Origin of the sequence: Mangrovactinospora gilvigrisea (genome assembly GCF_001879105.1) — a bacterium.
Taxonomy (GTDB): Bacteria; Actinomycetota; Actinomycetes; order Streptomycetales; family Streptomycetaceae; genus Mangrovactinospora; species Mangrovactinospora gilvigrisea.
Genome location: NZ_MLCF01000022.1, coordinates 1 through 57671, shown reverse-complemented (window position 1 = coordinate 57671; position 57671 = coordinate 1). Strand labels below are relative to the sequence as shown.

Sequence of the window (57671 nt, the reverse complement as noted above, 5' to 3'; positions counted from 1 at the left end):
CCTTGGGCTGGTAGGTGCGCGACAATCCGGCCAGCAGCGCCGGCTTCTGGAGCGCGTGGTGCGCGTCCGTCAACTCCCGGAAGGACGACGCCTTCACGCCCTTCTCCACCGCGATGATCTGGTTCAGCTTCGCCACGGCCCCGACGGTACGGGGCCGGGCGGCCGGGCGACCACCGATTATGCGAAATAACCGGTTGCCCCGCGGGGCTCGGGTTGCAAAGGTCGAGCGGTTTGGCGGCAACGGGGCTGCGACGGCGGAAGGCGGGCGGCGGGATGGGCGCGAAGAACAAGGTCAAGAAGAAACCGGAGCGGTCCTCCGACTGGCTGCGGCGGTTCGCCGGACTCTGCTGGGCGCGGCCGCGGGCCGTGGTGCTGGCCTGCGTCGGGGCGGCGGCCGGGGTCGGGCTGACGGTGACGGTGCCGCTGGTGACCCGCCAGCTGGTCGACCGGGTGATCGACGCGCACGGCGCCGCCCGCGAGTCGGCCGTCCCCTGGCTGGTGCTGCTGGTCGGCCTCGCCGCCGCCCAGTTCGGCGCCTCCTGGGTGCGGCGCTGGTGGGCCGGGCACGTCCAGTGGGGCGTGGAGCGGGACCTGCGCACCCTGCTGCACCGCGCCATCCAGCGGATCGACGGCCGGCGGCTGGACGAGGTCCGCTCCGGGGACGTGCTGAGCCGGGCCGTCAACGATGTGACGGTGGTCAAGGACCTCACCGGCATGCTGCCGCTGCTCGCCCAGAACTTCCTCACCATGCTGCTCGCCCTCGGCGTGATGCTCGCCCTCTCGCCGCTGCTGGCCTGCATCACCCTGCTCGCGGTCCCGCCGATGGTGATCCTCGCCCGGCGCTCCAAGAACCGCATCTACCCCGCCGACAAGGCCGTCCAGGAGCGCACCGGCGACGCCTCGGAGGCGGTCGAGGGCAACATCACGGGTGTCCGGGTGGTCAAGGGCTTCGCCCAGGAGCAGGCCGAGACCGACCGCTACTCCGGCCTCGCCCGGCGGCTCTACGCCGCCCGGGTGTACCGGCGCTTCCTCGCCGCCCGCTACGCCGGGCTGCTGGGCGAACTGGTGCCCGGCACCGCCCGGTTCGGGTCGGTGCTGCTCGGCGGCTGGCTGGTGCTGCGCGGCAGCGTCACGCTGGGCACCTTCGTCGCCTTCACCTCGTACCACAACAACCTGCTGGGACCGGTCCGGATGCTCTCCGGCATGGTCGGCCAGGCCCAGGAGGCCCGCTCCGGCCTCGTCCGGATCTTCGAACTGGCCGACGCCGAGCCCGAGGTGACGGAGGCGGACGGCGCCCGCCCGCTGCCGGACGGGCCGCTGGCCGTGGAGTTCGCCGGGGTGCGGTTCGCCCACGAGCCGGGCGGCGCGCCCGCGCTGGACGGCCTGGACCTGGCGATCGCGCCCGGCGAGACGGTCGCCCTGGTCGGCGCCTCGGGCTCCGGCAAGTCGACCGCGGCCGCGCTGCTGCCCCGCCTCTACGACCCCGACGAGGGCGCCGTCCGGCTCACCGCCGGCGGCGCGGCGCCGATGGACCTGCGCGAGCTGACGCTGGACTCGCTGCGCGCCTCGATCGGCATGGTCTTCGAGGAGAGCCTGCTCTTCTCCGAGTCGGTGCGCGACAACATCCGCTTCGGCCGCCCGGACGCCGGCGACGCCGAGGTGGAGGCCGCCGCCCGGGCCGCCGCCGCGGACGGCTTCGTCCGGGCCCTGCCGGACGGCTACGGCACCGTCCTGGGCGAGCAGGGCATGACGCTCTCCGGCGGGCAGCGGCAGCGCATCGCGCTGGCCCGGGCGCTGCTGGTCGACCCCCGGCTGCTGATCCTGGACGACGCCACCTCCGCCGTCGACCCGAAGGTGGAGGCGGAGATCCACGCCACGCTGCGGGACCGGCTGGAGGGCCGCACGGTGCTGCTGATCGCGCACCGCACCTCCACCCTGCACCTCGCCGACCGGATCGCCGTGCTGGAGGGCGGCCGGCTGCTGGACATCGGCACCCACGAGGAGCTGACCGCCCGTTCGGCGCGCTACCGGGAGCTGGTGCACGGCGAGCTGGCGGACGACGGGCCGGAGTCGGCGGAGGTCCCGGTCGAGGTCCCCGCGCCGCGGGAGGAGGCGTCCGGCGCCGCCGCGGAGCCGGACGCCGCGGAGGAGTCCGTCGTCCCGGCGCGCGAGCCCGGCGTCGACGAGGAGCGGGCCCGCGCCGCCGACCCGGACTTCACGCTGCGCCGGATGGTGCGGCCCTACCGGCTGCGGCTGCTCGGCATCGCGCTGCTGCTGATGGCCGACACCGCGCTGCTGATGCTCGCCCCCCGGCTGGTGAGCCTCGCCGTCGACCTGGGCATGCGGAAGCACAGCGTCACGGCGCTGGTCGCGGTCTCCTTCGGGCTGCTCGCCACCACCCTCGCCAACTGGGTGGTGTTCGCCGGCGAGATCAAGGCGATCGCCCGCACCGGCGAGCAGGTCCTCTACGAGCTGCGGATGAAGATGTTCGCCCATCTGCAGCGGCTCGGCCTGGACTACTTCGAGCGGGAGTCGGGCGGCAAGGCCGTCACCCGGATGGTCAACGACATCGCCGCGATCGGCGACTTCCTGCAGAACGCGCTGCTGGACTCGGCGGTCAGCGTGATGCTCTTCCTCGGCGTGCTGGCTCTGATGTTCTCCCTGGACGTCTGGCTCTCGCTGGCCGTGCTGGTGGTGCTGCCGGTGCTGGCGGGGGCGTGCTGGTGGTACGCGCGGATCTCCAAGCGGCAGTACGACAAGGTGCGCACCCAGCTGGGCCGGGTCAACTCCGGCTTCCAGGAGACCATCAACGGGGTGCGGGCCACCCAGGCGTTCGGCCGGCAGCGGGTGAGCGCGGCGCGCTTCGCGGGGCTCGCGGAGCAGCAGCGCACCCTGCAGATGCGCTCGCAGTGGTATCTGACCTGGTTCTTCTCGGCGGTGGAGTTCCTCTCCGACACGACGACGGCGCTGATCCTGGGGGTCGGCGCCTGGCGGGTGGCGAGCGGGACGGCCTCCACCGGCACGGTGGTGGCGTTCCTGCTCTACGTCGGGCTGGTCTTCGGGCCGATCCGGAACGCCTCGCAGATGCTGGACAGCTACCAGCGGGCCCGGGTCGCGCTGGGCCGCTGCCGGGAGCTGCTGCGCGAGCGGCCCAGCCTGACGGAGCCGCAGCGCCCGGCGGCGCTGCCGCTGTTCGGCGCGGGCGGGCGGATGCGCGGCGAGGTGGTGCTGCGCGATCTGCACTACGCGTACGCGGGCGGCGAGAAGCGGGCGCTGGACGGGGTGAGCGCGCGGATCGGCGCGGGGGAGACGGTCGCCGTGGTCGGCGAGACCGGGGCGGGGAAGTCGACGCTGCTGAAGCTGGTGGCGCGGATGTACCTGCCGACGTCCGGCTCGGTGGAGGTGGACTCGGTCGACCTGCGGCGGCTGGACGGGGTCGCCTACCGGCGGCGGATCGGCCTGGTGCCGCAGGAGGCGCACCTGTTCGGGGCGACGGTGCGGGAGGCGATCGCCTACGGCCGCCCGGACGCGAGCGAGGCGGAGGTGCGGGCGGCGGCGGCCGAGGTCGGCGCGGACCGCATGATCACCGGCCTGGACGGCGGGTTCGGGCACCGGCTCGCCGAGCGGGGGCGGAACCTGTCGGCGGGTCAGCGGCAGCTGATCGCGCTGGCCCGGGCCCGGCTGGTCCGTCCGGACCTGCTGCTGCTGGACGAGGCGACGGCGGCGCTGGACCTGGCGACGGAGGCGGCGGTGGGGCGGGCGGTCGACGCGGTGTCGGAGTCGCCGACCACCATCGTCATCGCGCACCGCCTGACGACGGCGGCGCGGGCGGACCGCATCCTGGTGATGGACGGCGGCCGCCTCGTCGAGGAGGGCCGCCACGCCGACCTGGTCGACGCGGGCGGCGTCTACGCCGACCTGTGGTCCGCCTACGAGGACGGCGTCGTCCCCGCCTAGCCTGCGCGGCAGCCGGGTGGGGGGAGCGGGTTCAGGGCGGCGGACCTGTCGCCGCGGCGCGCTGTTCGCCGCCCCTGTGCCCCGGCACCCCACCCGGTGGTTGCGTCCTCGTGAACGTGAGGACGTCAGTCCTCGTTGCGGCGGCGGAGGTACTTCTCGAACTCCTTGGCGATGGCCTCGCCACTCGCCTCGGGGAGTTCCTCCGTGTCCCGGGCCTGCTCCAGCGTGCGGACGTACTCGGCCACCTCGCTGTCCTCCGCGGCGAGCTGGTCGACCCCCGTCTGCCAGGCCCGCGCGTCCTCCGCGAGATCACCCAGCGGCAGCCGCACCTCCAGCAGGTCCTCCAGCCGGCCGAGCAGCCCCAGCGTCGCCTTGGGGTTCGGCGGCTGGGAGACGTAGTGCGGCACCGCCGCCCAGAACGTCACCGCCGGCATGCCGGCGTGCGCGCACGCCTCCTGGAGGACGCCGACGATCCCCGTCGGCCCCTCGTAGCGGCTCTCCTCGACGTTGAGCTCGCGGGCCAGCCCCTCGTCGGACGTCGTCCCCGACACCGGCACCGGACGGGTGTGCGGGGTGTCACCCAGCAGCGCGCCCAGCTGGACGACGAGCTCGACACCCAGCTCGTGGGCGAGCCCCAGCAGCTCGTTGCAGAAGGCCCGCCACCGCATGCTCGGCTCGATGCCGCGGACCAGGACCACGTCCCGCGGCTTCGGCTCGGTGAGCCGCACCAGCGAGAGCCGGGTCGTCGGCCAGGTGATCTTCCGCGTGTCGCCGTCCATCCACACCGTGGGGCGGTTCACCTGGAAGTCGTAGTACTCCTCGCCGTCGAGTGCGGCGAACACCTTGGCGTCCCATTCGCGCTCGAGATGCGAGACCGCGGCCGTCGCCGAGTCCGCGGCGTCGTTCCACCCCTCGAATGCGCACACCATGACGGGATCGATCAGCTCGGGCATGCCTTCGAGCTCGATCACGCGGCGGCTCCCCAACGTCTCTCGGTGCTGGTACGTCCTTGAGCCTACGCGCCCGCGCGCCCGCCCGGGACCACCCCGTTCGGTGTCTCCAGGGTGTCCGGCGACCAATACGACTTAGCCGTCCACGAGTCCCGGTGGCTAGTGTGGACCCCGTGCGCCGCCCCCGCGGTCCGCGCATAGCCGACAGCCGTCGCACCGGAGGAGAGCTCCCTTGTCTGCTTTGTCTGACCTGTCCGCAACGCCGGCCGAGCGCCGGGCCCAGGAAACCCGCGTCGCAGCGCTCCGCGAGGCGCTCTCCACCCGGATCGTCGTCGCCGACGGCGCCATGGGCACCATGATCCAGGCGCAGGACCCCTCGCTCGACGACTTCGAGGGCCACGAGGGCCTCAACGACATCCTGAGCATCTCGCGCCCCGACATCATCCGCGGGGTGCACGACGCCTACTTCGCGGCCGGCGCCGACGCCGTGGAGACCAACACCTTCTCGGCGAACTGGTCCGGCCTCAACGAGTACGGCATCGCCGAGCGGATCGAGGAGGTCGCCGCGGCCGGCGCCCGGGTCGCCCGCGAGGTCGCCGACGGCTACGCCACCGCCGACCGGCCGCGCTGGGTGATCGGCTCGCTCGGCCCCGGCACCAAGCTGCCGTCCCTCGGCCACGCCCCCTACGCGCTGCTCCGCGACTACTACGAGCGCGCCGCCACCGGCCTCGCCGCCGGCGGCGCGGACGCCGTCCTCGTCGAGACCGCCCAGGACCTGCTGCAGATGAAGGCGGCCGTCCTGGGCGTCAAGGCCGCGCTGCGCAAGGCCGGCGTCGACCTGCCCGTCTGGGCGCAGATGGCCTTCCAGACCACCGGCACCATGCTGGTCGGCTCCGAGATCGGCGCCGCGCTCACCGCGCTGGAGCCGCTCGGCATCGAGATGATCGGCCTCAACTGCGAGACCGGGCCCGCCGAGTACAGCGAGCACCTGCGCTACCTCGACCGGCACTCCCGCAACCGGATCTCCTGCATGCCCAACGCCGGGCTGCCCATCCTCGGCAAGGACGGCGCCTACTTCCCGCTCACCGCAGAGGAGATGGCCTCCTACCAGGACCGCTACACCGACGAGTACGACATCACGCTGGTCGGCTCCTGCTGCGGCAGCACCCCCGAGCACACCCGGCAGATCGTCGAGAAGGTCCGCGACAAGGAGGTGCGGCCCCGCACCCCGCGCCCGGAGGCCTCCGCCGCCTCCATCTACCAGTCGGTGCCGTTCCGGCAGGACACCTCCTACCTGGCCATCGGCGAGCGCACCAACGCCAACGGCTCCAAGAAGTTCCGCGAGGCGATGCTGGAGGGCCGCTGGGACGACTGCGTGGAGCTGGCCCGCGAGCAGATCCGCGAGGGCGCCCACCTGCTCGACCTGTGCGTCGACTACGTCGGCCGGGACGGCGCCGCCGACATGGCCGAGCTGGCCGGCCGGCTGGCCACCGCCTCCACGCTGCCCATCGTGCTGGACTCCACCGAGGTGGACGTCATCCGCACCGGCCTGGAGCACCTCGGCGGCCGGGCCGTCATCAACTCCGTCAACTACGAGGACGGCGACGGGCCCGAGTCGCGCTTCGCCCGCGTCGCCACGCTCGCCCGCGAGCACGGCGCCGCGCTGATGGCGCTCACCATCGACGAGGAGGGCCAGGCCCGCACCCCGGAGCACAAGGTGGCGATCGCCGAGCGGCTCATCGCCGACCTGGGCGAGAACTACGGCATCCGCGAGAGCGACATCCTCATCGACTGCCTCACCTTCACCATCTGCACCGGGCAGGAGGAGTCCCGCAAGGACGGCGTCAACACCATCGAGGCGATCCGGGAGCTGAAGCGCCGCCACCCGGACGTGCAGACCACGCTGGGCCTCTCCAACATCTCCTTCGGCCTCAACCCGGCCGCCCGCGTCGCCCTCAACTCCGTCTTCCTCGACGAGTGCGTCAAGGCCGGCCTCGACTCGGCGATCGTGCACGCCGCCAAGATCCTGCCGATCTCCCGGATCCCGGACGAGCAGTACCAGGCCGCCTACGACCTCATCTACGACAAGCGCGCCGAGGGCTACGACCCGCTGCAGAAGGTGCTGGAGCTCTTCGAGGGCGCCACCACCAAGTCGCTGAAGGCCGGGCGCGCCGAGGAGCTGGCCGCCCTGCCGCTGGAGGAGCGGCTGCAGCGCCGCATCATCGACGGCGAGCGCAACGGCCTGGAGGCCGACCTCGACGAGGCGCTCGGCGAGCGCCCCGCCCTGCAGATCGTCAACGAGGTGCTGCTGGAGGGCATGAAGACGGTCGGCGAGCTCTTCGGCTCCGGCCAGATGCAGCTGCCGTTCGTGCTGCAGTCCGCCGAGGTGATGAAGACCGCCGTCGCCTACCTCGAACCGCACATGGAGAAGACCGACGACGCCGGCAAGGGCCGCATCGTGCTCGCCACCGTCAAGGGCGACGTCCACGACATCGGCAAGAACCTCGTCGACATCATCCTCTCCAACAACGGCTACGAGGTCGTCAACATCGGCATCAAGCAGCCGGTGAACGCCATCCTGGACGCCGCCGCCGAGCACGACGCCGACGTCATCGGGATGTCCGGGCTGCTGGTGAAGTCCACTGTGGTGATGAAGGACAACCTCCAGGAGATGAACGAGCGCGGCGTCGCCGAGCGCTGGCCCGTCATCCTCGGCGGCGCCGCTCTCACCCGCGCCTATGTCGAGCAGGACCTGCACGAGCAGTACAGCGGCGAGGTGCGCTACGCCCGGGACGCCTTCGAGGGCCTGCACCTGATGGACGCCCTGATGGCGGTGAAGCGCGGCGTGCCCGGCGCGACCCTGCCGGAGCTGAAGCAGCGCCGGGTGCGGGCCACCGCCGCCGTCGCCGAGCCCGAGCCGGAGGAGGGCGCCGTCCGCTCGGACACCGCCACCGACAACCCGGTGCCGGTGCCGCCGTTCTGGGGCGACCGGATGGTGACGGGCATCCAGCTCGCCGACTACGCGCCCTGGCTCGACGAGCGGGCCACCTTCATGGGCCAGTGGGGCCTGAAGGCATCCCGCAGCGGCGGGCCGAGCTACGAGGAGCTGGTGGAGACCGAGGGCCGGCCGCGGCTGCGCGCCTGGCTGGACCGGATCCGCACCGACGACCTGGTGCAGGCCGCCGTCGTCTACGGCTACTACCCCTGCGTCTCCAAGGGCGACGACGTCATCGTGCTCGGCGAGGACGGCAGCGAGCGCACCCGCTTCACCTTCCCCCGGCAGCGCCGCGGCCGCCGGCTGTGCCTCGCCGACTTCTTCCGCTCGGAGGAGTCCGGAGAGACCGATGTGATCGGATTCCAGACCGTCACCGTCGGCCCGAAGATCTCCGGTGCCACCGCAGAGCTGTTCGAGGCGAACAACTACCGCGACTACCTCGAACTCCACGGACTCTCGGTGCAGTTGGCCGAGGCGATGGCGGAGTACTGGCACGCCCGGGTGCGGAACGAGCTGGGCGTCTCCGGCGAGGACCCGGACGACATGCAGGGCATGTTCGACCTGAAGTATCGGGGCGCCCGCTTCTCGCTCGGATACGGGGCCTGTCCGAATCTCGAGGACCGTGCGAAGATTGCCGAACTGCTGCGTCCGGAGCGCATCGGGGTGACGCTGTCGGAGGAGTTCCAGCTGCATCCCGAGCAGTCCACGGATGCCATCGTGATTCACCACCCCGAGGCAAAGTACTTCAACGCAAGGTGACCTGACGGGGTCCATCGGCAGAGCGTGCGAGACCAGCGTCCGCACGCTCTGCCGCTGCGTCAGCTCCCGGGCATTTACGGACAGTCCACGTAAAGACTTCCCCAACGTTATCTCCGCGTAATGGCAGTGGAATGCGGCCGTTGTCCGCGCTTCACCGCGTCCGCACTAGTGTCCTGTCCTGATCAGTGTCGGAGTGTTGGCTACCCGCTGACCCGATGCGCCCGATCCTGCCCGGGCCCGCCTGACCAAAAGGACCTTGCTATGTCACGCAGCAGAACAATCACGGCACTCGCCGCAGCCGGGACGGCGCTCGCCATGGCGTCGATATCCGCGTGCGGCAGCAGTTCGGGGGGCGGCTCCGGGTCGGGGTCCTCGGGGGGCAAGGGCGGGGTGGTGCTCGGCACCACCGACTCGGTGACCGCCCTCGACCCGGCGGGCGCCTACGACCACGGGTCGTGGGAAATCATCCTGAACGTCTACCAGACGCTGCTGACCATTCCCGCCGGGCAGACGAAGCCGGTTCCGGACGCCGCAAAGTCCTGCGCGTTCACCAACCCCAGCACCTACTCCTGCACGCTGAAGAGCGCTCAGAAGTTCTCCAACGGCGATGCGTTGACGTCCAAGGACGTCAAGTTCACCTTCGACCGCCTCGCGAAGATCAATGACCCGAACGGCCCGGCCAGCATCTTCCAGGGCCTGAAGTCCACCGACGCGCCCAGCCCCACCCAGGTGGTCTTCCACCTCGCCGCGCCGGACGCCACCTTCCCGCAGCGCCTCGCCACCGGCGGCGGCGCGCTCGTCGACGCGAAGGTGTTCCCGGCCGACAAGCTGCTCGCCGACGCCAAGGTCGTCGGCTCCGGGCCGTACCAGGTGAAGAGCTACACGCCCAAGCAGATCGCCCAGTTCACCCCGAACAAGGACTACGGCGGCTCGCTGAAGCTCGCCAACTCCCAGTTCGTCATCCAGTACTTCTCCGAGCCCTCCGCGATGCGCCAGGCCGTCGAGCAGAAGAAGGCGGACATCGCCTACCGGACCTTCTCGCCGACCGACATCAACTCGCTGTCGAAGGAGAGCGCCAAGGGGCTGAAGGTCTACAACAGCCGCGGCACCGAGAAGCGCTACCTCGTCCTGGACAGCAAGAAGGGCCCGACCGCCAAGAAGGCGGTGCGCCAGGCGATCGCCTCGCTGATCGACCGCAATGCCATCGCCAGCAACGTCTGGGACGGCACCGTCAAGCCGCTCTACGGCATGGTCGGCATCGGCGTCGAGGGCCACACCGACCCGTTCAAGCAGCTCTACGGGGCGACCCCGAGCAAGGCCAAGGCCACCGCGCTGCTGAAGACCGCCGGCTACTCGGCCGCCAAGCCGGTGCCGCTGGCGCTCTGGTACACCCCGACCCACTACGGGCCCACCTCGGTCGACGAGTTCACCCTCATCCAGCGGCAGCTCAACGCCTCCGGCCTGTTCAAGGTGAGCCTGCACTCCACCGAGTGGAACCAGTACCAGAAGGACGAGAAGGCCGGGCAGTACCCCGCGTACGAGATCGGCTGGTTCCCGGACTTCCCGGACGCCGACAACGACTACGCGCCCTTCTACTCCAAGGACACCTTCCTCTACACCGGGTACAACAACCCGGCGGTGCAGAAGCTGATCGGCGTGGAGCAGGGCACCACCGACGTCGCCAAGCGCAACGCGGCGTTCACCGCGGCGGAGAAGCTCACCGCCGCCGACGCGCCGATCGTCCCGCTGTGGCAGGGCAACCTCAACGCGGTGGCCAACAACACGGTGTCCGGGGTGCAGCAGGCCCTCGACCCGCAGTTCTTCCGCTTCAACCTGGTGTCCCGGTCCGGGAAGTGACGCCCCGTCGGCGCACGCCGGAACGAACCGCTATCGTGTTCGGACCGTCGTGCGCCGCGGGCCACCCCCGCCCCTCACGCACCCCCAAGCACATCCTGCACGCCCCGCACAGCTGTACAGCTAGGATCCGTCTGACATGAGCAAGCAGTCAGGGTCGCTGCGCCGGTACGTCCTCACCAGGATCGGCCTCGCAGTCCCGATGGTCCTCATCCTGCTCGTCCTCGTCTTCGTACTGATGAGGGTCGCGCCGGGGGACCCGATCTCCGCCGCACAAGGCGGACACCTCACACCGGCCCAACTGGCCCAGAAACGCCACCAGGCCGGCTTCGACAAGCCGCTGATCCTGCAGTTCTGGGAGTATCTGCGCAGCGTCCTGACGCTCAACTTCGGCACCACCATCTCCGACGGGCGCTCCGTCAGCTCGATCATCGTGCAGAACGGCGGCGTCACCCTCACCCTCGCCGTCGGCGCCGTGGTCGTCGCCCTCGGGCTCGGCGTGCCGCTCGGCCTGCTGGCCGGCCGCTACCGCGACAGCGCCGGGGACACCGTCACCCGGGTCTTCGCGATCGTCACCTACGCGACGCCGGTGTTCTTCCTCGGGCTCCTCGCCCAGCTGCTCTTCTCCAGCCATCTGGGCTGGCTGCCGAGTTCGGGGCAGGCGGACACCCTCGTCCAGCTGAACGTCCCCACCAAGACGCACATCCTGCTGCTGGACGCGCTGATCTCCGGGCAGTGGGACGCGGTGTGGAACATCTTCCAGCACTACCTGCTGCCCTGGATCACGCTCGGGCTGCTGATCGTCGGCGTCTTCATCCGCATGATCCGGATCAACCTGATCCAGACCCTGCAGGGCGACTACGTCGAGGCGGCCCGGGCGCGCGGCATCAAGGAGAGCGACGTCGTCGTCAAGCACGCCTTCCGCAACTCGCTGGTGCCGGTGGTCACCGTCCTCGGGCTGCAGATCGCGATGCTGCTGGGCGGCGCGGTCCTCACCGAGAAGACGTTCAACCTCAGCGGCCTCGGCAGCATGCTGATCAACTACATCAACAGCCGCGACTACATCGCCGTCCAGGGCCTGGTGACGTTCTTCGCGCTGGTCGTGGTCGTGATCAGCATGCTCATCGACTTCATCAACGCCCTGATCGACCCGAGGGTGCGGTACTGACATGACCCAGACAGCACTGACCTCCGCACCCGAGCCCGGCTCGCTCCCGGTCGGGCCGACGCCCGCCGGCAAGCGGTTCCGCGGGCTGCGCCGCTTCCTGGCGCCCATCCGGCAGGCCCACGGCATGCCGAAGGCGATGCTCTGGACCGGCGGCATCATCACCGCGCTGCTCGCGCTCACCGCGATCCTCGCCCCGCTGATCGCGCCCTACAGCTTCGACGCCTACCAGTCCGGCGGGCACCAGTTCCCGAAGCAGGGCCACCCCTCCGGCACCCATCTGTTCGGCACCACCGTGCAGAACTTCGACGTGCTCAGCCGCGTCGTCTACGGCGCCCGCACCGCGCTCGAGGTGATGATCCTCGCGGTGGTGTTCTCGCTGATCCTCGGCGTCCTGCTGGGCCTGCTCGCCGGCTACCTCGGCGGCTGGCTGGACCGCATCCTGGTGCTGGTCATGGACGCCCTCTTCGCGTTCCCCTACCTGCTGCTCGCCATCGTCGCCGGCTTCATGCTCTCCGGCATCATCGGCGGCGGCGTGGTCACCGCGGCGCTCTCCATCACCATCGTCTACATCCCGCAGTACTTCCGGGTCGTCAGATCCTCGGCGCTCTCCGCCCGCGAGCAGGTGTACGTGGAGGCGGCCCGGGCGATGGGGGCCAAGCCCTCCACCATCGTCCGCAAGTACCTGTTCGGCAACGTCATCCAGTCGGTGCCGGTGATCGCCACCATGAACGCCGGCGACGCCATCTCCACCCTCGCCGGCCTCGGCTTCCTGGGCCTGGGCATCCAGCCCACCGAGGCCGCCGAGTGGGGCTACGACCTGCAGCGCGCCATCGACGACGTCAACTCCGGCATGTGGTGGACGGCCCTGTACCCGGGCCTCGCCATCGTCCTGGCCATCCTCGGCTTCACGCTGCTGGGCGAGGGCCTCAACGACGTCTACAACCCCACCATCCGCCGGCGCCGCATCATCCGCGCGGTGCTGCCCGTCCCCACCGCCCGCAAGCGCCTCCACGAGGCGGCCGGCAACGGCGGCGGCACGGGCAGCACGACCGGCGACAACGGCAAGGCCGGCACCACCAGCGAGACCGGCACCACCCCCGAGGAAGGCGACGGCCAGTGAGCGCCCACGTCACCAGCCCCGAACCCGCCCCCGCGGGCACCGCCGACACCTCCCGGCCCGTGCTCTCCGTCCGCGACCTGCGCGTCTGGTACGGCACGCCGCGCGGGCCGGTCCGCGCGGTGGACTCCGTCGACTTCGACGTGCGCCCCGGCGAGACCCTCGGCCTGGTCGGCGAGTCCGGCTGCGGCAAGTCCACCCTCGGCCGCGGCGTCCTCGGGCTCGCCCCCGAGGGCGCCGCCGTCGACGGCGAGGTCAACTTCCGCGGCACCAACCTCGTCAGCCTCTCCAAGAAGCAGCTCCAGGAGCTCCGCGGCCCCGAACTCGGGCTGATCTTCCAGGAGCCGATGACCCGCCTCAACCCCCTGATGCGGATCAGCGAGCACTTCGCCGAGACGCTGAAGACCCACGAGCCGGGCCTCACCAAGGACCAGGTCCGCGAGCGCGCCCTTGAGGCGCTGCGGGGCATGGGCATCCCGCCCAGCCGCTACCACAACTACCCGCACGAGTTCTCCGGCGGCATGCGGCAGCGCATCATGATCGCCCTCGCGCTGGTGCTGCGCCCCGCGTTCGTCGTCGCCGACGAGCCCACCACCGCCCTCGACGTCCTCGTCGAGGCGCAGATCATCCGCATCCTCGCCGACCTGCGCCGCAACTTCGACACCGCGCTGGTCCTCATCACCCACAACCTCGGCATCGTCGCCGAGGCCTGCGACCGCGTCGCGGTGATGTACGCCGGGCGGATCGTCGAGCAGGGCGACGCCCGCGAGGTGTTCGCCCGCCCGCAGCACCCGTACACCCAGGAGCTGCTGCGCTCCACCATCAGCCTCAGCACCACCGGCCTGCACTACATCCCGGGCGCCCCGCCGGACCTGGTCGAGCCCCCCACCGGCTGCCGCTTCCACCCGCGCTGCCCCAAGGCCATGAAGGTCTGCGCCGCGGTCGAGCCGCCGGACGTCCTGCTGAACAGCGGCTCCACCAGCGCCTGCTGGCACCAGGCCCAGAACATCGCCGGCGCCATCCCGCCGGAGCACGCCACCGACGGCCGCGAACCGCTGGCCCTCGCGGAGGAGATCAGCGTTGCCGACGAAGCCTGACACCGCAGCCGCCAGCACCGCCCGGGACGGTGCCGAGGCCGGCGAGCCCCTCATCGAGATCGAGGACCTCAAGGTCCACTTCGGCCTGGGCGGCGGCGGCCTCTCCCGCCTCACCGGGCGCGGCGCCGGCACCGTCAAGGCCGTCGACGGCGTCGACCTGACGCTCCGCAAGGGCGAGGTGCTCGGCCTGGTCGGCGAGTCCGGCTCGGGCAAGACCACGCTGGGCCGCACCCTGCTCGGCCTCAACCGCCCCACCGGCGGCCACATCCGCTACCGCGGCCTGGACCTCGCCGGGCTGAGCGAGCGCCGGATGCGGCCGATGCGCCGCGAGCTGCAGATGGTCTTCCAGGACCCGCACGCCTCCCTCAACCCGGTGATGGACATCCGCACCGCCGTCGGCCACCCCCTGGAGATCCACGGGCTCGCCGCCTCCGAGGAGGAGCGCGACGCCAAGGTCGTCGAGGCCCTGGAGCGCGTCGGGCTGCACCCCGCCGAGCAGTTCCTCGACAAGTACCCGTCCGACCTGTCCGGCGGGCAGAAGCAGCGCGCGGTGCTGGCCCGCGCCATCATCGCCGACCCCCGTCTGCTCGTCGCCGACGAGCCCATCTCCATGCTCGACATGTCGGTGCGCGCCAAGATCCTGCAGCTGATGCTGGACCTGCGCGACGACCTCGGCCTGACCTTCGTCTACGTCACCCACGACCTGGCCAGCGCCAAGTACTTCTGCGACCGCATCGCCATCATGTACCTGGGGCGGATCGTCGAACTCGGCACCACCGACGAGGTCTTCGCCGAGCCCCGCCACCCCTACACCCGGGCGCTGCTCGCCGCCATCCCCGAGCCGGACCCGGAGCGGGCCGTCACCCGCAACCTGCCGCGCGGCGAGGTGCCCGACGCCGCCCGCCCGCCGGCCGGCTGCTCCTTCCACCCGCGCTGCGCCGCGGCCCTCTCGGCCTGCGGCTGGGAGGCCCGCGATCTGCGCACCTACCTGGAGCGGCGCTGGCTCACCCTGGAGCCCGACGACTGGGCGCGGGAGCGCGACCTGCTCGGCGACCTCACCGGGCTGGACACCCCCGGACTCCTCGAAGCGGTACTGCGGCCGGGCCGCGGCGGCACCGCCGAGGACGTCCTCGCGCTGCTGGAGCGCCTCCGCGAGGAGGACGCCGACGGCGAGGCGCCCGAGCCGTTCTGGCGCGGCGTCACCGCCCTGGAGCTCCGGGACGGGGCCGTCCGCCTCGCCTTCGCCGAGCCCGCAGATCCCCGCCTGCTGCCCGTGGCCGGCGCCGGCACCACCGTCGCCTGCCATCTGCACGATCCCGCCCGGTCCGCGGCCGTCCCACCGCAGACTCCCGCCAGTGCCTAAGGAACGCGTTGACCAGCTCGTCGCACTTCCCCAGCCCTTACCGAGACACCCGTCGCCGCTCCGCGCGGACCCGCCTGGCCGCACTGGCGGGAACCGGTGCGCTCGCCGTCGCCCTCAGCGGGTGCGGCGGCAGCGCCACCGGGAGCGGTGACAGCAAACCGCTCGCCCTCGCCACCATGGACGCCGTCACCTCGATCGACCCGGCCGGCGCCTACGACCGCGCGTCGGACACGCTCTTCACCAACGTGTACCAGTCGCTGATGGCGATACCCCCGAACACGGCCACCCCGCAGCCCGAGGCGGCCAAGTCCTGCGGCTTCCAGGGCACCCTGAAGTACGTCTGCACGCTTCGCAGCGGCCTGAGCTTCTCCAACGGCGACAAGCTCACCGCGGCGGACGTCGTCTTCTCCTTCGACCGGATGCGGCGCATCAACTCGCCCAACGGCCCGGCCGCCACCCTCTCCGCCCTGAAGTCCACCACCGCGCAGGGCGACTCGCAGGTCACCTTCACCCTCAAGCAGCCCGACGCCACGTTCCCGCAGAAGATCGCCACCATCTCCGGGTACATCGTCGACCGCAAGGTCTTCCCCGCCGACAAGCTCATCACCTCCGCCAAGGACGCGATCGGCTCCGGCCCCTACACGCTCGACTCGTTCAGCAAGCGCAAGGCCGTCCTCAACCCCAACACCGGGTACAAGGGCGGCCACAAGCCCGAGAACGACGGCGTGGAGATCCACTACTTCACGGCCGACCAGAACGTCGCGATGAACGCGCAGTTCAAGGCGAAGAAGCTGGACGCCATCGTCAGCGGCCTCACCCCCGGGGATCTCGCCGGCTACCGCACCCTGGACAACCAGGGCAAGCTCCAGCTGATCTCCGGCGCCGGCTCCGAGATCCGCTACCTGGTCTTCAGCGAGAAGGTGAAGCCCTTCGACAAGGTGCAGGTGCGGCAGGCGTTCGCCAACGTCGTCAACACCGCCTCGCTCACCGAGAAGGTCTTCGGCCGCACCACCCAGCCGCTCTACTCGCTCATCCCGCAGGGCGTCGCCGGCCACCTCACGCCGTTCTACGACGACTACCCGGCGCCGGACACCTCCAAGGCCGCCGACCTGCTGAAGTCGGCGAACATCAAGGCCCCGGTGCCCGTCGACCTCTGGTACACGCCCACCCACTACGGACCCACCAGCAAGCAGGAGATGCAGATCATCGCCGCGCAGCTGAACAAGTCCGGGCTCTTCGACGCCACCGTGCACAGCGCCGAGTGGGACACCTACGCGCCCAAGGCGCTCACCGGCAAGTACCCCGTCTACGCGATGGGCTGGTTCGCCGACTACCCGGACCCCGACACCTACACGGTGCCCTTCTTCGGCGGCGGCCAGGTCATCCAGAACGGCTACCACAACAGCCAGCTCGACAAGACCCTGGTGCCGGCCACCCAGCGGCAGCCCGACCGCGTCAAGGCGGCAGCGCTCTACGCCCAGATCCAGAAGACCACCGCGCAGGACGTCCCCGAACTGCCGCTGTGGCAGGGCAACCAGAACGCCGTCGCCCAGAACGACATCAAGGGCCTGGAGTGGACCCTGGACAGCACCTCGATGCTGCGCCTGTGGGGTCTCTCCCGGGGCATCTCGTAGCTCCGGCGCACCACGACCACCCGACCCGGCGCCACCGGGGCGCCGGGTGGTCTCGTAGCTCCGGCGCACCACGACCACCCGACCCGGCGCCACCGGGGCGCCGGGTGGGAGAACACCGAGGGGAAGCACACACCGCAATGAAGACCCGCACCACCTTGATGTCCGCCGCCGCGGTCACGGCGGCACTCGCGCTGACGCTCTCCGCGTGCGGCAGCGGCAGCAGCGGAAGCACCGGCGCGGAGGGCGGCAAGGGCGGCGCGGTCATCGTCGGCACCACCGACCCGATCACCGCGCTCGACCCCGCCAACTCCTACGACGTCGGCTCCCAGACCGTCATCCAGAACATCTTCCAGACGCTGCTGACGATGCCCGCCGGGCAGCAGAAGCCGGTACCCGAGGCCGCCAAGTCCTGCGCCTGGAAGGGCACCACCACCTACACCTGCACCATGCAGAGCGGGCTGAAGTTCTCCAACGGGGACCCGCTGACCGCGCAGGACGTCAAGTTCTCCTTCGACCGGCTGCTCGGCATCAAGTCCCCGACCGGCCCGTCCTCCCTCTTCACCTCGGTGAAGTCGGTGGCCGCGCCGAACGCCTCCACGGTCACCTTCACGCTCGGCCAGGCGGACGCGCTCTTCCCCGACCGGCTGGCCCACTCCGGCGCCTCCATCGTCGACCGCAAGGTCTTCCCGAAGGACAAGCCGCTCGGCAACGACAAGGTGATCGGCTCCGGCCCGTACGCGATCGAGAAGTACACCGCCGGCCAGCAGGTCGCCCTGAAGGCCAACCCGAACTACAAGGGCACCGTCAAGCTGCAGAACAAGCAGGCGGTCGTGGAGTACTTCTCGCAGGCCAGCGCCATGAAGCAGGCCATCGAGAAGGGCAGCATCAACGTCGCCTACCGCACCTTCTCGCCCACCGACGTCAAGTCGCTGCGCGGCGAGGCCGCCAAGGGCGTCAAGGTCGTCGAGGGCACCGGCAGCGAGAAGCGCTACCTGGTGTTCAACACCAAGGCCGCGCCGGGCCAGCAGAAGGCCGTCCGCCAGGCGGTCGCCTCCAGCATCGACCGGTCCGCGATCGCCAAGAACGTCTACGACGACACCGTCACCCCGCTGTACTCGATGGTCGGCAACGGCGACCCGGGCCAGGTGGAGGCGTATCGGACGCTCTACGGCGCCGCCCCCGACAAGGCCAAGGCCGCCAAGTTCCTCAAGGACGCCGGCGTCAAGACCCCGGTGAGCATCACGCTCAACTACACGCCGACGCACTACGGTCCGGCCTCGGCCGACGAGTACACCGAGATCCAGCGGCAGCTCCAGGCCACCGGCCTGTTCAAGGTGAAGCTGGCCTCCACCGAGTGGCAGCAGTACCTCAACAGCGCCCTGAAGGACCACTCCTTCCCGGCGTTCCAGATCGGCTGGGTGCGGGACTTCCCGGACCCGGACAACGACCTGACCACCTTCTTCGGCAAGAACGCGGTCGTCTACACCGGCTACACCAGCAAGCCGGCCGAGCAGGCGATCTCCGCCGAGGAGGCGCAGACCGACCAGTCCAAGCGCATCCCCGACCTGCAGAAGATCCAGCAGATCGCGGCGCAGGACACCCCGGTCATACCGCTGTGGCAGGGCAAGCTGATCGCGGTGACCCGCACCGGCGTCTCCGGCACCGACCAGGCGCTGGACCCGATGTACTTCCGCCTCTACGAGCTCTCCGCGAAGTAGTCGCAGGTCAGCGTTACCCCGGCCCCGGTTCGTGGATGCGGACCGGGGCCGGTTAGCGTGGGGAGGCCCGCACCCGGGCCTCCTGTCGCCGTGCCATCGCATGGCCCGCACGCTCGCAAGGACGCACCACATGGCCCGCCCGTCTCCCGCCACCACCCTTCCAAGGAAGCGCTTCGCGCTCGCCTTTCGTGGATCGCGCCGGATCACGACCATGCTCGCCGCCACCGGCCTCGCCGCCGCGGTCGCCGCCACCGCGGCCGGCTGCGGAGCCGGAGCCGCCGGCGGAAAGGCCTCCGGCAAGGACGCCCGGCTGGTCGTCGGCAGCTCGCAGGACGTCGTCAGCCTCGACCCCGCCGGCTCCTACGACCTCGGCTCCAACACCGTTATCCAAGGCGTCTTCCAGACCCTGCTGGAGTTCCCGGCCGGCACCGCCACGCCGCGGCCGGACGCCGCCAAGTCCTGCGGCTGGCAGAACGGCGGCGACGACCACACCGTCTACGCCTGCACCCTGCGCGGCGGCCTCGCCTTCTCCAACGGCGACCCGCTCACCGCCGAGGACGTCGCGTTCACCTTCCAGCGCATCAAGCGGATCGCCTCGCCCACCGGGCCCGCGCAGCTCTACTCGGGCATCAAGAAGGTCCAGGCGGACGGGGAGCGGGTGGAGTTCACCCTCTCCTCCGCGGACGCCACCTTCCCGTCCAAGCTGGCCACCGGCTCCGCGGCGATCGTCGACCACAGGGTCTTCCCCGCCGACAAGCTGCTCCCGGACCGCAAGGTGATCGGCTCCGGCCGCTACACCCTCGCCTCCTTCTCCAGGACCGGCGACACCCGGCTCGACGTCAACCCCCGCTTCAAGGGCTCCGACAAGCCGCGCAACGGCGGGGTGACGCTGCGTCACTTCGCGTCCCCGGCGGCCGCGGCGGCGGCGCTGCGGGCCGGCAAGATCGACATGACGGACCGGCTGGACGCCGACGACGTCCAGAAGCTGCGCGCCCAGTCGGGCGGCAGCGTCCAGCTCGACCAGGGCACCGGCACCCAGACCCGCATGATCGCCTTCAACACCGCGCACGGCGTCTTCGCCTCCCGCTCGGCGCGGCAGGCGGCGGCGCACCTGATCGACCGGGACGCCATCGCCCAGGACGTCTACCGCGGCACCGTCGACCCGCTGTACTCGCTCGTCCCGCAGGGCATCGCCGGCCACACCACGGCGTTCGCGGACGCCTACCCCAAGGTCGACGTCGACGCGGCGCGCACCCTGCTGAAGAACGCGGGGCTGCACGCGCCCGTGCCGATCACCTACACCTGGGCCACCGGCTCGGCGGTCGGGCCGTCGGAGGCCGCCCTGATCAAGAAGCAGCTGGAGAACGGCGGGCTCTTCTCGGTGACGGTGCGGACCATGCCGTGGAACGCGTTCCTCAAGGCCCAGGCGGCGGGGAAGCTGGAGGCCTACAACATCGGCTGGTCGCCGGACTACCCGGACGCCGACAACTTCACCTCGGCGCTGCTGGTGGACGGCGGGGCGTTCCACACCGGCTGGAACGACCGCCGGATCACCGGGACGCTGATCCCCGAGACGATGGCCGAGACGGACCGCGCGAGCGCGGCGACGAAGTTCGCCGCGATTCAGCAGCGGACGGCGGAGAGCGTGCCGATGATCCCGATCTGGCAGAACAAGCAGTACATCGCCGCGCGGAGCGACGTGGTCGGCGCGGAGTGGACGCTCGACACGACGGGCATCCTGCGCTACTGGCTGATCGCGAAGGGGCACTGATCGTCGGCGCCGCCGGGTGACGGGCCCGTTCTCGGGTCGCCCGCCGCGAGTGGGAACAGCGGACCGTGAGTCGGGGGGCGGGGCGGCCCCGCACCGCGCGGCGGTCACCCGCCCGGCCGCACCAACCCCGACTCGTACGCGAAGACCGCCACCTGCACCCGGTCCCGCAGCCCCAGTTTCGTCAGCACGTGGCCCACGTGCGTCTTCACCGTCGTCTCCGAGACGAACAGCTCGCCCGCGATCTCCGCGTTGGAGAGCCCCCGCGCCACCGCCCGGACCACCTCCAGCTCACGCTCCGTCAGCAGCGCCTCCGCCCGCCCCGCCTCCGCGCCGGCGGCCTCGCCGCCCGCCGAGGGCAGCCGCTCCGCGAAGCGGTCCAGCAGGCGCCGGGTGATGCTGGGCGCCAGCATCGCCTCGCCCTGCGCCACCACCTTGATCGCCTGGACCAGCTCCGCGGCCGGCGCGTCCTTCAGCAGGAACCCGCTCGCCCCCGCGCGGAGCGCGTCCACCACGTACTCGTCGAGGTCGAACGTCGTCAGCATCAGCACCCGCGACGCGCGGCCGGACCCGCCCGAGGCGGCTCCGTCCGCCGAGATGCGGCGCGTCGCCTCGACCCCGTCCATGCGCGGCATCCGGATGTCCATCAGCACGACATCCGGCTGCAGCACCCGCACCTGCTCCAGCGCCTGGCGGCCGTCCCCGGCCTCGCCGACCACCGCGATGTCCGGCTCGGCCTCGAGGATCATCCGGAAGCCGGTCCGGAGCAGCGGCTGATCGTCCACCAGGAGCACCCTGACCGTGTTCGTCACCCCGCCAAACTACCCGGTGGCCCCCGACCCGCTCTCGGTCGCCTCCTCGAACGGCAGTTCCGGCGGAAGCGGGTACTCCGGGGGAGTGCCCCCGAACTCCGGGCAGAACTTCTGGAAATCGCACCACCCGCAGAGCTTGCTCTTCTTCGGCGGCCACTCGCCCGTCCGGACGGCCCGCTGGATCGCCTCCCACAGGGCGCGCAGCTTCACCTCCACGCCGCGCAGATCGCCCTCGTCCGGGTCGTAGGTGACGACCTGGCCGTCGCCGCCCAGATAGACCAGCTGGAGCCGCCGCGGCACCACCCCGCGCAGCCGCCACAGCACCAGCGCGTAGAACTTCATCTGGAAGAGCGCCCCCGAGACGAACCGCTCGGACGGCGCCCTGCCCGTCTTGTAGTCGACCACCCGGATCTCGCCGGTGGGGGCGACGTCCACCCGGTCGATGAAGCCGCGCAGCTTCGGGCCGCCGTCCAGCTGCGTCTCGACGTACATCTCGCGCTCGGCCGGCTGCAGCCGCGTCGGGTCCTCCAAAGAGAAGTACTTGCCGAGCAGCGCCTCGGCGGTGCCCAGCCACTCGGCGAGCCGCGGCGCGTCCGGCGCGGCGCCCTCCGCGTCGGCGAAGAGCTCCGCCAGCTCCGGACGCTTGGCCAGCACCCGCTCCCACTCCGGACGGAGCAGCGCGACCGCCTCCTCCGGGCTGCGGCGCGGCGCCGGCAGGTCGAAGAGCCGCTCCAGCACCGCATGGACGACCGTGCCGCGCAGGGCCTCCACGCTGGGGGTCTCCGGAAGCTTGTCGATCACCCGCAGCCGGTACCGCAGCGGGCACGTCATGAAGTCGTCGGCGCGGGACGGCGACAGGGCCACGGGGCGCCCGGGAGCAGAACTCATGCTCCGACCCTACGACCCGGCGCCGACAACCCGTGCCGTCTCCCACTTATCCCCCGCACGTGCCTACCATCGGCAGGGAAACTCCCGCACGGGGACGCTCCGGGACGAGGGGACGAACACCTTTGAGCAGCGAGACGCCGGACGCCCCGGACGCCCCGGAGTCGTCGGCGGCCACCACCGGTCAGCCGACCGGCCCCACCGAGCCCGGCGGCAGCCGCGGCAGCTTCGTCGTCGCCCGCCTCTTCGGCGTCCCCGTCCACGTCGGCCCGACCTGGTTCCTCGTCGCCGCGCTGATCACCTGGGTCTTCGGCAACCAGCTGGAGTGGGTGCTGCCCGACCTCGGCCCGGCCCGCTACCTGGTCTCCTTCTTCTTCGCGGTCGCCTTCTACGCCTCCGTGCTGGTCCACGAGCTCGCCCACACCATCGCCGCGATCCGCTTCGAGCTCCCGGTGCGCCGCATCCACCTGCAGTTCTTCGGCGGCGTCTCGGAGATCGAGCGGGACGCCGAGACGCCCGGCCGCGAGTTCACCCTCGCGTTCGTCGGGCCGCTGCTCTCCGCGGTGCTCGCGGTGGTCTTCTGGGCGGCCGGCAAGCTCGCCCCGCCGGCCTCGGTGGCGGGGGTGCTGCTCGCCGGGCTGATGGTCAGCAACGCCATCGTCGCCGCCTTCAACCTGCTGCCCGGGCTGCCGCTGGACGGCGGACGGATGCTGCGCGCGGTGGTCTGGAAGCTGACCCGCCGTCCGATGGCCGGGACGCTCGCCGCGGCCTGGTTCGGGCGGGTGCTCGCCGTCGCCGTGCTCGTCGGGCTGCCGCTCGCCACCCGGCTGCGCGGCGGCATCCGGCACACCGTCACCGACGAGGCCACCGACTGGATCCTCGCCGCGGTGCTGGCCTGGGTGATGTGGTCCGGCGCCGGCAACAGCATCCGGATGGCGCGGCTCAAGGAGCGGCTGCCCGGCCTGCGCGCCCGCACCCTGGCGCGCCGCGCGCAGCCGGTGCCGACCGGGACCTCGCTCGCCGAGGGGCTGCGGCAGGCGCAGGAGACCGGCGCCCGCGGGCTGGTGGTGGTGGACGGCGCGGGCGCGCCGCACGGCATCGTCCGCGAGTCCCGGATCGTCGACACCCCGCAGCACCGGCGGCCGTGGGTGGAGGTGGACGGCCTCGCCGAGGAGATCCGCCCCGGCATGCGGGTCCCCGCCGACCTCTCCGGCGAGGACCTGCTGGACGCGCTGCGGGCGTGCCCCGCGAGCGAGTACCTCGTCGTCGACGAGGACGGCGCGGTCTTCGGCGTGCTGGCGACCTCGGACGTCGACGACGCGTTCCGGGCGGCGCAGCGCGCGTAGGCGGCGCGGGCTCCGGGCGCACCGCGGCGAAACCCCGCCCGTACCTGCGCTAGCCTGTTCCGCATGTCCGAACCGACCGGTGCCGCCCGCCGTCGCGGGCCCTTCCAGGTCGGGGACCAGGTCCAGCTCACCGACCCCAAGGGTCGCCTCCACACGATCACGCTCGAAGCCGGGAAGACCTTCCACACCCACAAGGGGTCCTTCCCGCACGACGAGCTGATCGGTTCGCCCGAGGGCACCGTGGTGCGCTCCTCCGGCAACACCGAGTACCTTGCGCTGCGTCCCCTGCTCTCCGACTTCGTCCTGTCCATGCCGCGCGGCGCCGCCGTGATCTACCCGAAGGACTCGGGGCAGATCCTGGCGATGGCCGACATCTTCCCGGGCGCTCGCGTCGTGGAGGCCGGCGTCGGCTCCGGGGCGCTGAGCTGCTCCCTGCTGCGGGCCGTCGGCGACGGCGGCATGCTCGCCTCCTACGAGCGCCGCCAGGACTTCGCGGACATCGCGAGGAAGAACGTCGAGCGGTACTTCGGCGGGCCGCACCCGGCGTGGAAGCTGAGCGTCGGCGACCTCCAGGACACCCTGGACGAGACCGGCGTCGACCGCGTCATCCTGGACATGCTGGCGCCCTGGGAGTGCCTCGACGCGGTCTCCAAGGCGCTGGTGCCGGGCGGCGTGCTCTGCTGCTACGTCGCCACCACCACCCAGATGTCCCGGGTCGTGGAGGCGCTGCGGGAGCACGGCACCTTCACCGAGCCGGCCGCCTGGGAGACGATCGTCCGCACCTGGCACGTCGAGGGCCTCGCCGTGCGCCCCGATCACCGTATGATCGGGCACACCGGGTTCCTGCTGACGGCCCGTCGCCTCGCCGACGGCGTCACCCCGCCGCTGCGTCGCCGCCGGCCCGCCAAGGGCGCGTACGGCGAGGACTACGAGGCATCGAACCGAGGCTGAGCCGGATCCTGCGCGGAGGGCGAACGACAGCGTGGCAAGCGACGCACCCCAGCACGAGGACGCATCCCCGACGAGCCGGCGGCGCGGCGCCGCGCAGTGGCTGGCCACCGCGGCCGCGCTCGCCGCGGTGACGGCGGCGGTGCTGGTCGGGCGCCCGGGGGAGACCCAGGCGCACTCCGCGGAGCCGGTGCGGGGGGCGGGCGCGGTGCCGGTCTCCTCGGTGCCGCTGGACTGCGGGGGCGTGGGCGTCGCCGTCACCAAGCGGATCACCGCCGACCTCGACCACGACGGGCGGCCGGACACCGCGCTGGCCGCGCACTGCAACGCGGGGACGGGGTCGCCGCCGGACGGCATCTTCCTCTACACGCCGGCGCGCGGCACCGCGAAGCCGATCGTGCTGCTCGACCCGCGCAAGGGACTCACCGTCAAGAAGCTGGTGCTGCAGGACGGCCGGCTGCGGGCCACCATGCTGGGGTACTCCTCCCCGGAGGTGCCGCGCTGCTGCGCGGACCTCTCCGGCGACGTCCACTGGGAGTGGACGTCCGGCATCTTCAAGCTGGAGGGCACCGAGCCCGCCGGGGGCCTCACCCAGTCGGTCTGACCGGGTGTGCGCCGTCCGTGCCCCCGTACGCCCCCCGTGCGCCCTGACGAAGTTTCAGCTCGCGGCGTCCGGTCCGTAGACCTCGACCCGGTCCTTCAGGCGGCGCACATGGATGCACTCGCCCGGGCACTCCTTCGCCGAGTCGACCACGTCGGAGAGGACCGTGAGGGGCACCGGCACGGCCGCGCCCGGCGCCTGCCGCAGCTCGTCGTCCTCCCCCTTCACGTACGCCAGCCCGTCGATGTCCAATTCGAACACATTTGGTGCGTATTGCGCGCAGATGCCGTCGCCCGTGCACAGCTCCTGGTCGATCCACACCTCGAGCTCTTCGCTGGACATCTCGCCTGCCGTTCCTGCCTGTTGGGGCCCTGCGCCCCACCGCCGCGCGACGTTCCCGCACTCCGGAACAATCCCGCCGCGATCGGGTGTTGACCCAAATGACGATACAGGCGACGGCTTTCGGCCGGGCAAGGGTGGGTATCCGGTACAGCGTGGGGGCGTGCGCACGGGTGAAGATCCCCCTTCATCCGTTCCGTCTTTCCGATCTCGGGGTTTCAACACACCCCGGCACAGGTAGGGTCGGGTAGCGTCCAGCTCCCCGGAGGAGGTGAGGACCGTGGCAGCCCACGACGACGACATCAACCGCGGCGCGCGTGCACGGGGCACGGGCGACGCAGCCAGCCAGATCTCGTTCCTCGAGCAGGAGATCGCCGTCCTGCGCCGGAAACTGGCCGACTCTCCGCGCCACACGAGGATCCTCGAAGAGCGGATCGTCGAGCTGCAGAGCAGCCTGGCCGGGGTGACGGCCCAGAACGAGAGGTTGGCCTCGACCCTGCGCGAGGCCCGCGACCAGATCGTGGCCCTCAAGGAAGAGGTCGACCGACTGGCCCAGCCGCCGTCCGGGTTCGGTGTGTTCCTCGAGGCGCACGACGACGAGACGGCCGACATCTTCACCGGCGGCCGCAAGCTGCGGGTGAACGTCAGCCCCAACATCGACCTGGCCGGCCTGAAGCGCGGTCAGGAGGTCATGCTCAACGAGGCGCTCAATGTCATCGAGGCGCTCGAGTTCGAGACCGTCGGCGACATCGTCACCCTCAAGGAGCTGCTCGCCGACGGCGAGCGCGCCCTCGTGATAGGGCACACCGACGAGGAGCGGGTGGTGCGGCTCGCCGAGCCGCTGCGCGACCAGCCGATCCGCGCCGGCGACGCCCTGCTGCTGGACCCCCGCTCCGGCTACGTCTACGAGCGGGTGCCCAAGAGCGAGGTCGAGGAGCTGGTCCTCGAAGAGGTCCCGGACATCGACTACACCAAGATCGGCGGTCTGGGGAACCAGATCGAGATGATCCGGGATGCCGTCGAGCTGCCCTACCTCTACCCGGACCTCTTCCGCGAGCACCAGCTGCGGCCCCCGAAGGGCGTGCTGCTCTACGGCCCGCCCGGGTGCGGCAAGACCCTGATCGCCAAGGCGGTGGCGAACTCCCTCGCCAAGAAGGTGGCCGAGGTCACCGGGCAGGCGCAGGGCAAGAGCTACTTCCTCAACATCAAGGGCCCCGAGCTGCTCAACAAGTACGTCGGCGAGACCGAGCGGCACATCCGCCTGGTCTTCCAGCGGGCCCGCGAGAAGGCGAGCGAGGGCACCCCCGTCATCGTCTTCTTCGACGAGATGGACTCCCTCTTCCGCACCCGCGGCTCCGGGGTCAGCTCGGACGTGGAGAACACCATCGTCCCGCAGCTGCTGTCGGAGATCGACGGTGTGGAGGGCCTGGAGAACGTCATCGTCATCGGCGCCTCCAACCGCGAGGACATGATCGACCCGGCGATCCTGCGGCCCGGCCGCCTGGACGTCAAGATCAAGATCGAGCGGCCGGACGCCGAGGCGGCGCGCGACATCTTCTCCAAGTACCTGGTGGAGGGGCTGCCGCTGCACCCGGACGACGTCAAGGAGCACGACGGCCACACCCGCTCCACCCTCGACGCGATGATCGCCACCGCCGTCGAGCGGATGTACGCCGAGTCGGAGGAGAACCGCTTCCTGGAGGTCACCTACGCCAACGGCGACAAGGAGGTCCTGTACTTCAAGGACTTCAACTCCGGCGCGATGATCGAGAACATCGTGGGCCGCGCCAAGAAGATGGCCATCAAGGACTTCCTCGACCACGGCCAGAAGGGCCTGCGCGTCTCCCACCTCCTCAACGCCTGCGTGGACGAGTTCAAGGAGAACGAGGACCTGCCCAACACCACCAACCCGGACGACTGGGCCCGCATCTCCGGCAAGAAGGGCGAGCGGATCGTCTACATCCGCACGCTCGTCACCGGCAAGCAGGGCGCGGACACCGGGCGCTCCATCGACACGGTGGCGAACACCGGGCAGTACCTGTAAGCGCCAGCCAACCGCGACGGACAACGGCAGAACGGACGACGACCGGCTGCGGGCGACCCCCATCAACGGGTCGCTCGCGGCCGGGCGCGTCTCGGACGGCCCACCCGTACCGGCCGTATGACGAGTCGTCGACTTATCCGGTGAAATGATCTCCCCTTGGGCGCGTCCGCGTTCTACGCTCGGTCCGGGGGAACGAAAGTGCACGTGCGGAGCGGGAACGCACGCGGCCGGAGCCCATCCCGGGCGCCGCGCCGAACACGGTGAGGAGGCGGCATGACCGTACGTCGCGTGATGGGCATCGAGACCGAGTACGGCATCTCCGTGCCCGGACACCCGAACGCCAACGCCATGCTCAGCTCGTCGCAGATCGTCAACGCCTACGCGGCCGCCATGCAGCGCGCCCGCCGCGCCCGGTGGGACTTCGAGGAGGAGAACCCGCTGCGGGACGCCCGCGGCTTCGACCTCGCCCGCGACGCGGCCGACGCCAGCCAGCTCACCGACGAGGACATCGGCCTGGCCAACGTCATCCTCACCAACGGCGCGCGGCTCTACGTCGACCACGCGCACCCCGAGTACTCCGCCCCCGAGACCACCAACCCGCGCGACGCCCTGCTGTGGGACAAGGCCGGCGAGCGGGTGATGGCCGAGGCGGCGCTGCGGGCCGCCGAGGTGCCCGGGGCGAGCCCCCTGCACCTGTACAAGAACAACACCGACAACAAGGGCGCCAGTTACGGCTGCCACGAGAACTACCTGATGGCCCGGGCCACGCCCTTCTCGGACATCGTCCGGCACCTCACCCCGTTCTTCGTCTCCCGCCAGGTGGTCACCGGCGCCGGACGGGTCGGCATCGGCCAGGACGGCCAGGAGCACGGCTTCCAGATCAGCCAGCGCGCGGACTACTTCGAGGTCGAGGTCGGCCTGGAGACGACGCTGAAGCGGCCGATCATCAACACCCGCGACGAGCCGCACGCGGACGCCGAGAAGTACCGCCGGCTGCACGTGATCATCGGGGACGCCAACCTCTCCGAGGTCTCGACGTACCTCAAGCTGGGCACCACCTCGCTGGTGCTGGCCATGATCGAGGACGGCTTCATCAGCATCGACCTGGCGGTCGACCAGCCGGTCCGCACCCTCCACCAGGTCTCCCACGACCCGACGCTGCAGCATCTGGTGCGGCTGCGCAGCGGGCGCAAGCTCACCGCGGTCCAGCTGCAGATGGAGTACTGCGAGCTGGCCCGCAAGTACGTCGAGGACCGCTACGGCGTCGACGCCGACGAGCAGACCCGGGACGTCCTCACCCGTTGGGAGGACGTGCTGAACCGCCTGGAGAACAACCCCGAGTCGCTCTCCCGGGAGCTCGACTGGGTCGCCAAGAAGCAGCTGCTGGACGGCTACCGCCGGCGCGACGGCGTCGACTGGGACGCCCCCACCCTGCACCTGGTCGACCTGCAGTACAGCGATGTGCGCCCGGAGAAGGGCGTCTACAACCGGCTCGTCGCCAAGGGCCGCTTCGAGCGGCTGCTGGAGGAGGACGAGATCCGGCGGGCGATGACGGCCCCGCCCGAGGACACCCGGGCCTATTTCCGCGGCCGCTGCCTGGAGCAGTACGCGGAGCACGTGGCGGCGGCCTCCTGGGACTCCGTCATCTTCGATCTCCCGGGGCGGGACTCGCTGCAGCGGGTCCCGACCCTGGAGCCGCTGCGCGGCACCCGCAACCATGTCAAGGCGCTGCTGGACCGCTGCCGGACGGCCGAGGACCTGGTCCGCGTCCTGTCCGGGGGCGGCTGAGCGGCCTGGAAAGTTCAGGGCGAATGTCCGATTGAGGACTTAGGGTCGAGGGCAGTGGTAGTCAGGGCACGACCCACCACCGAGGGGTGAGAACCATGGCAGGCAGCGACACCGGCGGCGGCCAGCAGCGGGCGACGCGCAGCTCCGAGGAGGTCGAGGAGCAGGCGCCCGAGGCCGAGGTCTCGGAAGACGTAAAGGAAAGGCACGAAAAGCTCAGCGAAGATGTCGATGACGTTCTCGACGAAATCGACGATGTGCTCGAGTCCAATGCCGAGGATTTCGTTCGGGGATTCGTCCAGAAGGGCGGCCAATAGGCCCCCTGCAGTTCTCGCCCCGGGGCGTGTGCCGCCCCGGGGCGGCTGATGCCCTGTCACCGCACAGCGAACGGGCATGGATCCGACCCTGTCGGACCGGCTAGGGTCCGTGGCACGGTGACCCACCACCGCACCGGCCCGACGTGCTGCGTCTGGCCGCCGACTATCTGGAAGGAGACGCGTGGCTGCCTACACAGAGGGGCCGGGGCGGTTCCCCGCCGCGTATCTGACGCCGGGCACCTCCTCGTTCACCGAATTCCTCGCCGCGCATGCACCGGGCCTGCTGCCGGGCAGTCGGCAGCTGCCGAGCGCGCCCGTGGCTCCCGAGGCCGCCCCGCACGGCACCACCATCGTCGCGGCCACCTTCGCCGGGGGCGTGGTGATGGCGGGCGACCGCCGGGCCACCATGGGCAACGTCATCGCCCAGCGCGACATCGAGAAGGTCCACGCCGCCGACGAGTACTCCCTCATCGGCATGGCCGGCACCGCGGGCCTGGGCATCGAGATGATCCGCCTGTTCCAGCTGGAGCTGGAGCACTACGAGAAGATCGAGGGGGCCGGCCTCTCCTTCGACGGCAAGGCCAACCGGCTCTCCTCGATGATCCGCGACAGCCTCGGCATGGCCCTCCAGGGCCTCGCCGTCGTCCCGATCTTCGCCGGCTACGACGAGCACCGCGCGGCCGGCCGGGTCTTCACCTACGACGTCACCGGCGGCCGCTCCGAGGAGGCCGGCTTCGCCGGCACCGGCTCGGGCTCCGTCTTCGCCCGGGGCGCCCTCAAGAAGCTCTACCGCGAGGGCATGTCGGCCGACGAGGCCGTCACCATGACCATCCAGGCGCTCTACGACGCCGCCGACGACGACTCCGCCACCGGCGGCCCGGACATCGGCCGCAAGATCTTCCCGACCATCGGCCTCGTCACCGCGGACGGCGTCCGGATGATGCCGGAGGCCGAGGTCGCGGCCAAGGCCCGCGACATCCTCGACCACCGGATGGAACGGCCGGACGGTCCGCAGGCCCCGCTGCTGTGATGCGATGACCAGCCCCCAGATTCCCATCAAGACCCAGAAAGGGACGTGACGCCGGTGTCGACGCCGTTCTACGTCTCGCCGCAGCAGGCCATGGCGGACCGCGCCGAGTACGCGCGCAAGAACATCGCCCGCGGCCGGAGCGTCGCGGCCCTGAACTTTGCCGACGGGATCGTCTTCGTTGCCGAGAACCCCCAGCAGACGCTCCACAAGTTCAGCGAGATCTACGACCGCATCAGTTTCGCCGCGGTCGGCAAGTACAACGAGTTCGAGACGCTGCGCACGGTCGGCATCCGCTACGCCGACCTTCGCGGATACCAGTACGACCGCAGCGATGTGACGGCCCGTGGGCTGTCCAACCTCTACGCCCAGGCGCTGGGCAGCATCTTCTCCAGCACCGCCGAGAAGCCCTACGAGGTCGAGCTGTTCATCGCCGAGGTCGGCGACGACCCCGACGGCGACGAGATCTACCGGCTGCCGCACGACGGCTCGGTGGTCGAGGAGCACCGGGTGGCGGCGATGGGCGGTGCGCAGCCCGAGCAGCTGCGCAGCTACCTCGACCAGCGCTACCGGGACGGCATGAGCCTGGGCGAGGCCGTCCGGCTGGGCGTCGCCGCCCTCTCCCGGGACGGCAACGGCGGCACCCGGGAGATCACCGCCGACCAGCTGGAGGTCGCCGCCCTCGACCGCACCCGGCCGCAGAAGCGCAAGTTCAAGCGGATCACCGGCGAGCAGCTGAAGCGGATGCTGGCCGAGCAGGAGGAGGGCGCGTCCGAGGACCAGGAGGAGGAGGGCACGGCTGACTAGGCGCCGCGGCCCCCGTCCCGGCACCCCGCCCGACCGGGCCTCGCCCGGGATGCGCGGGGTGCTCGGCGCCCGGCACGCCGTCCGGCTGCTCGGCGGGACGCTGATCGGGCGGTTACCCGTCGGGATGGCCTCGCTGGCCGTCCTGCTCTTCACCCGCGAGCACGGCGGCAGCTACGCCCTGGCCGGGCTGCTGACGGCCAGTTACGCGCTCGGCCAGGCGGTCGGCCAGCCCCTGCTGGGGCGGCTCGTCGACCTGCGCGGCCAGCCCCGGGTCATCGGCGGCGCCGCTCTGCTGGCCACCGCGGCCTTCGCCGCGCTCGCCGCGGCCGGCCCGCACCGCGGCGCCGGCTCCTTCGCGCTCGCCGCCGCGGCCGGGCTCTTCACCCCGCCCCTGGAGGCGGGGCTGCGCGCGCTCTGGCCCGCGGTGCTCCCCGACGCCGCGCACGTCCGCGCCGCCTACGCGCTGGACGCGGCCACCCAGGAGCTGCTCTTCGTCGCCGGGCCGCTGCTCGTCACCCTCTTCGCCGACGGCCTCTCCACGGCCTGGGGGCTGGTCCTGACCGGCCTGCTGGGCCTCGCCGGCGCCCTGGTGGTGATCACCGCCCCGCCGTCCCGCTCCTGGCGCCCGGGGCCCCGCGAGGCGCACTGGCTGGGCCCGCTGCGCTCGCCGGGGCTGCTCGCCCTCTTCGGGGCCTTCCTCTTCGTCGGGGTGGCGCTCGGCGCGATGAACGTCGGCGCGCTCGGCTACGCCGCCCGGATCGGCGACCGCAACGCCTCCGGGGTGCTGCTCGCCGCCTTCTCCTTCGGCGCGCTGCTCGGCGGCGTCGGCTACGGCTCGCGCACCTGGACGGGGCGCCCGGAGCGGCGGCTGCGGCTGCTCACTGCGGCCCTGGCGGTGTGCTTCCTGCCGCCCGCGCTCGGCCCCGGGCTGCTGCCCGCGATGGCCGCCCTCACCGCCCTGGCGGGCCTCTTCCTGGCGCCCAGCCTCGCCTGCGCCTTCCTGGTGGTGGACGGGCACGCCCCGGCCGGCACCGTCACCGAGGCGTTCTCCTGGCTGGTGACGGCCTTCGGGGTGGGCGCCGCGGCCGGCTCGGCCGTCGCCGGCCCCGCCACCGGACGGCTCGGCGACGGCGCCGGCTTCCTGGTGGCCGCCGCGGGCGCCCTCGCCGCGCTCGCCGTCCAGCTCGGCTCGGCGCCCCTGCTGGCCCGATCCGATCGGTCCGGCTCGGCGAACCCGGTGAATTGAGTCACGCGACGCGGTTTCAGCAGGGCGTCGCGAGCGTACTGTTCAACCATGGACCGCCGCATTTTCGGGTTGGAGAACGAGTACGGCGTCACCTGCACGTTCCGGGGTCAGCGCCGTCTGTCGCCGGACGAGGTGGCGCGCTACCTCTTCCGCCGGGTCGTGTCGTGGGGGCGCAGCAGCAATGTCTTCCTGCGCAACGGGGCGCGACTGTATCTGGACGTCGGCAGCCACCCGGAGTACGCGACGCCGGAGTGCGACAACGTCACCGAGCTCGTCACCCACGACAAGGCCGGGGAGCGGATCCTCGAGGGCCTGCTGGTGGACGCCGAGCGGCGCCTGCACGAGGAGGGCATCGCCGGCGACGTCTACCTGTTCAAGAACAACACCGACTCGGCCGGCAACTCCTACGGCTGCCACGAGAACTACCTGGTGGCGCGGCACGGCGAGTTCTCGCGCCTCGCCGACGTGCTCATCCCGTTCCTGGTGACCCGGCAGCTGATCTGCGGCGCCGGCAAGGTGCTGCAGACCCCGCGGGGCGCGGTCTACTGCGTCAGCCAGCGGGCCGAGCACATCTGGGAGGGCGTCAGCTCGGCGACCACCCGCTCCCGCCCCATCATCAACACCCGGGACGAGCCGCACGCCGACGCCGAGCGCTACCGCCGCCTGCACGTCATCGTCGGCGACTCCAACATGTCGGAGACCACCACCATGCTCAAGGTCGGCGCCACCGACCTGGTGCTCCGCATGATCGAGTCGGGCACGGTGATACGGGACCTGACGCTGGAGAACCCGATCCGGGCGATCCGCGAGGTGAGCCACGACCTGACCGGGCAGCGCAAGGTGCGGCTCGCCAACGGCCGGGAGGCGGGCGCCCTCGACATCCAGCAGGAGTACTACGAGCGCGCCGTGGAGTTCGTCGACCGCCGCGGGCTGCGCACCGGCATGGTCGACCAGGTGCTGGAGCTGTGGGGCCGGACGCTCTCCGCGATCCGCTCCGGCGACCTCGCCTCGGTCGGCGAGGAGATCGACTGGGTGATGAAGTACCAGTTGATCGAGCGCTACCGGGAGCGGAACGGCATCAGCATGTCGCATCCGCGGGTGGCGCAGATGGACCTCGCCTACCACGACATCCACCGCCGCCGCGGCCTCTTCTACCTGCTGCAGAACAAGGGGCGGGCGAAGCGGGTCACCAGCGATCTGAAGATCTTCGAGGCGAAGTCGGTGCCCCCGCAGACCACCCGGGCCCGGCTGCGCGGCGACTTCATCCGCCGGGCGCAGGAGCAGCGCCGCGACTTCACCGTCGACTGGGTGCATCTGAAGCTCAACGACCAGGCGCAGCGCACGGTGCTCTGCAAGGACCCGTTCCGCAGCGAGGACGACCGGGTGGACAAGCTGATCGCGGGGATGTGAGGTGTCCCACCGCGGACGCCTCACCTCGGAGTTTCACCGGAACCGGTGACACGGGGCGGGCCGCATTGACGGCCCGCCTCGCGCGTTGCGGCATCCTCGCCGCTCCGAGGCTACGAGCACGTAGAGTGGCGGTCGCCCCTCCATCTCCGGACTCCCAGTTGGACCTATGACTCTCACCAAGAACGTCCGCCGCGGCGCCGTCGCGCTCGCGGTTCCCGCCCTGCTCGTCGGTGTCGCCGCGTGCGGCTCGGGCTCGTCCAAGTCCTCGTCCGACGCCTCGAAGCCCAACGGCGCGGTCGCAGCCGTCTCCGGGGCGTTCGGGCAGGCGCCGAAGGTCACCTCCGACGCCAAGAAGAAGGCGGCCACCAACCAGGTGGTCAAGACCGTCAAGCAGGGCTCCGGCGCGACGCTGGCCGACGGCGACAACATCCGGGTCTCCGGCATGGCGCTGAAGTACGGCGACGGCAAGGCGCTGATCTCCACCTACAGCCCCAAGAACCCCAAGCTGCAGGCGGTCACCCAGATCGGCGCCTCGCAGGCCAGCGGCCCGTTCTACTCCGACGCCGCGGTGAAGGCGCTGGCCGGGCAGAAGGCCGGCAGCCGGGTGCTGGTGCAGGACACCGCCAAGGACCTGTTCCCGCAGCAGTACCAGCAGGTGGGCCTGAAGGCCACGGACGTCATCGACTACGTCTTCGACGTCTACGCCTCCGACAAGACCCCGGCGACGGACGAGGTGAAGGGCACCCAGGCCGCCCCGTCGGCGGGCATGGCCACCGCCAAGGTGCCGTCCCAGGCCGCGAAGCTGGTGCAGGACCCGACGACGGGCATGAAGGCCGACCCGAAGAAGATCGCCTCCTTCACCATCCCGAAGACGCCGAAGTCGCTGAGCGGCCTCAAGACGCAGGTGCTCATCCAGGGCAAGGGCGCCGCGGTCCAGAAGGGCCAGGCCCTGGTGACGCAGTACACCGGCACCACCTGGGACACCAACAAGGTCTTCGACTCCTCGTGGAAGCACGGCGGGGCCACGGCCTTCCAGATCGGCACCGGCGCGGTCATCAAGGGCTGGGACAACGCCCTGGTGGGCCAGAAGGTCGGCTCGCGCGTGCTCGTCGAGATCCCGAAGAAGGACGCCTACGGGGCCAAGACCAGCGCGCAGAACGCCGCGGCCGGCCACGACCTCGTCTTCGTGGTGGACATCGTCGCCGCGTTCTGACGCTCCGCCGGAAGGCGGTCGCCGACCGGTCCGGCGGGTCTGACAGAATCATCCGCCTGTCGACACAGCTATTTGACGAGGAATGAGGCAGATGGACATCGAGAAGCCGATGGTGGACTTCCCGGGCGGCGAGCCGCCGGCCGAGCTCGAGGTGAAGGACCTCTGGGAGGGCGACGGCGCGGAGGCCCGCGCCGGTGCGGCCGTCTCGGTCCACTACGTGGGAGTCTCCTTCTCCACCGGCGAGGAGTTCGACGCCAGCTGGAACCGCGGCAAGCCGCTGCAGTTCCAGCTCGGCGCCGGCCAGGTCATCGCCGGCTGGGACCGGGGCGTGCAGGGCATGAAGGTCGGCGGCCGCCGGCAGCTGATCATCCCGCCGCACCTCGCCTACGGCGACCAGGGCGCGGGCGGGCGGATCAAGCCCGGCGAGACGCTGATCTTCGTGGTGGACCTGATCGCGGTCTGATCCGGGACGACCGCCTGCGGGCCCCGCGCCGTTGCGGCGCGGGGCCCGCTGCGTTCCTGCGACGTTGGCCGCGCCGCCCCGCTCCACCGTGTAGGTTCATCAGGAGTTCGACGGCGAGGGTGGGAAGGGCGGGAGATGGCGATCCCCAAGGCAGAGCGCCTGATGAACCTGGCGCTGTGTCTGATGAACGCGCGGCGGCCGCTGAGCAAGCGCGAGCTGCGCGCGTCCATCGAGGCGTACGCGTCGCTGGACGGCGGGCCGGGAGGCGCCGACGAGGCGGCCTTCAACCGCATGTTCGAGCGCGACAAGGAGGACCTGCGGGAGCTGGGCCTGGTCATCGAGACGGGCGAGAGCCCCCTCGACGGCGAGACCGGCTACCTCGCCAAGCGCGCCTCCAACCGCCTCCCCGAGCTCGCCCTGGCGGCCGAGGAGGCCGCGGCGCTGGCGCTGGCCGCCCGCGTCTGGCAGCAGGCCCGGCTCGCCGGAGCGGCCAGCGGGGCGCTGCAGAAGCTGCGCGCCGCGGGGGCGTTCGGCAACAACGGCGGCGCCGCGGAGGGGAGTCCGGCCCGCGAGGAGGAGGGGCGGGCCACCGTGCTGGAGCCCCGCATCCCCGCCCACGAGCCGTCCTTCGACAAGCTGATGCTCGCCGCCCGCGAGCGGCGCCCCGTCACCTTCGCCTACCGCCGCTCCGGCGCGCCCGAGCCGGGCACCCGCACCGTGGAGCCGTGGGCGCTGGAGTGCTGGCACGGCCACTGGTACCTGGCCGGCTTCGACCGCGACCGGGAGGACGCGCGGGTCTTCAAGCTGAGCCGGATCGTCGGCCAGGTCCGCACCCGCTCCGGCGGCTTCACCGCCGAGGTGCCCGCGCACGTCGACGTCCGCGAGCACGTGGCGCGGTTCGCCGGCGAGGGCGCCACCGCCACCGCCCGGGTGCGGCTGCGCCGCGGCGTCGGCTGGCCGCTGCGCACCAAGGCGCTCGCCGAGAAGAGCGCCGAGGGGGAGTGGGACGAGGTCGAACTCCCCTACGGGCACGGCCTCGCCGCGGACCTCGCCGAGTTCGGGGCGGACGTCCTCGTCCTCGGCCCCGAGGAGCTGCGGGCCGAGGTCCTGGCCCATCTGCGCGCCGCCGCCGGCGTCAAGGGAGCGGAAACCGCATGAGCAACGCCATCGACCAGACCCGCCGGCTGCTGTCCCTGGTGACCTACCTGCGCGAGCGGCCGGGCGCCCGGGTCGCCGAGGTTGCCCGCGCCTTCAACATCACCGAGGCCGAGCTGATGGGCGACCTCGCGGTGCTGCCGATGTGCGGCACCAGCTTCCGCGGCGGCGACCTGCTGGACATCGACACCGACGGCGAGCGCATCTGGTGGCACAACGCCGACGCCGCGGACACCGTCGCCCGCCCGCTGCGGATCGCCGCCGACGAGGCCACCGCCCTGCTGGTGGCCGCCCGCGCCGTCGCCGACCTGCCCGGCCTGCGCCGCGGCGACCGGGAGGCGCTGGCCCGCGCGGTCGCCAAGCTGGAGACCGCGGCCGGCGACGCCGCCTCCGGCAGCTCCCGGCTCAACGTCACCTTCGAGGCCGAGGGCAGCGCCTTCGCCGAGGCCGACCGGGCGCTCTCGGAGCGCCGCCGGCTGTGGCTGCGCTACTACTCCTACGGCCGCGACGAGATCACCGAGCGCGAGGTCGACCCGATCCGCCTGGTGACGGTCGGCCACACCTATCTGGAGGGCTTCTGCCGCCGGGCCGAGGAGCGGCGGCTGTTCCGCCTCGACCGGGTGGTGGAGATCAAGGTGCTGGAGACCCCGGCCGATCCGCCGCCGGTGCGGCTGCGCGATCTGCCGGACTACGCGGCCGGCCTGGTGCAGCCCGCCGAGGACGACCCGGTGGTCGTCCTGGAGGTGGGCCCCGGCGGCCGCTGGGTGACGGAGTACTTCGCCCACGACGCGGCCGAGGAGCTGCCCGACGGCGGCCTGCGGATCACCCTGCGGGCGGCCGAGCCGGCGAATCTGCGCAAGCTGGCGCTGCGCCTCGGCGCGGACGGCCGCGTCGTCTCGCCGCCCGAACTGGCGGACGAGGTGCGGGAGGTGGCCGAACGCGCGCTGGCGGCGTACGGGGAGAGCTGATAGGCAATGGGGCAGCATTCCCCGGAAGGGGCGGGCGGGGGCGTCCGGTTCTCGAGCCAGCGAGGAGGACATCGGTGACGGTGTTCCGCGTCGGTTGCCCGCACTGCGGCGGCCGGGCCCATCTGGAATCGGGGGAGGTGCGGCTCGCCCGCACCCGCTCCCGCACCTTCTACGCCTTCACCTGCCCGGACTGCGGCGAGCCCGTGCGCAAGCCGGCCGGCGAGCGGATCGTCGAACTGCTCACCGGCAACGGCGTCGCCGAGATCGGGCTCGCGCCCCGCTAGGCTGCCTCCATGGTCGTCCTGACGGTGTGCGCGGTCTCACTGCTGCTGGGGTGCGCCGTCCTCGGCGTGCTGCTGCGCCGCGCGCGGCTGGCGCTGCGGAGTGCGGACGAGGCCGCGGGCGCGGCCTTCGACGCGGTCGGGGCGGCGTCCGCGCGGGTCGCCTCGGACGCCCGCGACCTCGCGGGCCCGGTGGGCCGCACGGAGCGGGAGTTGTCCGACCTGTAATCATTCGTCCGCCTTTTCGAAAGCGGTTGTTGCCCCCGGGGTCTCGTCCCGCGCCCATCCGCCAAGTACGCTCGGTGATCGGCGTAGCATGGCCCGCAAGACCGGTCCGCCCCGCCCCCGGCCTGAACGCGACGAAGAGGTAGGTAGCACCATGGCGCTCCGCGGCTACGAGATCTTGATCATTGCCCTGATCATTGTGCTGCTCTTCGGGGCCAAGAAGCTTCCGGACATGGCCCGCTCGCTGGGCAAGTCCGCCCGCATCCTCAAGTCCGAGACCGCCGCCATGAAGAAGGACGGCAAGTCCGACGAGGACGGCAAGGCGGAGCAGACGGCCACCACCGAGTCGCCCAAGACGATCCAGGCCGCCCCCGGCGACGTCTCCGAGGCCCGCCCCGTCGGTGAGAAGGACAAGGTCGAGAGCTGACGGCCCGCCGTCCGCCCGGCCATCGCCTTAACCCTGCCCGATCCCGACACACAAGAGGCCTGACCCGACGGTGAGCGACACTCAGGCGCGGCAGAGCAAGAAGCCGCCGAAGGATCCGGAGGGGCGCATGCCCCTCGCCGATCACCTGCGCGAGCTGCGCAACCGGCTGATCAAGTCGGTCATCGCGGTGATCATCACGGCGGTCGTGGGCTGGGTCTTCTCCGACTGGATCATCCACCAGCTCGCCGATCCGCTCTGCGACATCCACAGCGTGCACGGCATCGGCGCGTCCAGCCGGAGCGAGTGCGGCAACGGCTCGCTGGTGATGAGCGGGATCATGGGCGGCCTCGCCTTCAAGTTCAAGATCTCGCTGATGGTCGGAGTCATCCTGGCCTGCCCGGTGTGGAGCTACCAGGTGTGGGGCTTCATCGCGCCCGGCCTGTACTCCAAGGAGAAGAAGTACGGACTCGGCTTCGTCGCCGCCGGCGTCCCGCTCTTCCTCGCCGGCGTCGGCCTCGCCTACTGGCTGCTGCCCAAGGCGCTGCACATCCTGCTCAGCTTCAACAGCAGCTACTTCTCCACCCAGATCCTGGCGCCGGACTACCTCGACTTCATCATCCGGCTCTCGCTGGTCTTCGGCATCGCGTTCGAGATCCCCGTGCTGCTGGTGCTGCTGAACTTCATCGGCATCCTCAAGGGCAAGCGCCTGCTGCGCTGGTGGCGCGGCGCCGTCGTGCTGATCTTCGTCTTCGCGGCCGTCGCCACCCCCACCGGCGACCCGTTCACCATGACCGCGCTCGCCGCCCCGCTCTGCGTCCTCTACTTCGCCGCCACCTTCGTCGCGCTCGCCAACGACAAGCGCAAGGAGCGCAACAACCCGGACAGCGAGCTGGACGACGACGAGGCCGCCGACATCAGCAGCTACATGGACGACGGCGACGACCTGACGGCCATCGAGGGCGGCGGCACCGGATCCGTCACCGCCGTCGAGGAGGTCCGCGCCTCGGAGCTGGAGGGCCCGGAGGAGCTGCCGGCGCCGCGCCGCTCCGACTACGACGACAACGACGACATCACCTGACGCAGCCGCCTCCCGCGCCCGCGCCCTCCGCGGCGGTGAGCCGGGGGGCGCGGAGGAGAAAACCCCGCGGAGATCGACTCCGCGGGCGGTACGCTCGGGAACGACATGTCTGCTGATGCCACCAGTCCCGCCGAGCGCTATGCGCAGGCGCGGCGGCTCCGTAAGGAACAGGCCACCGCGCTCTACGGCTTCCGGGAGCTGTACGACTTCCCGTTCGATCCGTTCCAGGTCGAGGCCTGCAAGGCGCTCGAGGACGGCCGCGGCGTGCTCGTCGCCGCGCCCACCGGGTCGGGCAAGACCATCGTCGGCGAGTTCGCGGTCCACCTGGCCCTGAACGAGGGCCGCAAGTGCTTCTACACCACGCCGATCAAGGCGCTCTCCAACCAGAAGTACGCGGACCTGGTGAAGCGCTACGGCGCCGACAAGGTCGGCCTGCTCACCGGGGACAACAGCATCAACGGCGAGGCGCCGGTGGTGGTGATGACCACCGAGGTGCTCCGCAACATGCTCTACGCGGGCTCGCCCACGCTGGAGGGCCTGGGCCATGTGGTCATGGACGAGGTGCACTACCTCTCCGACCGCTTCCGCGGCGCGGTGTGGGAGGAGGTCATCATCCACCTCCCCGAGTCGGTCACCCTGGTCTCGCTCTCGGCGACCGTCTCCAACGCCGAGGAGTTCGGCGACTGGCTGGACACGGTGCGCGGCGACACCGCCGTCATCGTCTCGGAGCACCGCCCCATCCCGCTGTGGCAGCACGTGCTCGCCGGGCCCCGCCTCTACGACCTCTACACCGACGAGCGGCACCTCGAGGTGAACCAGGAGCTGGTGCGGCTGGCCCGCGCCGAGTTCCAGCAGGGCGGCGGCCGGCGCGGCGGCTACGACCGGCGGCGCCGGGGCCGCGGCGGCCCGAGCGGGCAGCGCCGCACCTACACCCCGTCCCGGGTCGAGGTGATCGACCGGCTCGACCAGGCGGCGCTGCTGCCCGCCATCACCTTCATCTTCAGCCGGGCCGGCTGCCAGGCCGCGGTGGAGCAGTGCGTCTACTCCGGCCTGCGGCTCAACGACGACAGCGAGCGGGCCCGGGTGCGCGCGCTGGTCGAGGAGCGCACCGCCGCCATCCCCGACGAGGACCTCCACGTCCTGGGCTACTTCGAGTGGGCGGACGCCCTGGAGCGGGGCTTCGCCGCGCACCACGCCGGCATGCTCCCCACCTTCAAGGAGGTGGTGGAGGAGCTGTTCGTGCAGGGCCTGGTGAAGGCCGTCTTCGCCACCGAGACGCTGGCGCTGGGCATCAACATGCCCGCCCGGTCGGTGGTGATGGAGAAGCTGGTGAAGTGGAACGGCGAGACCCACGCCGACGTCACCCCCGGCGAGTACACCCAGCTGACCGGGCGCGCCGGGCGGCGCGGCATCGATGTCGAGGGCCACGCGGTGGTGCTCTGGCAGCCCAACCTCGACCCCAAGGCGCTGGCCGGCCTCGCCGGCACCCGCACCTACCCGCTGCGCTCCTCCTTCTCGCCCTCCTACAACATGGCCGTCAACCTGGTCGACCAGTTCGGCCGGCGCAAGTCGCGGGAGCTGCTGGAGACCTCCTTCGCGCAGTTCCAGGCGGACCGCTCGGTGGTCGGGCTGACCCGCCGGGTGAAGCGCAATCAGGAGGGCCTGGACGGCTACCGGGAGGCGATGACCTGCCACCTGGGCGACTTCGAGGAGTACGCCGGGCTGCGGCGCGAGCTGAAGGACCGGGAGTCCTCGCTCGCCAAGCAGGGCGCGGCGCAGGCCCGCCTGGCGGCCGTCACCTCGCTGGAGAAGCTGCGCCAGGGCGACGTGGTCTTCGTCCCGACGGGCAAGTACGCCGGGCTCGCCGTCGTCCTCGACCCCGGGCTGCCGGCCGGCGCGGGCCGGCCGCGCGGCAATCACGGGGCGCCGGGCGGGCCGCGCGGGCTGGAGTACGCGGAAGGCCCGCGGCCGCTGGTGCTCACCGCCGAGCGGCAGGTGAAGCGGCTGGCGACGGTGGACTTCCCGGTCCCGGTGAAGGCGCTGGAGAAGCTGCGCATCCCCAAGTCGTTCAACGCCCGCTCCCCGCAGTCGCGTCGGGACCTGGCGTCCGCGCTGCGCACCAAGGCCGGCCACCTGGAGCCGGACCGGCACCGCCGCCGCGGCGGCCACTCCGGGGCCGGGGAGGACGAGGAGATCCAGCGGCTGCGCCGGGAGATCCGCTCGCACCCCTGCCACGGCTGCTCGGAGCGCGAGGACCACGCCCGCTGGGGCGAGCGCTACTACCGGCTGAAGCGGGACACCGACAAGCTGGTCTCCACGATGCGCAGCCGCACCCACACCATCGCCCGCACCTTCGACCGGGTCTGCACGGTGCTGGACGTGCTGGGCTACCTGGACGGCGACCGGGTGACGCCGGAGGGCCGCCGACTGGCCCGCCTCTACGGCGAGTTGGACCTGCTGGCGGCCGAGTGCCTGCGCGACGAGCTGTGGGAGGGCCTCACCCCGGCCGAGCTCGCCGCGTGCGCGTCGGCGCTGGTCTTCGAGTCCCGGCAGGCCGACGACACCCTGCCGCCGCGGCTGCCGGACGGCGCGCCGCGGCGGGTGCTGGGCGAGATGGTCCGGATGTGGGGCCGGCTGGACGAGTTGGAGAAGGACAACCACCTCGACTTCCAGCGCGAGCCGGACCTCGGCTTCGCCTGGCCGGCGTTCCGCTGGGCGAGCGGCCACTCGCTGGAGAAGGTGCTGCGCGACGCCGACATGCCGGCCGGCGACTTCGTCCGCTGGACGCGCCAGCTGATCGACGTCCTCGGTCAGATCGGCGACGCCGCCCCGGAGGGCGGCACCGTCCGGGCGACGGCCCGCAAGGCGAGCGATGCGCTGCATCGCGGGGTCATCGCCTACACCGCCACTGTCTGAACGGTCCTCCGCACGCCGCGGGTCCCCCGGGGGGACTCGCGCGGTTCCCCGCGCCCCTGGGGGCGCGGCCTCCTGCCTAGACGCGATATAGCTTGACGTCGCCTTGCCTCGCGATATACTCGCTCACGAGTAAGCGAGACGAAGGGCGGTGGGCCGATGGCCACCAGCAGGGCGGGTGCGAGTCCGCTGGCGCTGGCCGTGCTGGCCACGCTGTACGAGCGGCCGATGCATCCGTACGAGATCGCCCGGCTGATGCGGCGGCGCGGCAAGGACGGCAGCATCAAGATCCGCTGGGGCTCCCTCTACACCGTCGTCGCGCGCCTCGCCGAGGCCGGGCTGGTGGAGAGCGCCGGCACCGACCGCGCCGGGAAGCGGCCCGAGCGGACCGTCTACCGGATCACCGACGACGGGCGCGAGGAACTCCAGGAGCGGCTCCGCCGGTTGCTCGGCGAGCCCGTCAAGGAGTACCCGGGCTTCGAGGCCGCCCTCTCCCTGATCGGAGTGCTGCCGCCCGACGAGGCGATGGACCTGATCGCCGGGCGGCTCGCCGTCCTGGAGGTGGCGATCGCCTCCGAGGAGGCCGCCGTGCGGGAGCTGGCCGAGCGTCAGCAGCTGCCCCGGGTGCTGCTCCTGGAGACCGAGTACGCGCTCGCCATGAAGCGCGCCGAGGCCCAGTGGTGCCGCGGCGTCCTGGAGGACGCCGACAAGGGCGTCCTGGAGATCGACGCCTGGCGGCGGATGCACGCCGTCCACGAGTTCCCGCCCGAATGGGCCGACCGCCCGTGGATGCGCGCCGAGCTCCGGCACCAGGCCGAGGGGGGCGCCGCCACCGACTGAGCGCAGCGAGAACGAGAAACCCCCGGCACGGTGCACCTCTCCGCCAAGATCTGGAGCACCGCCCGGGGCCCGACACCGGCAGGCCGGCGCCGTGCGACCAGCGTACCCGTCCGCGCCTGCGCCACAGCTCGCAGAAAGGGCGGGTCACCCACCCATGCCTTCCACCAGTGACGGCGAGATCCTCGCCCGAGGACTCGTCAAGACCTACACCCCGCGCGGCAGCGCCCCGGTGCGCGCCCTCGACGGGCTCGACCTGAGCGTCGCGCCCGGCACCGTGCTGGGCCTGCTCGGCCCCAACGGGGCCGGCAAGTCCACCACCGTCAAGATCCTCACCACGCTGGCCCGCCCGGACGCCGGCCGCGCCGTCGTCGCCGGCAACGACGTGGCCCGGCGGCCCGACGCGGTGCGCCGTGCCATCGGCGTCGTCGCCCAGCGCTCCGGCGTCGACCCGGTCGCCACCGGGCGGGAGAACCTGGTGCTCCAGGCCCGGCTGCACGGGCTGAGCGGCCGGGACGCCCGCGCCCGCGCCGACGCGCTGCTGGAGCGGTTCCTGCTCACCGAGGCGGCCGGCCGCCGCGCCGACACCTACTCCGGGGGCATGCAGCGCCGCCTGGACGTGGCGCTCGGGCTGGTGCACCGGCCCCGCATCCTCTTCCTGGACGAGCCCACCACCGGCCTCGACCCCGAGGCGCGCGCCGCGATGTGGGCGGAGATCTCCCGGCTGGCCCGGGAGGAGGGCGTCACCGTCCTGCTGACCACCCATTACCTGGAGGAGGCCGACCGGCTCGCCGGCGGCGGCGGCCGGATCGCCGTCGTCGACCGCGGCAAGGTGGTCGCCGAGGGCACCCCGGACGAGCTGAAGGGGGCGCTGCGCGGCGACGCGGTGCACCTCGAACTCGGCCCGTCCGCCGACCTCCGGGAGGCCTGCCGGGTGGTGGCCGCCGTCCCCGGCACCCGGGAGGTGCGCGGCGTCGGGAGCCGCGGGGTGAGCGCCCGCGCCGACGACGGGGCCGCCGCGGTGCCGGCGGTGCTCGCCGCGCTGCAGGCGGCGGGGGCGCCCGCCGCGTCCGTCACGGTCGCCCGGCCCTCGCTGGACGACGTCTATCTGCGGGTCACCGGCCGCCGCTACGCCGCGGAGGCGGCGGAGGACGAGACCCCGGCCGAGCAGCACCACGAGGAGGTGGCGGTCTGATGGCGACCGCGGAGATGGGCACGGTCTTCACCCACGGCCGGTACCTGACGGGGCGTCGCCTGCGGGCGGTGCTGCGGCAGCCGGCGTTCGTCGGGGTGGGCCTCGTCCAACCGGTGATCTGGATGTTCCTCTTCGGGCAGCTCTTCAAGAAGATCGTGGACCTGCCCGGGTTCGGCTCCGGCAACTACCTGGACTTCCTGGTGCCGGGCGTGGTGGCGATGAACGCCATGAACGGCGCGATGTGGGCGGGCATGGGCGCGATGGAGGAGATCCAGCGCGGCACCCTGGACCGCTTCCTCACCGCCCCGACCAGCCGGGTGGCGCTGATGACGGCGACCGTCGCGGAGATGGCGGTGACCACCGCGGCGCAGACCGCGATCATCCTGGTGCTCGGCAGGGTGGGCGGCGCCCACTACCCGGGCGGGGCCGCCGGGATCGCCGTGGTGGTGGCCGCGTCCGTGCTGGTCGGCACGGTCTTCGGCGGGATGTCCAACGCGATCGGGATGACCGTGCGGGAACGCGAGGCGATCATCGGCGTCAACGTCTTCCTGATGCTGCCACTGACCTTCCTCTCCTCGGCGTTCATGGCGCCGACGCTGATGCCGTCCTGGATGCGGCACATCGCCGCCTGCAACCCGGTCGACTGGGCGGTGCGCTCCGGACGGCTGGCCCTCGCCGCGCACCCCGACTGGCCCGGTGTCGCCTGGCGGCTGGGCGCGCTGGCGGCGCTGGCCGTCGCCGCGGTGGCGCTCTCCGTGCTGACCTTCCGCTCCTACCAGCGCTCGGTCTGACGCCCCGGCGGGCCGTCACCGCCGTCACCGCCCCCGCCCGCGCGGGGGCGGTGACGTAGGCTGCGCGGGCATGGCGATCATTGACGAGCAGGGCCGCACCGAGCCGCCGGTCGCGGTGGACGAGACGGGGACGCTGCTGGGCTTCCTCGACTACCAGCGGCAGACCCTGGAGTGGAAGTGCCGCGGCCTGGACGCGGCGGCGTTCCGGGCGACCACCGCGTCCTCCTCGATGACACTGGGCGGGCTGCTGAAGCACATGGCGTTCGTCGAGGACCACTGGTTCGGCCACTACCTGCACGGCCTGGACCGCGCCGCGCCCTTCGCGGCGGTGGACTGGGAGGCCGAGCCGGACTGGGAGTGGACCTCGGCCGCCGCCGACGGCCCCGACGCGCTGCGCACCCTCTGGAGCGCCGCCGTCGAGCGCTCCCGCGCCCTCACCGCCGACGCCCTCGCCGACGGCGGCATGTCCCGCCCGGCCCGCCGCTCCTGGCCGGACGGCCTCACCCCGTCGCTGCGCTGGATCGTCTGCCACATGATCGAGGAGTACGCCCGCCACAACGGCCACGCCGACCTGCTCCGCGAGTCGATCGACGGCGAGACGGGGGAGTAGCGGCCCCTCAGGCGGCCCGCCCCGCAACCGACTTCGGGCGTTGACGCCCCAGCAGCCGCTCGGGATACTCTCGGTTGGCGGCAGCACCGTGCGACTTCTCCTCGGGGGCGGGTGTGGCAACAAGGATCTCGGTCCGGCTCAGGGGACCGCTGGGGTTGGACGACTCCGACGAGCTGCTGGTCGACCTGAAGCAGGCCACCGAGCTCGACTGGCGGGCGGAGGAGGTCGACGGCGGCCCCGACCTCAGCGGAGGCGTCGTCGAGATCCTGCTGACCGTCGTCCTCACCAAGACCGCCGAAAAGTCCTACGACTACCTCGCGGCCCTGGTCAAGCGCCGGGTCGAGCAGTGGCGCAGCGCCCGACTCGACCCGCCGGAGACCGCCGTCGAGACGGCGGAGGTGCCGGACGACCCGGCCGAGGGCAGGAACGCGGAGGAGTGACATGGCCTTCCGGGCAGTGGTGATCGGCTCCGGTGACTACCCCCGGGAGTCGGGGATCGTGAGCTACTCCGAGATCGGAGAAAGCGCCCGGCACTTCGGCCTTGTGCTCGATTCGGACCCGCTGTGGCGGCAGGACGGCGGCGGCTGCCGCGTCCTGACCGCCGATGAGGTGCGCACACCCAACGGCGTGATGACCGCCCTCGAGGAGGAGGCCGACCGCGCCACCCACCAGGACGTCCTGGTCGTCGTCTACGTCGGGCACGGCGCCTTGTGGAAGGACGTCCCCGACGCCGAGGTTCATTTCGCCGTCGGCTCCTCCCATCAGCGCAAACCATGGACCTGGCTGTCCAGTTGGTATGTCTACCGGGTGATGCGGCAGTCGAAGGCCCGGATGAAGGTCCTGATCGCCGACTGCTGCTACTCCAACCAGCTCAAGAGCCTCGGCGGCCGACCCGAGGCCGGCAGCCTCGGCGTCATCGGCCAGGGCAAGGGCACCTGCCTGCTGACGGCGGTGAAGGGCAGCGACTCGCTCGCCGACCCGAACGGCTGCCCGAGCCTCTCGGACGGCCTGGCGGGCTGCACCCCGTTCAGCGGGCACCTGCTCGACGTGCTGCGCCGGGGCACCGACGACTACCACAGCCACCTCACCCTCGGCCTCCTGCGGGACGCCGTGGAGCAGTCGATGGCGGGGTGCGACCAGGCGCACCACGAACCCCGGATGCTCCTCAACGACGCGCACGAGAAGTATGTGCTCGCCACCAACCGGATGGATCCGGCCGACCGCCGGCCGCGCCCCGGCAACCCGGTCGATCCGGACCAGTGGGTCGCCACCCTGCTCCGGGACGCGGAGTGCGACCTCGAAGACCTGCTGCGGGACGCGGACAAGACCGGCGAGGTGGTGGCGCGCCTGTCGGCCAACCGGGACGAGCGCTGGCAGAGCCGCGCGCAGGCCGTCGCCGACCGCGCGTTCCGGACCTTCCGCAACGCGCCGGACGCGCTGGCCCGCTATGTGATCACCCTTGACCGGGCCCAGGCTGGATGAGCGACGACGCGGAGCCGGATCGTCCGGGGAACAGATTCGACGCCGAGCTCTACGCCCTGGCCCAGGTGGTCTCGGAGTGCGAGCCCGCGGAGCTCAAGAGGCTGATCGAGCGGATCCGCCACCAGGGGCGCGCCGTCACGGTGATCAGGTTGCTGGGCACCTTCGCGCTGCGCAACAGTATCGACCGCCTGATCGATGCGGCGCGGGAGCACCATCTGTCGTACCGGGACGCCATCAACGTCCTGGCCACGGCCGCGATCTGCCGGAGCGTCCGGGAGGCCGCGGAGCTGGTCCGCAAGCTCGATCTGACGGACCCCGGTGAGGCGGATGCGCCGGGCTCGCAGTTGACCAAGGACATCATCCGGGACATCGCCCGGCAGCGACCGATTCCGGACATCGCCGACATCGTCCGTCTGCTCCGCGGCAGCGATCATCCGAAGCTGGTCGACGAGCTGGTCCACTCCTTCGCCCATCCGAAGTCGGGCCGCCGGAACATCGACAAGGCGCTGCTCTACATCACCCTGGTGGCGGAGCAGAAGGACGATTGCACGTCGGCGGCCGGCATCCTGCTGCGCGAGACGCTCGACGCGATCGTCGGGGAGGGCGCGCGACACGCCCCGGACCTGTCTGCGGAGCAGCCCGACGACCTGGTCGGCGCCCTGCACGAGCTGAGCCCCAGCGATCCGGTGCTGGAGCGGTGGATCGACGGCGAGTTGGAGAAGAAGGCGACCAGGGCGGACACCATCGTTCTGGTGGCCGCGCTGCTGGGGGTGAGCCCCAACAGCTCCGAGCACCTCCTCGACCATGTGTGCCGGAAGTGGAGCGAGGACAACCTCGTCCGGCTGTGCGCCGAGATCCAGGCGGAGCATCCCCAGCGCTTCGATGCCGTCCGCCGGCGTGTGGCGTCCGGTCAGACCCGCGGCCGGCTCCGCAACATCATCACCTGGTGGCAGGGTTCCGGCGTGCTCGCCCGGACCACGCCGGCCCTGCTGGCGGACATCGTGGCGGGGCGCGGGCGGGCGGCCCCTGGGCCGCTGTCGATGGGGGAGGTCGACGATCTGGTCGAAGGGCACGCGGACGCGGACTACAACCGGCTGCTGTGGATCGCCGCAGCCGAGCACGTCGCGGGCCGGACGGGCCGGGAGACGGCGGATCTGCTCGCCAAGGTCACCGGTCGGCAGGACTGGTGGAAGGCGGCGCAGACCGTGGCCGAGCGGCTCGCCGCCCAGGTCTTCGCCGAGGAGCCCGGAGCCACCGGCGTCCTCGTCGACTACCTCAACGCCCTGCCCAGGGGGTCGAGCGCCGTCAAGCTGGCCCTGCGCGAGCTCGCCGATCCCGCGCAGGCCCATCGCCCCGACCGCTCCTGGGCCGTGGTCGTCGCGGAGGTCGCCGACCTGCTGTGCGCCAGCCGTCCCAGGGTGAGCGAGGAACTGCTGGAGCGTTATCTCGAGAACGAACTGGTGGTGACCGCCGAGGACGTGGCCGTGGTCGTGCGACGGCTGCAGGGCGGCGCGCTGGGCGACCAGAAGCTCGCCGATCTGCTGCGGATGACCGTCGGCCGCTGGTACGACGTCGGAGGCCGGGAGGACGCGATCCGCAGGCTGGAGGCCCCGGCGCACGTCTGAGAGCGCTCCGCCGCGTGATCAGGCGTCGATGGCCGGGCGGGGGACCGGGAGCGTGGGCGCCTCCCGCGCGAGGTGCATCCGCGACTGGCGGACCAGCAGTTCGAACGCCACCGCGGCCATGGCCAGGACAGCCAGTCCCAGCCCGAGTTCCCTGATGCCGTGGTCCGCCCAGCGGCCCCGGACGAAGGCCGCCAGGGTGAGCCCGCCCAGGTAGGCGACGAGCGTGCCGACGGTCCAGACGGCCGGCTCGGTGCGCCACCGCAGGAAGCGCTCGGCGTGCGGCTGGGCCTCGTACCAGGCGAACAGCCGGTCCGAGAACGGGAGCCGGCCCCTGGACAGCGCGGGGAGCACCAGCAGCAGGGCGCTGCCCGCGGCGAGCGCCGCCATGGCGTAGGCCAGCTGCTGGATCGACACCCGGAACAGGACGAGCGCGACCGCCAGGAACCCCGCCCGCGCCAGGATGTTGCGCCAGCGCAAGCGCCGCGCCGATCTGGGCCTGTTCGCCTGGAGGGCGTCGCGCAGTGCGACGAGCACGACGCCGGGCACGGCGTAGACGATCAGGGCGAGGATGCCGATGGTCGTGGCGATCCGCAGCCAGTTGCCGTGCAGGAGCAGCAGCGCGGCGCAGCTGATGACGAAGTTGACCAGCAGCACCACCCAGTAGGCCTCGTGGACGGCGCGGCCCGGCAGCGTGATCCGGCTGGCCCGCAGCGTCCGAAGCCCGCGGTGCGCGAGGTGGGCGCTGCTCAGCGCGGCGACCTCGCGGCTGAGCACCCGGACGAAGACCAGGCCGGCGCCGAACGGGGCGAGCACGGCGTCGACCAGGAACACGGTGCCGCCCCAGGGAAGCAGATGGGCCAGCGTCGCCTCGGTCCGGGCGTCGCCGGCCCCCGCCGGGATCCCGTACCGGTGTCCCAGCACGGCGAACTGGACGAGCACATACAGCACTATGGTGCCGATCAGGGCCCCGAAGACCGCCCGGCGCAGCCGGGTGGCCTCGCTCAGCCGCCTCCGCTTGATGTCCCCGGCGAAGTCGAGCGGTCCCTGGAATCCGATGTAGGCGAAGAGCACGCTGCCGCCGACCACCGCCGGCCAGGCCCGGCCGAGCTCGCCGACCGTGTCCTCCTGACCGGTCGTCACGCTGGCGAAGTGGAAGCCGTGTCCGAACAGCAGCCCGACGACCAGCAGCGGGACGACGATCTTGAACAGCGTCAGCACATTGGTGATCCAGATGAAGGACTTCATCCCGAGCAGGTTCACCGCGGAGATGACCGCCATGAAGAAGATCGAGCACAGCTCGCCCCGGACGGTCAGCCCCTTGGCGTCCAACAGCGCGGACTGCAGGTGCAGCGCGGCGGCCAGCGCCGTCGTCATGGCCACGGCCTCGACGGCGGCGTTGAGGGCGTAGAAGAGCCACAGCGCCGTGGCCACCACCGTGGCCAGCAGCGGGCCGCTGCTCTGCAGGGGAAGGAAGATCAGGCCACCGCTGCGCGGCGCGGCCGTGCCCAGCTCCACCATCACCGCGGCGAGCACCAGGATGAGGGCGCCGCCCAGAACCCAGGCCCAGAGGGCGGCGATTCCGAGGGGCTGCTGGCCGACCGCCCCCAGCAGCCAGCCCGAGCCGATCATGCCGCCGGCGGCGAGGCCGACGAGGCCCAGGACGGAGAACCGGGAGCCGTCCTCGCCCTCGGGGCTGGCCTCCAGCCCGGCGCGCTTCAGCACGTCCCCGATGCTCATCCGCCACGCCCCCCGTGTCGCGTCGGCAGCCGTCCCCTGTGGGTCGTCAGGCTACAGCGGCCGCAAGAGGTCTGACGTGCCTTCAGCCCGCGGAATCCGCGCGGGGGTGCGCCAGGGTGGTCAGCAGGCGGTCGAGGGAGCCGCCGAGGCCCCATCGGGTGGCGAGGGCGGCGAGCTCCTGCGGGTGGGCGGCGGCGTGCGGGAGGGCCGCGTCGAGGGCCGGGACGGGCGCGTCGGAGGCGGTCTTGACGACGCGTTCGGCGCGTGCCAGGTAGTCGCGGGCCGCGTCGAGCTTGGCGCGCTGGGTCTTCGTCAGGCCGGAGCCGGGCTCGTCGACCGCGGCGAGGACGCCGGCGACGGTGCCGCCGTGCGCGTCCAGCAGCTTGAGCGCCGTCTTCTCGCCGACCCCGGGGACGCCGGGCAGGCCGTCGCTGGGGTCGCCGCGCAGCAGCGCCAGATCGGCGTAGCCCGGGCCGTCCGGCACGCCGTACTTCTCCTTGAGCACCGCCTCGTCGGTGAGCTGCAGCGTTCCGACGCCGCGCACCGGGTAGAGGACGCGGACCGCGCGCGCGTCGTCGACCAGCTGGAACAGGTCGCGGTCGCCGGTGACGACGTCGACGGCGGCGTCCGCGCCGGCGCCGGCCCGCGCCGGGTGGGCGGCGTAGGCGGCGATGACGTCGTCGGCCTCGTAGTCGGGGACGCCGGCGCGAGCGATGCCGAGCGCGTCCAGCACCTGCTCGATGACCGGGACCTGCGGGGAGAGGGTGTCGGGCACCTCCTCCTCGGAGCCGCCGGCCGCCGCGGACTCCTCGGCCACCCGGTGCGCCTTGTAGGAGGGCACCAGGTCGACCCGCCACTGCGGCCGCCAGTCGGCGTCCATGCAGGCCACCAGGTGGGTGGGGGCGTGGTCGGCGACCAGGCGGGAGATGAAGTCGAGCAGGCCGCGGACGGCGTTGACCGGTGTGCCGTCCGGCGCGCGCAGCGAATCGGGCACCCCGTAGTAGGCGCGGAAGTAGAGGGACGCGGTGTCGAGGAGCATCAGGCGGGCTGTCGTCACATCGGCATCATGCCGCAGCCCACCGACACGTCCGGCCTCATTAGCGTGCGTGCCGCGATCCGTCAAGATCCGAAGGCCAACGGGTTGGGCACTCGAAGGTTGCGTTTCAGTCACGATGAAACCGCGCGTGAAACCGAAGATTCCGGACATCTCGTCGTAGTGGGTGAGGCCTTGTATCCGAAGGCATTTTCCGGCCCCCGGCGACCTGATTGCACTCCGTGGGGGCGCGGCTACCCGCGAAGTCTTCGCGAATATCCGGACAAGTCCGGACAGTTGGCGCGCCCGTCGACCGTGAATGTTGAGAAACGGTGTCGGTCGCCGCCGTCTTGTTTTCCCTGTGGAGACCGTCGGGTAGGCGCCGTCGTTGAGCCGGATTCCGGCGCGGCCCCCTTGAACTTTCGCCGTTCGGTTTCGAACGCCACCGGTCGTTAGGTTCGCAAGGAACCGATCGCAGCGGGCCCGCTGCCGCACCCATGACGCGGCAGCCCGCACCGATGCGCCGGGCAGCGCCGTCCGGCCCAGGTTCTGTACTGTCCCCAACCCCGAGGGGTGCGCGTGTCCAAGCTTGTGGCCGAGCATGTGTACAAGGTCTTCGGCAGAAAAGCCGAAGAGGGAGTCCGCCGACTCAAGGGCGGAACCGATCGCGATCAGCTGCGCGAGGAAGGCACGACCGCGGCCGTCATCGACGCCTCGTTCGAGGTCAACGAGGGCGAGATCTTTGTGGTGATGGGCCTCTCCGGTTCCGGAAAGTCCACGCTGCTGCGGATGCTGAACGGTCTTCTGGAGCCCACCTCGGGCAGGGTGCTGTTCGACGGCAAGGACCTCACGTCCATGCCCGCGAAGGCCCTGCGCGACCTGCGCTCCCGTCAGATCAGCATGGTCTTCCAGCACTTCGCGCTCTTCCCGCACCGCAGCGTGCTGGAGAACGCGGCCTACGGCCTGGAGGTCCAGGGCAAGCCGCGCAAGGAGCGCGAGGCGAAGGCGACCGAGGCCCTCGGCCTCGTCGGCCTGGAGGGCTGGGAGAAGCACTGGCCGGACGAGCTGTCGGGCGGCATGCAGCAGCGCGTCGGCCTGGCCCGCGCGCTGGCCACCGACGCCGACCTGCTGCTGATGGACGAGTCGTTCTCCGCGCTCGACCCGCTGATCCGCCGGGACATGCAGGACCAGCTGCTGGAGCTGCAGCAGCGGCTGCACAAGACCATCGTCTTCATCACCCACGACCTCAACGAGGCCATGCGCCTCGGCGACCGCATCGCGGTGATGCGCGACGGCAAGATCGTCCAGGTCGGCACGGCCGAGGACATCCTGGTCGACCCCGCGAACGACTACGTCGCCAGCTTCGTGCAGGACGTGGACCGCTCCCGGGTGCTCACCGCGGCCTCCATCATGGAGGAGCCGCGCGTGATGGTGAGCCCCAACGACGGCCCGCGCGCCGCCATGCGCACCCTGCGCACCGACCAGGCCTCCGCGGCCTTCGTCGTCGAGCGGGGCCGCAAGCTGGTCGGCACGGTCACCGAGGAGAAGGTGACCGAGGCGCTCCGCTACGGCGAGGGCACCGTCCGGGACCTGATGGAGACCGAGATGGTCACCACGCACGCCGACACCCCGCTCTCCGAACTGCTCACCCCGGCGTCCCAGACCAAGCTGCCGCTCGCGGTGGTGGACGGCCAGGGCCGCCTCACCGGCGTCATCCCCCGCGTCACGCTGCTCGCCGCGCTCGGCGACCAGCCCGAGACCGTCGTCACCCTCGTCCACGAGGGCGCCGGGGCGGCCGCGGAGCCGGAGGACAGCGCCACCGAAGGCGCCGCGGCCGATCTGAAGGAGGCCACCGGTGCCTAGGATCACCCTCGGGCAGTGGGCCGAGGACGTCGTCAACTGGCTCACCACGCACATCGGGCCGTTCTTCGACTTCATCTCCACCGTCGTCAACGGCATGTACAACGGCGTGGAGTGGGTCCTGGGCGGGCCCACCCCGCTGCTGATGGCCGGCATCCTCGCCGTCATCGCCTTCTGGATGCGCGGCCTGCTCGCCGGCGTCCTCACCTACGTCGGCTTCGCGCTGATCGACTCGATCCAGCAGTGGGACGCGGCGATGCAGTCGCTGGCCCTGACGGTGGTGGCCGGCGCGGTGGCCATCGTGCTCGCCGTACCGATCGGCATCTGGGCCGCCCGCAAGCGCGCGACCAGCGCCGTCATCCGTCCGATCCTGGACGTGATGCAGACGCTGCCGGCGTTCGTCTACCTGATCCCCGCGATCATCTTCTTCTCGCTGGGCACCGTCCCCGCGGTCATCGCCACCATCGTCTTCGCGATGCCGGTCGGCGTCCGCATGACCGAGCTGGGCATCCGGCAGGTCGACGAGGAACTGGTCGAGGCCGCCGACGCGTTCGGCACCCCGCCCGGCAAGACGCTGCTGCGCGTCCAGCTGCCGCTGGCGCTGCCGACCATCATGGCCGGTGTCAACCAGGTCATCATGCTGGCGCTGTCGATGGTCGTCATCGGCGGCATGGTCGGCGCCGACGGCCTGGGCAAGGTCGTCTACGGGGCGATCTCGCAGGTGAACATCGGCCTCGGCTTCGAGGGCGGCGTCTCGGTGGTCATCCTGGCCATCTTCCTGGACCGCATCACCGGCGCCCTGGGCGACCAGGTCTCCCCGCTGGGCCGCCGGGCGCTCGCCAAGCTGCGCGCCTCCGTGCACGGCCTGGGCGTCATCCACTACCGGCCGCGCCCCGCGGTCGGCGTCGCCGGCGTCGTCATCCTGGCGCTGGTCGCCGGCGGGCTCGGCCTCTTCGGCGGCAACGGCTCCTCGTCCGGCGGCACCGCGCCGACCGCGTCGGCGAACGTCGGCAAGGGCCAGGCCGTCAAGATCGGCTCGTTCAACTGGGACGAGTCCATCGCCTCGGCCAACCTCTGGAAGGCGATGCTGGACGCCCGCGGCTTCAAGGCCTCGGTCAACACCTTCGACCCGGGTGCGGCGTTCACCGGCCTGTCCACCGGCTCCATCGACTACCTGACGGACGCCTGGCTGCCGACGACGCACGCGTCGTACATGAAGCAGTACGGCAAGAACTACACCGACCTGGGCAAGTGGTACGACCAGACGTCGCTGGAGGTCTCCGTCCCGTCCTACGTCAAGGGCGTGAAGACGATGGCGGACCTGAAGGGCAAGTCCAAGGAGTTCGGCGGCAAGATCATCGGCATTGAGCCGGGCGCCGGCGAGATGGGCCTGCTGAAGTCCAAGGTCCTCCCGGGCTACGGCCTGGACAAGGAGTACCAGCTGGTGAGCGGCTCGACGGCGGGCATGCTGGCGGAGCTGAAGCGCGACTACGCGCAGAAGAAGCCGGTCGCCGTGGTGCTCTGGACCCCGCACTGGGCGTACAGCAAGTACCAGATGACCAAGCTGTCGGACCCGAAGGGCCTGTGGGGCAAGGGCGACTCCATCCACAACCTGGCCAACAAGACCAGCGACAGCAAGCTGCCGCAGGTCAGCCAGTGGATGAAGAACTTCCACATGACGGAGAGCCAGCTCTCCTCGCTGGAGGCCTCGATCCAGGACGCCGGCCAGGGCCAGACGGCCAAGGGCGTGCAGGACTGGATGAAGAAGAACCCGGGCGTGCTCGACAAGTTCACGCCGCTGCCGGGCCAGAAGGTCAACGTCGGCAAGGGCGCCAGCGTCCGCGTCGGCGGGTTCAACGGCTGGGACGAGTCCATCGCCACCGCCGCGCTGTGGCAGGCGGTCCTGGAGGACCGCGGTTACAAGGTCACCAACAACACCTACGACGCGGGTGCCGGCTTCACCGGCCTGTCGCGCGGCAACTTCGACTTCCTGACGGACGCCTGGCTGCCGACGACGCACGCGGCGTACTGGAAGCAGTACGGGTCCAAGCTGGACAAGGAAGGCAAGTGGTTCGACCAGACGTCGCTGGAGGTCTCCGTCCCGTCCTACGTCAAGGGCGTGAAGACGATGGCGGACCTGAAGGGCAAGTCCAAGGAGTTCGGCGGCAAGATCATCGGCATTGAGCCGGGCGCCGGCGAGATGGGCCTGCTGAAGTCCAAGGTGCTCCCCGGCTACGGCCTGGACAAGGAGTACAAGCTGGTCAGCGGTTCCACCGCGGGCATGCTGGCGGAGCTGAAGCGCGACTACGCGCAGAAGAAGCCGGTCGCCGTCGTGCTGTGGACGCCGCACTGGGCGTACAGCAAGTTCTCGATGACCAAGCTGTCGGACCCGAAGGGTCTGTGGGGCAAGGGCGACTCCATCTACAACGTCGCCAACAAGAACTTCGCCAAGTCGAATCCGACGGTCACCAAGTGGCTGCAGGACTTCCGCATGACGGAGCCCCAGCTGTCCTCGCTGGAGGCGTCGATCCAGGACGCCGGGCAGGGCAAGGTCATGCAGGGCGTGCGGAACTGGATGAAGAAGAACCCGAGCATCGTCGACACCATGGCACCGGCGAAGGCGGGTTGATTCCGCCGGACGCGGGTTGATTCCGCGTTCGTTTCGTGAGGCGCCGGGGGCGCGGAGCAATTGCTCCGCGCCCCCGGCGTTTTTGCGCGCCTCGCACGAACGTGTGAATCGTCGTCAGATGCCTGTCGACGGAAGGCTTCCCGCCCTATCGTCAGCCGTAATAGGGCAACTCGGGGGGCAGCCGTATGGACGGCACGAACGGCACGAACGGCAGAAGTGGCAGGGACGGAAGGGACGCCAGGAACGCCAGGGACGGGAGCGGAACGGCCGGTGCGGCGGCCGGCGGCGGCAGCAGCAGCGGTGCGGCCGAGGTCGAGCTGCGGGTGCACGGCGTCGGCGGTGCCACCGCGGCCGGGATGCTGGGCACGCCCGAGGTGGTGCGCATCGAGGGCGACGACGTCGCCGCGCTCTACCGCGTCACCGGCGAGCAGGACGCGGCGGACGGCGCGCCGCCGCCCGACGTCGAGGGGCCGGTCCGGGAGGCCTACGTCTGGGGCCAGTTGACGTCCGGCTCGGGCTCGCGGGTGCTGTGGCTGCTGCTGGTGCCGTTCCTCTTCGTCAACATCGCCTTCTGGATGCGGCCCCGGCCGCCGTCGCGCGCGGAGGAGCTGGCGGCGAGCGGCTTCCGCACCGCCTCGGCGGTGCACGACTGGCTGCTGCGGGTGCTGGGGCTCTCGCTGACGGCGCTCTTCACGCTCTCCGTCGCCGAGGTGACGATGGATCTCGCCGCCTGGCAGTGCGGGGCGGACAGCGCGTGCACCCGCGGTCGGGCCTGGCTGGAGCCCTTCGCGGGGCCGGCCGCGGGCGTCCGCCTGGCGTTCGGCGCGCTGGTTCCGGCGCTGGTGGTGGCAGGGCTGTGGCTGCTCTCCCGGAAGACCTGGCGGGCCTACGAGGCGTACCAGGTGGACGGCCCGGCGGCGGGGCCAGCGGGGCCGGCCGAGGCGTCCGGCGAGCGGCCGATCGATCCGGCGGCGCTGCGGTCGCTGGGCGCGCCCGACTTCTGGACGGGCCGCGCGGCGGACCGCTACCGCGGCACGCATGTGGCGGCGGCGCTGAGCGTGCTCACGCTGCTGCTGGCGCTCCCCGCGCTCACCCACGACCGCGCCACCGGTTCGGCCCTCCGCTGGCTCGACTGGGCGGCGATCGCCCTCGCCGCCCTCCTCCTCGCCTACTGCGCCCTCCACCTCGCCTTCCCCCCACCC

Annotated in this window: 44 protein-coding genes and 2 pseudogenes (1 of these 46 running past the window's edge); 39 read left to right on the top strand and 7 right to left on the bottom strand. The window is 71.6% G+C overall.

Going from position 1 to position 57671, the window contains the following annotated elements; genetic code table 11:
* Positions 1-136 carry the beginning of a DUF7873 family protein gene (locus tag BIV57_RS06060; RefSeq protein ID WP_071655616.1) on the bottom strand. The gene continues 596 nt to the left of window position 1, outside the view, so only the first 136 of its 732 coding nucleotides appear in the window; the start codon lies at positions 134-136; its stop codon lies beyond the left edge, outside the window.
* Positions 137-273: 137 nt separating this feature from the next.
* On the opposite strand from BIV57_RS06060, the gene BIV57_RS06055 reads away from it, so the two are divergent.
* Positions 274-3957, top strand: coding sequence for an ABC transporter ATP-binding protein (locus tag BIV57_RS06055; RefSeq protein WP_071655615.1), 3684 nt, complete (start codon positions 274-276; stop codon positions 3955-3957).
* Positions 3958-4091: 134 nt separating this feature from the next.
* Here BIV57_RS06055 and BIV57_RS06050 read toward each other — a convergent pair.
* Positions 4092-4928 (bottom strand): annotated as a pseudogene (locus BIV57_RS06050) (PAC2 family protein); the annotation flags it as partial.
* A gap of 220 nt (positions 4929-5148) precedes the next feature.
* Between BIV57_RS06050 and metH the strand changes: the two are divergent.
* The 9 genes from metH (at position 5149) to BIV57_RS06005 (ending at position 20383) form a co-directional block, all read left to right on the top strand.
* On the top strand, positions 5149-8661 hold the full coding sequence (metH, locus tag BIV57_RS06045) for a methionine synthase (RefSeq protein ID WP_071655614.1): 3513 nt from the start codon (positions 5149-5151) through the stop codon (positions 8659-8661).
* Between the two features lie 261 nt (positions 8662-8922).
* Entirely contained in the window at positions 8923-10518 is a 1596-nt protein-coding gene (locus BIV57_RS06040; protein WP_071655613.1) for an ABC transporter substrate-binding protein, read from the top strand.
* Between the two features lie 136 nt (positions 10519-10654).
* Positions 10655-11683, top strand: coding sequence for an ABC transporter permease (locus BIV57_RS06035; protein WP_071655612.1), 1029 nt, complete (start codon positions 10655-10657; stop codon positions 11681-11683).
* A gap of 1 nt (position 11684) precedes the next feature.
* Positions 11685-12803, top strand: a complete 1119-nt coding sequence (locus BIV57_RS06030) for an ABC transporter permease (protein WP_245797447.1) — start codon at positions 11685-11687, stop codon at positions 12801-12803.
* Complete coding sequence (locus BIV57_RS06025) at positions 12800-13897, top strand: ABC transporter ATP-binding protein (RefSeq protein ID WP_071655611.1); 1098 nt, start codon at positions 12800-12802, stop codon at positions 13895-13897. Before BIV57_RS06030 ends, BIV57_RS06025 begins: the two co-directional genes overlap by 4 nt.
* Positions 13881-15260 carry an oligopeptide/dipeptide ABC transporter ATP-binding protein gene (locus BIV57_RS06020; protein WP_071655610.1) on the top strand — a complete coding sequence of 460 codons (1380 nt, stop codon included), beginning with the start codon at positions 13881-13883 and terminating at the stop codon, positions 15258-15260. Before BIV57_RS06025 ends, BIV57_RS06020 begins: the two co-directional genes overlap by 17 nt.
* 8 nt (positions 15261-15268) lie before the next feature.
* A complete protein-coding gene (locus tag BIV57_RS06015; RefSeq protein WP_139275477.1) occupies positions 15269-16894 on the top strand; it encodes an ABC transporter substrate-binding protein in 1626 nt (541 codons plus the stop codon).
* Positions 16895-17031: 137 nt separating this feature from the next.
* Positions 17032-18612, top strand: coding sequence for an ABC transporter substrate-binding protein (locus BIV57_RS06010; protein WP_071655609.1), 1581 nt, complete (start codon positions 17032-17034; stop codon positions 18610-18612).
* A gap of 130 nt (positions 18613-18742) precedes the next feature.
* Positions 18743-20383, top strand: a complete 1641-nt coding sequence (locus BIV57_RS06005) for an ABC transporter substrate-binding protein (RefSeq protein WP_175548673.1) — start codon at positions 18743-18745, stop codon at positions 20381-20383.
* Positions 20384-20487: 104 nt separating this feature from the next.
* On the opposite strand, the gene BIV57_RS06000 is transcribed toward BIV57_RS06005, so the two are convergent.
* The gene (locus BIV57_RS06000; RefSeq protein WP_071655634.1) at positions 20488-21129 is read right to left on the bottom strand and encodes a response regulator; all 642 of its coding nucleotides are present in this window, start codon (positions 21127-21129) and stop codon (positions 20488-20490) included.
* A gap of 72 nt (positions 21130-21201) precedes the next feature.
* Entirely contained in the window at positions 21202-22080 is an 879-nt protein-coding gene (locus BIV57_RS05995) for a RecB family exonuclease (protein ID WP_071655607.1), read from the bottom strand.
* A 122-nt stretch (positions 22081-22202) separates the two neighbouring features.
* Here BIV57_RS05995 and BIV57_RS05990 point away from each other — a divergent pair, with 122 nt between their 5' ends.
* The 3 genes from BIV57_RS05990 to BIV57_RS05980 all read left to right on the top strand — a co-directional run bounded on the left by BIV57_RS05990 (position 22203) and on the right by BIV57_RS05980 (position 24975).
* Entirely contained in the window at positions 22203-23423 is a 1221-nt protein-coding gene (locus tag BIV57_RS05990; protein WP_071655606.1) for a site-2 protease family protein, read from the top strand.
* Positions 23424-23486: 63 nt separating this feature from the next.
* The gene (locus tag BIV57_RS05985; RefSeq protein WP_071655605.1) at positions 23487-24374 is read left to right on the top strand and encodes a tRNA (adenine-N1)-methyltransferase; all 888 of its coding nucleotides are present in this window, start codon (positions 23487-23489) and stop codon (positions 24372-24374) included.
* A 31-nt stretch (positions 24375-24405) separates the two neighbouring features.
* A complete protein-coding gene (locus tag BIV57_RS05980; protein WP_107409473.1) occupies positions 24406-24975 on the top strand; it encodes a hypothetical protein in 570 nt (189 codons plus the stop codon).
* 54 nt (positions 24976-25029) lie between these two features.
* On the opposite strand, the gene BIV57_RS05975 is transcribed toward BIV57_RS05980, so the two are convergent.
* Positions 25030-25314, bottom strand: coding sequence for a ferredoxin (locus tag BIV57_RS05975; RefSeq protein WP_071655604.1), 285 nt, complete (start codon positions 25312-25314; stop codon positions 25030-25032).
* Between the two features lie 277 nt (positions 25315-25591).
* On the opposite strand from BIV57_RS05975, the gene arc reads away from it, so the two are divergent.
* The 23 genes from arc (at position 25592) to BIV57_RS05860 (ending at position 49210) form a co-directional block, all read left to right on the top strand.
* Positions 25592-27355, top strand: a complete 1764-nt coding sequence (gene arc / locus BIV57_RS05970) for a proteasome ATPase (RefSeq protein WP_071655603.1) — start codon at positions 25592-25594, stop codon at positions 27353-27355.
* A gap of 273 nt (positions 27356-27628) precedes the next feature.
* Entirely contained in the window at positions 27629-29143 is a 1515-nt protein-coding gene (gene dop, locus BIV57_RS05965) for a depupylase/deamidase Dop (RefSeq protein WP_071655602.1), read from the top strand.
* 95 nt (positions 29144-29238) lie between these two features.
* Complete coding sequence (locus tag BIV57_RS05960; RefSeq protein WP_071655601.1) at positions 29239-29457, top strand: ubiquitin-like protein Pup; 219 nt, start codon at positions 29239-29241, stop codon at positions 29455-29457.
* Between the two features lie 181 nt (positions 29458-29638).
* Positions 29639-30487 (top strand): proteasome subunit beta, encoded by an 849-nt coding sequence (gene prcB, locus BIV57_RS05955; protein WP_071655600.1) that lies wholly within the window; start codon positions 29639-29641, stop codon positions 30485-30487.
* 54 nt (positions 30488-30541) lie between these two features.
* Entirely contained in the window at positions 30542-31291 is a 750-nt protein-coding gene (gene prcA, locus BIV57_RS05950; protein ID WP_071655599.1) for a proteasome subunit alpha, read from the top strand.
* A gap of 49 nt (positions 31292-31340) precedes the next feature.
* Positions 31341-32537, top strand: a complete 1197-nt coding sequence (locus BIV57_RS05945) for an MFS transporter (RefSeq protein ID WP_071655598.1) — start codon at positions 31341-31343, stop codon at positions 32535-32537.
* Positions 32538-32585: 48 nt separating this feature from the next.
* The gene (gene pafA / locus BIV57_RS05940) at positions 32586-33947 is read left to right on the top strand and encodes a Pup--protein ligase (protein ID WP_071655597.1); all 1362 of its coding nucleotides are present in this window, start codon (positions 32586-32588) and stop codon (positions 33945-33947) included.
* 166 nt (positions 33948-34113) lie between these two features.
* Positions 34114-35160, top strand: coding sequence for an FKBP-type peptidyl-prolyl cis-trans isomerase (locus BIV57_RS05935; RefSeq protein WP_071655596.1), 1047 nt, complete (start codon positions 34114-34116; stop codon positions 35158-35160).
* Positions 35161-35251: 91 nt separating this feature from the next.
* The gene (locus tag BIV57_RS05930; RefSeq protein WP_071655595.1) at positions 35252-35623 is read left to right on the top strand and encodes an FKBP-type peptidyl-prolyl cis-trans isomerase; all 372 of its coding nucleotides are present in this window, start codon (positions 35252-35254) and stop codon (positions 35621-35623) included.
* Positions 35624-35758: 135 nt separating this feature from the next.
* Entirely contained in the window at positions 35759-36781 is a 1023-nt protein-coding gene (locus BIV57_RS05925; RefSeq protein WP_071655594.1) for a helix-turn-helix transcriptional regulator, read from the top strand.
* Positions 36778-37746, top strand: a complete 969-nt coding sequence (locus tag BIV57_RS05920; protein WP_071655593.1) for a helix-turn-helix transcriptional regulator — start codon at positions 36778-36780, stop codon at positions 37744-37746. Before BIV57_RS05925 ends, BIV57_RS05920 begins: the two co-directional genes overlap by 4 nt.
* 74 nt (positions 37747-37820) lie before the next feature.
* Entirely contained in the window at positions 37821-38030 is a 210-nt protein-coding gene (locus BIV57_RS05915) for a DUF8054 domain-containing protein (protein ID WP_071655592.1), read from the top strand.
* A 9-nt stretch (positions 38031-38039) separates the two neighbouring features.
* Positions 38040-38255 (top strand): hypothetical protein, encoded by a 216-nt coding sequence (locus tag BIV57_RS05910; protein WP_071655591.1) that lies wholly within the window; start codon positions 38040-38042, stop codon positions 38253-38255.
* 151 nt (positions 38256-38406) lie between these two features.
* The gene (gene tatA, locus BIV57_RS05905) at positions 38407-38679 is read left to right on the top strand and encodes a Sec-independent protein translocase subunit TatA (RefSeq protein WP_071655590.1); all 273 of its coding nucleotides are present in this window, start codon (positions 38407-38409) and stop codon (positions 38677-38679) included.
* A 127-nt stretch (positions 38680-38806) separates the two neighbouring features.
* Positions 38807-39757 (top strand): twin-arginine translocase subunit TatC, encoded by a 951-nt coding sequence (gene tatC, locus BIV57_RS05900; RefSeq protein ID WP_071655589.1) that lies wholly within the window; start codon positions 38807-38809, stop codon positions 39755-39757.
* 105 nt (positions 39758-39862) lie between these two features.
* Positions 39863-42673, top strand: a complete 2811-nt coding sequence (locus BIV57_RS05895) for a DEAD/DEAH box helicase (protein ID WP_071655588.1) — start codon at positions 39863-39865, stop codon at positions 42671-42673.
* Positions 42674-42829: 156 nt separating this feature from the next.
* Positions 42830-43510 (top strand): PadR family transcriptional regulator, encoded by a 681-nt coding sequence (locus tag BIV57_RS05890; RefSeq protein ID WP_071655587.1) that lies wholly within the window; start codon positions 42830-42832, stop codon positions 43508-43510.
* A gap of 154 nt (positions 43511-43664) precedes the next feature.
* Positions 43665-44702, top strand: coding sequence for an ABC transporter ATP-binding protein (locus BIV57_RS05885; RefSeq protein WP_071655586.1), 1038 nt, complete (start codon positions 43665-43667; stop codon positions 44700-44702).
* Positions 44703-44716: 14 nt separating this feature from the next.
* Positions 44717-45493 (top strand): ABC transporter permease, encoded by a 777-nt coding sequence (locus BIV57_RS05880; RefSeq protein ID WP_071655632.1) that lies wholly within the window; start codon positions 44717-44719, stop codon positions 45491-45493.
* A 70-nt stretch (positions 45494-45563) separates the two neighbouring features.
* Positions 45564-46103: a DinB family protein gene (locus BIV57_RS05875; RefSeq protein WP_071655585.1), complete on the top strand. Its 540-nt coding sequence runs from the start codon at positions 45564-45566 to the stop codon at positions 46101-46103.
* A 155-nt stretch (positions 46104-46258) separates the two neighbouring features.
* A complete protein-coding gene (locus BIV57_RS05870; RefSeq protein WP_071655584.1) occupies positions 46259-46543 on the top strand; it encodes a hypothetical protein in 285 nt (94 codons plus the stop codon).
* 1 nt (position 46544) lies between these two features.
* On the top strand, positions 46545-47585 hold the full coding sequence (locus tag BIV57_RS05865; protein ID WP_071655583.1) for a caspase family protein: 1041 nt from the start codon (positions 46545-46547) through the stop codon (positions 47583-47585).
* On the top strand, positions 47582-49210 hold the full coding sequence (locus BIV57_RS05860; RefSeq protein ID WP_071655582.1) for a hypothetical protein: 1629 nt from the start codon (positions 47582-47584) through the stop codon (positions 49208-49210). The genes BIV57_RS05865 and BIV57_RS05860 overlap by 4 nt, the downstream gene beginning before the upstream one ends.
* An 18-nt stretch (positions 49211-49228) precedes the next feature.
* Here the strand turns inward: BIV57_RS05860 and BIV57_RS05855 are convergent, their stop codons facing one another.
* Entirely contained in the window at positions 49229-50947 is a 1719-nt protein-coding gene (locus BIV57_RS05855) for an APC family permease (RefSeq protein WP_071655581.1), read from the bottom strand.
* A gap of 82 nt (positions 50948-51029) precedes the next feature.
* Positions 51030-51986 (bottom strand): 5'-3' exonuclease, encoded by a 957-nt coding sequence (locus tag BIV57_RS05850; RefSeq protein ID WP_071655580.1) that lies wholly within the window; start codon positions 51984-51986, stop codon positions 51030-51032.
* 573 nt (positions 51987-52559) lie between these two features.
* Between BIV57_RS05850 and BIV57_RS05845 the strand changes: the two genes are divergently transcribed.
* From BIV57_RS05845 to BIV57_RS05835, 3 genes and pseudogenes are all read left to right on the top strand, one after another.
* A complete protein-coding gene (locus BIV57_RS05845) occupies positions 52560-53843 on the top strand; it encodes a quaternary amine ABC transporter ATP-binding protein (RefSeq protein ID WP_071655579.1) in 1284 nt (427 codons plus the stop codon).
* Positions 53836-56469: an ABC transporter permease/substrate binding protein gene (locus BIV57_RS05840; protein ID WP_071655578.1), complete on the top strand. Its 2634-nt coding sequence runs from the start codon at positions 53836-53838 to the stop codon at positions 56467-56469. Before BIV57_RS05845 ends, BIV57_RS05840 begins: the two co-directional genes overlap by 8 nt.
* Positions 56470-56654: 185 nt before the next feature.
* Positions 56655-57671, top strand: a pseudogene (locus tag BIV57_RS05835) (hypothetical protein); the annotation flags it as partial.

Coding starts and splice junctions, on each gene's coding strand:
- BIV57_RS06055 (WP_071655615.1), top strand. CDS start 274: ATGGGCGCGAAGAACAAGGTCAAGAAGAAACCGGAGCGGTCCTCCGAC.
- dop (WP_071655602.1), top strand. CDS start 27,629: ATGACCGTACGTCGCGTGATGGGCATCGAGACCGAGTACGGCATCTCC.
- tatA (WP_071655590.1), top strand. CDS start 38,407: ATGGCGCTCCGCGGCTACGAGATCTTGATCATTGCCCTGATCATTGTG.
- BIV57_RS05865 (WP_071655583.1), top strand. CDS start 46,545: ATGGCCTTCCGGGCAGTGGTGATCGGCTCCGGTGACTACCCCCGGGAG.
- BIV57_RS05995 (WP_071655607.1), bottom strand. CDS start 22,080: ATGAGTTCTGCTCCCGGGCGCCCCGTGGCCCTGTCGCCGTCCCGCGCC.
- BIV57_RS05960 (WP_071655601.1), top strand. CDS start 29,239: ATGGCAGGCAGCGACACCGGCGGCGGCCAGCAGCGGGCGACGCGCAGC.
- BIV57_RS05875 (WP_071655585.1), top strand. CDS start 45,564: ATGGCGATCATTGACGAGCAGGGCCGCACCGAGCCGCCGGTCGCGGTG.
- BIV57_RS05890 (WP_071655587.1), top strand. CDS start 42,830: ATGGCCACCAGCAGGGCGGGTGCGAGTCCGCTGGCGCTGGCCGTGCTG.
- BIV57_RS05975 (WP_071655604.1), bottom strand. CDS start 25,314: ATGTCCAGCGAAGAGCTCGAGGTGTGGATCGACCAGGAGCTGTGCACG.
- BIV57_RS05930 (WP_071655595.1), top strand. CDS start 35,252: ATGGACATCGAGAAGCCGATGGTGGACTTCCCGGGCGGCGAGCCGCCG.
- BIV57_RS05885 (WP_071655586.1), top strand. CDS start 43,665: ATGCCTTCCACCAGTGACGGCGAGATCCTCGCCCGAGGACTCGTCAAG.
- BIV57_RS05910 (WP_071655591.1), top strand. CDS start 38,040: ATGGTCGTCCTGACGGTGTGCGCGGTCTCACTGCTGCTGGGGTGCGCC.
- BIV57_RS06010 (WP_071655609.1), top strand. CDS start 17,032: ATGAAGACCCGCACCACCTTGATGTCCGCCGCCGCGGTCACGGCGGCA.
- BIV57_RS06005 (WP_175548673.1), top strand. CDS start 18,743: ATGGCCCGCCCGTCTCCCGCCACCACCCTTCCAAGGAAGCGCTTCGCG.
- BIV57_RS06040 (WP_071655613.1), top strand. CDS start 8,923: ATGTCACGCAGCAGAACAATCACGGCACTCGCCGCAGCCGGGACGGCG.
- BIV57_RS05925 (WP_071655594.1), top strand. CDS start 35,759: ATGGCGATCCCCAAGGCAGAGCGCCTGATGAACCTGGCGCTGTGTCTG.
- BIV57_RS05935 (WP_071655596.1), top strand. CDS start 34,114: ATGACTCTCACCAAGAACGTCCGCCGCGGCGCCGTCGCGCTCGCGGTT.
- BIV57_RS06030 (WP_245797447.1), top strand. CDS start 11,685: ATGACCCAGACAGCACTGACCTCCGCACCCGAGCCCGGCTCGCTCCCG.
- BIV57_RS05895 (WP_071655588.1), top strand. CDS start 39,863: ATGTCTGCTGATGCCACCAGTCCCGCCGAGCGCTATGCGCAGGCGCGG.
- BIV57_RS05920 (WP_071655593.1), top strand. CDS start 36,778: ATGAGCAACGCCATCGACCAGACCCGCCGGCTGCTGTCCCTGGTGACC.
- BIV57_RS06035 (WP_071655612.1), top strand. CDS start 10,655: ATGAGCAAGCAGTCAGGGTCGCTGCGCCGGTACGTCCTCACCAGGATC.
- BIV57_RS05850 (WP_071655580.1), bottom strand. CDS start 51,986: ATGCTCCTCGACACCGCGTCCCTCTACTTCCGCGCCTACTACGGGGTG.
- tatC (WP_071655589.1), top strand. CDS start 38,807: ATGCCCCTCGCCGATCACCTGCGCGAGCTGCGCAACCGGCTGATCAAG.
- BIV57_RS05985 (WP_071655605.1), top strand. CDS start 23,487: ATGTCCGAACCGACCGGTGCCGCCCGCCGTCGCGGGCCCTTCCAGGTC.
- BIV57_RS05860 (WP_071655582.1), top strand. CDS start 47,582: ATGAGCGACGACGCGGAGCCGGATCGTCCGGGGAACAGATTCGACGCC.
- BIV57_RS05945 (WP_071655598.1), top strand. CDS start 31,341: ATGCGCGGGGTGCTCGGCGCCCGGCACGCCGTCCGGCTGCTCGGCGGG.
- BIV57_RS05855 (WP_071655581.1), bottom strand. CDS start 50,947: ATGAGCATCGGGGACGTGCTGAAGCGCGCCGGGCTGGAGGCCAGCCCC.
- BIV57_RS06000 (WP_071655634.1), bottom strand. CDS start 21,129: ATGATCCTCGAGGCCGAGCCGGACATCGCGGTGGTCGGCGAGGCCGGG.
- BIV57_RS05880 (WP_071655632.1), top strand. CDS start 44,717: ATGGGCACGGTCTTCACCCACGGCCGGTACCTGACGGGGCGTCGCCTG.
- pafA (WP_071655597.1), top strand. CDS start 32,586: ATGGACCGCCGCATTTTCGGGTTGGAGAACGAGTACGGCGTCACCTGC.